The 56,355-nt window shown below is 60.5% G+C and carries 56 protein-coding genes and 1 rRNA gene (1 of these 57 only partly in view); 22 read left to right on the top strand and 35 right to left on the bottom strand.

Annotation, left to right across the window (positions count from 1 at the left end; translation table 11 throughout):
• The 3 genes in view from IE061_RS15835 to coxB are tightly spaced (at most 4 nt apart) and all read right to left on the bottom strand, a layout consistent with a single transcriptional unit that may run on beyond the window.
• Window positions 1-321 carry the 5' portion of a hypothetical protein gene (locus IE061_RS15835; protein ID WP_016914240.1) on the bottom strand. 36 nt of this gene lie to the left of the window's left edge, so 321 of the gene's 357 nt are visible here — the first part of the coding sequence; the start codon lies at window positions 319-321; the stop codon falls past the left edge of the window.
• A gap of 4 nt (window positions 322-325) precedes the next feature.
• Window positions 326-2,851 (bottom strand): cytochrome c oxidase subunit I, encoded by a 2,526-nt coding sequence (ctaD, locus tag IE061_RS15830; RefSeq protein WP_193462025.1) that lies wholly within the window; start codon window positions 2,849-2,851, stop codon window positions 326-328.
• Window positions 2,848-3,909, bottom strand: a complete 1,062-nt coding sequence (gene coxB / locus IE061_RS15825) for a cytochrome c oxidase subunit II (protein ID WP_189463390.1) — start codon at window positions 3,907-3,909, stop codon at window positions 2,848-2,850. Before coxB ends, ctaD begins: the two co-directional genes overlap by 4 nt.
• A gap of 37 nt (window positions 3,910-3,946) precedes the next feature.
• Between coxB and IE061_RS15820 the strand changes: the two genes are divergently transcribed.
• On the top strand, window positions 3,947-4,405 hold the full coding sequence (locus IE061_RS15820; protein WP_016914243.1) for a DUF2231 domain-containing protein: 459 nt from the start codon (window positions 3,947-3,949) through the stop codon (window positions 4,403-4,405).
• 21 nt (window positions 4,406-4,426) lie between these two features.
• On the opposite strand, the gene IE061_RS15815 is transcribed toward IE061_RS15820, so the two are convergent.
• The 8 genes from IE061_RS15815 to IE061_RS15780 form a co-directional block, all read right to left on the bottom strand.
• Window positions 4,427-4,852: a CopD family protein gene (locus IE061_RS15815; protein ID WP_039179477.1), complete on the bottom strand. Its 426-nt coding sequence runs from the start codon at window positions 4,850-4,852 to the stop codon at window positions 4,427-4,429.
• Between the two features lie 82 nt (window positions 4,853-4,934).
• Window positions 4,935-5,801 (bottom strand): DUF2797 domain-containing protein, encoded by an 867-nt coding sequence (locus tag IE061_RS15810; RefSeq protein ID WP_039179475.1) that lies wholly within the window; start codon window positions 5,799-5,801, stop codon window positions 4,935-4,937.
• Window positions 5,785-6,069: a YeaC family protein gene (locus IE061_RS15805; RefSeq protein ID WP_026001740.1), complete on the bottom strand. Its 285-nt coding sequence runs from the start codon at window positions 6,067-6,069 to the stop codon at window positions 5,785-5,787. Before IE061_RS15805 ends, IE061_RS15810 begins: the two co-directional genes overlap by 17 nt.
• A 25-nt stretch (window positions 6,070-6,094) precedes the next feature.
• Window positions 6,095-6,946 carry a rhomboid family intramembrane serine protease gene (locus IE061_RS15800; protein ID WP_144984446.1) on the bottom strand — a complete coding sequence of 284 codons (852 nt, stop codon included), beginning with the start codon at window positions 6,944-6,946 and terminating at the stop codon, window positions 6,095-6,097.
• A gap of 199 nt (window positions 6,947-7,145) precedes the next feature.
• Window positions 7,146-8,132, bottom strand: a complete 987-nt coding sequence (locus IE061_RS15795; protein ID WP_039179469.1) for a metallophosphoesterase — start codon at window positions 8,130-8,132, stop codon at window positions 7,146-7,148.
• Between the two features lies 1 nt (window position 8,133).
• A complete protein-coding gene (locus tag IE061_RS15790) occupies window positions 8,134-9,066 on the bottom strand; it encodes an NAD(+) kinase (protein ID WP_039179466.1) in 933 nt (310 codons plus the stop codon).
• Window positions 9,067-9,174: 108 nt separating this feature from the next.
• A complete protein-coding gene (locus IE061_RS15785; protein ID WP_096922732.1) occupies window positions 9,175-10,044 on the bottom strand; it encodes a carboxylate/amino acid/amine transporter in 870 nt (289 codons plus the stop codon).
• Window positions 10,045-10,124: 80 nt separating this feature from the next.
• Window positions 10,125-10,706, bottom strand: a complete 582-nt coding sequence (locus IE061_RS15780) for a YqaE/Pmp3 family membrane protein (protein ID WP_096922731.1) — start codon at window positions 10,704-10,706, stop codon at window positions 10,125-10,127.
• Window positions 10,707-10,856: 150 nt separating this feature from the next.
• Between IE061_RS15780 and IE061_RS15775 the strand changes: the two genes are divergently transcribed.
• The 6 genes from IE061_RS15775 to IE061_RS15750 all read left to right on the top strand — a co-directional run bounded on the left by IE061_RS15775 (window position 10,857) and on the right by IE061_RS15750 (window position 18,920).
• Window positions 10,857-11,264 (top strand): CBS domain-containing protein, encoded by a 408-nt coding sequence (locus IE061_RS15775; protein WP_096922730.1) that lies wholly within the window; start codon window positions 10,857-10,859, stop codon window positions 11,262-11,264.
• A gap of 230 nt (window positions 11,265-11,494) precedes the next feature.
• Window positions 11,495-11,854, top strand: a complete 360-nt coding sequence (locus IE061_RS15770) for a hypothetical protein (protein ID WP_039179455.1) — start codon at window positions 11,495-11,497, stop codon at window positions 11,852-11,854.
• A gap of 24 nt (window positions 11,855-11,878) precedes the next feature.
• On the top strand, window positions 11,879-12,709 hold the full coding sequence (locus tag IE061_RS15765) for an AraC family transcriptional regulator (RefSeq protein WP_039179452.1): 831 nt from the start codon (window positions 11,879-11,881) through the stop codon (window positions 12,707-12,709).
• Between the two features lie 280 nt (window positions 12,710-12,989).
• Window positions 12,990-16,181 carry a bifunctional proline dehydrogenase/L-glutamate gamma-semialdehyde dehydrogenase PutA gene (putA, locus tag IE061_RS15760; RefSeq protein ID WP_096922729.1) on the top strand — a complete coding sequence of 1,064 codons (3,192 nt, stop codon included), beginning with the start codon at window positions 12,990-12,992 and terminating at the stop codon, window positions 16,179-16,181.
• A 354-nt stretch (window positions 16,182-16,535) separates the two neighbouring features.
• Window positions 16,536-18,026: a sodium/proline symporter PutP gene (putP, locus tag IE061_RS15755; RefSeq protein WP_096922728.1), complete on the top strand. Its 1,491-nt coding sequence runs from the start codon at window positions 16,536-16,538 to the stop codon at window positions 18,024-18,026.
• Between the two features lie 267 nt (window positions 18,027-18,293).
• The gene (locus tag IE061_RS15750; protein WP_052196418.1) at window positions 18,294-18,920 is read left to right on the top strand and encodes an OmpW/AlkL family protein; all 627 of its coding nucleotides are present in this window, start codon (window positions 18,294-18,296) and stop codon (window positions 18,918-18,920) included.
• A gap of 99 nt (window positions 18,921-19,019) precedes the next feature.
• Here IE061_RS15750 and IE061_RS15745 read toward each other — a convergent pair whose 3' ends face one another.
• Window positions 19,020-19,352 carry a YqcC family protein gene (locus IE061_RS15745; protein ID WP_039179444.1) on the bottom strand — a complete coding sequence of 111 codons (333 nt, stop codon included), beginning with the start codon at window positions 19,350-19,352 and terminating at the stop codon, window positions 19,020-19,022.
• A 284-nt stretch (window positions 19,353-19,636) separates the two neighbouring features.
• Between IE061_RS15745 and IE061_RS15740 the strand changes: the two genes are divergently transcribed.
• The 4 genes from IE061_RS15740 to IE061_RS15725 all read left to right on the top strand — a co-directional run bounded on the left by IE061_RS15740 (window position 19,637) and on the right by IE061_RS15725 (window position 22,668).
• A complete protein-coding gene (locus IE061_RS15740; RefSeq protein ID WP_144984449.1) occupies window positions 19,637-20,683 on the top strand; it encodes a DUF3549 family protein in 1,047 nt (348 codons plus the stop codon).
• A gap of 58 nt (window positions 20,684-20,741) precedes the next feature.
• Complete coding sequence (locus IE061_RS15735; protein ID WP_039179438.1) at window positions 20,742-21,182, top strand: ATP-dependent zinc protease family protein; 441 nt, start codon at window positions 20,742-20,744, stop codon at window positions 21,180-21,182.
• Between the two features lie 42 nt (window positions 21,183-21,224).
• On the top strand, window positions 21,225-22,133 hold the full coding sequence (gene rimK, locus IE061_RS15730) for a 30S ribosomal protein S6--L-glutamate ligase (protein WP_016914261.1): 909 nt from the start codon (window positions 21,225-21,227) through the stop codon (window positions 22,131-22,133).
• Between the two features lie 88 nt (window positions 22,134-22,221).
• The gene (locus IE061_RS15725) at window positions 22,222-22,668 is read left to right on the top strand and encodes a hypothetical protein (protein ID WP_039179432.1); all 447 of its coding nucleotides are present in this window, start codon (window positions 22,222-22,224) and stop codon (window positions 22,666-22,668) included.
• Window positions 22,669-22,687: 19 nt separating this feature from the next.
• Here IE061_RS15725 and IE061_RS15720 read toward each other — a convergent pair whose 3' ends face one another.
• The 10 genes from IE061_RS15720 to IE061_RS15675 all read right to left on the bottom strand — a co-directional run bounded on the left by IE061_RS15720 (window position 22,688) and on the right by IE061_RS15675 (window position 31,086).
• Window positions 22,688-23,488 (bottom strand): SanA/YdcF family protein, encoded by an 801-nt coding sequence (locus IE061_RS15720; RefSeq protein WP_096922725.1) that lies wholly within the window; start codon window positions 23,486-23,488, stop codon window positions 22,688-22,690.
• Window positions 23,489-23,506: 18 nt separating this feature from the next.
• On the bottom strand, window positions 23,507-24,076 hold the full coding sequence (sufT, locus tag IE061_RS15715) for a putative Fe-S cluster assembly protein SufT (protein ID WP_039179426.1): 570 nt from the start codon (window positions 24,074-24,076) through the stop codon (window positions 23,507-23,509).
• Between the two features lie 8 nt (window positions 24,077-24,084).
• Window positions 24,085-25,350, bottom strand: coding sequence for a cysteine desulfurase (locus tag IE061_RS15710; RefSeq protein ID WP_193462024.1), 1,266 nt, complete (start codon window positions 25,348-25,350; stop codon window positions 24,085-24,087).
• Between the two features lie 14 nt (window positions 25,351-25,364).
• Entirely contained in the window at window positions 25,365-26,705 is a 1,341-nt protein-coding gene (gene sufD / locus IE061_RS15705; protein ID WP_193462023.1) for a Fe-S cluster assembly protein SufD, read from the bottom strand.
• The gene (gene sufC / locus IE061_RS15700) at window positions 26,702-27,451 is read right to left on the bottom strand and encodes a Fe-S cluster assembly ATPase SufC (RefSeq protein ID WP_039179419.1); all 750 of its coding nucleotides are present in this window, start codon (window positions 27,449-27,451) and stop codon (window positions 26,702-26,704) included. Before sufC ends, sufD begins: the two co-directional genes overlap by 4 nt.
• Window positions 27,452-27,490: 39 nt before the next feature.
• Window positions 27,491-28,933, bottom strand: a complete 1,443-nt coding sequence (gene sufB / locus IE061_RS15695) for a Fe-S cluster assembly protein SufB (RefSeq protein ID WP_039179416.1) — start codon at window positions 28,931-28,933, stop codon at window positions 27,491-27,493.
• Window positions 28,934-29,002: 69 nt separating this feature from the next.
• Window positions 29,003-29,467 carry an SUF system Fe-S cluster assembly regulator gene (locus tag IE061_RS15690; RefSeq protein WP_016914269.1) on the bottom strand — a complete coding sequence of 155 codons (465 nt, stop codon included), beginning with the start codon at window positions 29,465-29,467 and terminating at the stop codon, window positions 29,003-29,005.
• Between the two features lie 233 nt (window positions 29,468-29,700).
• The gene (locus tag IE061_RS15685) at window positions 29,701-30,042 is read right to left on the bottom strand and encodes a zinc ribbon domain-containing protein YjdM (protein WP_039179413.1); all 342 of its coding nucleotides are present in this window, start codon (window positions 30,040-30,042) and stop codon (window positions 29,701-29,703) included.
• Between the two features lie 94 nt (window positions 30,043-30,136).
• Complete coding sequence (locus tag IE061_RS15680) at window positions 30,137-30,613, bottom strand: YbhB/YbcL family Raf kinase inhibitor-like protein (RefSeq protein ID WP_039179410.1); 477 nt, start codon at window positions 30,611-30,613, stop codon at window positions 30,137-30,139.
• A 53-nt stretch (window positions 30,614-30,666) separates the two neighbouring features.
• Entirely contained in the window at window positions 30,667-31,086 is a 420-nt protein-coding gene (locus IE061_RS15675) for a hypothetical protein (protein ID WP_230478490.1), read from the bottom strand.
• 347 nt (window positions 31,087-31,433) lie between these two features.
• Here IE061_RS15675 and IE061_RS15670 point away from each other — a divergent pair, with 347 nt between their 5' ends.
• Window positions 31,434-31,895 carry a flavodoxin family protein gene (locus IE061_RS15670; RefSeq protein WP_039179407.1) on the top strand — a complete coding sequence of 154 codons (462 nt, stop codon included), beginning with the start codon at window positions 31,434-31,436 and terminating at the stop codon, window positions 31,893-31,895.
• Between the two features lie 74 nt (window positions 31,896-31,969).
• Here IE061_RS15670 and fadA read toward each other — a convergent pair whose 3' ends face one another.
• Complete coding sequence (fadA, locus tag IE061_RS15665; RefSeq protein WP_052196417.1) at window positions 31,970-33,148, bottom strand: acetyl-CoA C-acyltransferase FadA; 1,179 nt, start codon at window positions 33,146-33,148, stop codon at window positions 31,970-31,972.
• Between the two features lie 24 nt (window positions 33,149-33,172).
• A complete protein-coding gene (fadB, locus tag IE061_RS15660; protein ID WP_039179401.1) occupies window positions 33,173-35,359 on the bottom strand; it encodes a fatty acid oxidation complex subunit alpha FadB in 2,187 nt (728 codons plus the stop codon).
• Window positions 35,360-35,650: 291 nt separating this feature from the next.
• On the opposite strand from fadB, the gene IE061_RS15655 reads away from it, so the two are divergent.
• Window positions 35,651-36,808, top strand: coding sequence for a DUF5924 family protein (locus IE061_RS15655; RefSeq protein ID WP_039179397.1), 1,158 nt, complete (start codon window positions 35,651-35,653; stop codon window positions 36,806-36,808).
• 71 nt (window positions 36,809-36,879) lie between these two features.
• A complete protein-coding gene (slyA, locus tag IE061_RS15650; RefSeq protein WP_039179393.1) occupies window positions 36,880-37,332 on the top strand; it encodes a transcriptional regulator SlyA in 453 nt (150 codons plus the stop codon).
• 46 nt (window positions 37,333-37,378) lie between these two features.
• Here slyA and IE061_RS15645 read toward each other — a convergent pair whose 3' ends face one another.
• Window positions 37,379-37,912, bottom strand: coding sequence for a hypothetical protein (locus tag IE061_RS15645; protein ID WP_039179390.1), 534 nt, complete (start codon window positions 37,910-37,912; stop codon window positions 37,379-37,381).
• A gap of 141 nt (window positions 37,913-38,053) precedes the next feature.
• Here IE061_RS15645 and IE061_RS15640 point away from each other — a divergent pair, with 141 nt between their 5' ends.
• Entirely contained in the window at window positions 38,054-38,506 is a 453-nt protein-coding gene (locus IE061_RS15640) for a universal stress protein (RefSeq protein ID WP_016914281.1), read from the top strand.
• Between the two features lie 64 nt (window positions 38,507-38,570).
• Here the strand turns inward: IE061_RS15640 and IE061_RS15635 are convergent, their stop codons facing one another.
• Window positions 38,571-40,490, bottom strand: a complete 1,920-nt coding sequence (locus IE061_RS15635; protein ID WP_039179386.1) for an ATP-binding cassette domain-containing protein — start codon at window positions 40,488-40,490, stop codon at window positions 38,571-38,573.
• 153 nt (window positions 40,491-40,643) lie between these two features.
• On the opposite strand from IE061_RS15635, the gene IE061_RS15630 reads away from it, so the two are divergent.
• Window positions 40,644-41,657 (top strand): AraC family transcriptional regulator, encoded by a 1,014-nt coding sequence (locus IE061_RS15630; protein ID WP_084123787.1) that lies wholly within the window; start codon window positions 40,644-40,646, stop codon window positions 41,655-41,657.
• Between the two features lie 4 nt (window positions 41,658-41,661).
• Here IE061_RS15630 and IE061_RS15625 read toward each other — a convergent pair whose 3' ends face one another.
• The 5 genes from IE061_RS15625 to IE061_RS15605 are packed head-to-tail and all read right to left on the bottom strand — an operon-like array spanning window position 41,662 to window position 48,527.
• Window positions 41,662-43,314, bottom strand: a complete 1,653-nt coding sequence (locus IE061_RS15625) for a fatty acid--CoA ligase (RefSeq protein WP_039179377.1) — start codon at window positions 43,312-43,314, stop codon at window positions 41,662-41,664.
• A 39-nt stretch (window positions 43,315-43,353) separates the two neighbouring features.
• A complete protein-coding gene (gene bktB, locus IE061_RS15620) occupies window positions 43,354-44,538 on the bottom strand; it encodes a beta-ketothiolase BktB (RefSeq protein ID WP_039179375.1) in 1,185 nt (394 codons plus the stop codon).
• 36 nt (window positions 44,539-44,574) lie between these two features.
• Window positions 44,575-45,717 (bottom strand): acyl-CoA dehydrogenase family protein, encoded by a 1,143-nt coding sequence (locus IE061_RS15615; protein ID WP_039179372.1) that lies wholly within the window; start codon window positions 45,715-45,717, stop codon window positions 44,575-44,577.
• Entirely contained in the window at window positions 45,717-47,291 is a 1,575-nt protein-coding gene (locus tag IE061_RS15610) for a fatty acyl-CoA synthetase (RefSeq protein WP_039179367.1), read from the bottom strand. The genes IE061_RS15615 and IE061_RS15610 overlap by 1 nt, the downstream gene beginning before the upstream one ends.
• A 6-nt stretch (window positions 47,292-47,297) precedes the next feature.
• Entirely contained in the window at window positions 47,298-48,527 is a 1,230-nt protein-coding gene (locus tag IE061_RS15605) for an ABC transporter substrate-binding protein (protein WP_039179364.1), read from the bottom strand.
• A 255-nt stretch (window positions 48,528-48,782) separates the two neighbouring features.
• Between IE061_RS15605 and IE061_RS15600 the strand changes: the two genes are divergently transcribed.
• Together IE061_RS15600 and IE061_RS15595 are read left to right on the top strand one after the other, a co-directional pair.
• Entirely contained in the window at window positions 48,783-49,643 is an 861-nt protein-coding gene (locus IE061_RS15600) for a TatD family hydrolase (protein WP_039179361.1), read from the top strand.
• A gap of 14 nt (window positions 49,644-49,657) precedes the next feature.
• Entirely contained in the window at window positions 49,658-50,137 is a 480-nt protein-coding gene (locus IE061_RS15595) for a hypothetical protein (RefSeq protein ID WP_016914304.1), read from the top strand.
• Here IE061_RS15595 and IE061_RS15590 read toward each other — a convergent pair.
• Window positions 50,134-50,715 (bottom strand): elongation factor P hydroxylase, encoded by a 582-nt coding sequence (locus IE061_RS15590; RefSeq protein WP_039179358.1) that lies wholly within the window; start codon window positions 50,713-50,715, stop codon window positions 50,134-50,136. The two genes, IE061_RS15595 and IE061_RS15590, sit on opposite strands and share 4 nt — an antisense overlap.
• Window positions 50,716-50,852: 137 nt before the next feature.
• Between IE061_RS15590 and IE061_RS15585 the strand changes: the two genes are divergently transcribed.
• The 3 genes from IE061_RS15585 (at window position 50,853) to IE061_RS15575 (ending at window position 54,109) form a co-directional block, all read left to right on the top strand.
• Window positions 50,853-52,271, top strand: coding sequence for an MATE family efflux transporter (locus IE061_RS15585; protein WP_039179355.1), 1,419 nt, complete (start codon window positions 50,853-50,855; stop codon window positions 52,269-52,271).
• 4 nt (window positions 52,272-52,275) lie between these two features.
• Window positions 52,276-53,289, top strand: coding sequence for a DUF3080 family protein (locus IE061_RS15580; RefSeq protein ID WP_144984461.1), 1,014 nt, complete (start codon window positions 52,276-52,278; stop codon window positions 53,287-53,289).
• A 112-nt stretch (window positions 53,290-53,401) separates the two neighbouring features.
• Window positions 53,402-54,109: a hypothetical protein gene (locus IE061_RS15575; protein ID WP_039179348.1), complete on the top strand. Its 708-nt coding sequence runs from the start codon at window positions 53,402-53,404 to the stop codon at window positions 54,107-54,109.
• A 60-nt stretch (window positions 54,110-54,169) separates the two neighbouring features.
• Here the strand turns inward: IE061_RS15575 and tusA are convergent, their stop codons facing one another.
• Window positions 54,170-54,421: a sulfurtransferase TusA gene (tusA, locus tag IE061_RS15570; protein ID WP_039179343.1), complete on the bottom strand. Its 252-nt coding sequence runs from the start codon at window positions 54,419-54,421 to the stop codon at window positions 54,170-54,172.
• Between the two features lie 28 nt (window positions 54,422-54,449).
• Between tusA and IE061_RS15565 the strand changes: the two genes are divergently transcribed.
• Entirely contained in the window at window positions 54,450-54,737 is a 288-nt protein-coding gene (locus IE061_RS15565) for an antibiotic biosynthesis monooxygenase family protein (protein WP_016914310.1), read from the top strand.
• 30 nt (window positions 54,738-54,767) lie between these two features.
• On the opposite strand, the gene rlmM is transcribed toward IE061_RS15565, so the two are convergent.
• Complete coding sequence (rlmM, locus tag IE061_RS15560; RefSeq protein WP_039179339.1) at window positions 54,768-55,835, bottom strand: 23S rRNA (cytidine(2498)-2'-O)-methyltransferase RlmM; 1,068 nt, start codon at window positions 55,833-55,835, stop codon at window positions 54,768-54,770.
• A 199-nt stretch (window positions 55,836-56,034) separates the two neighbouring features.
• Window positions 56,035-56,150: ribosomal RNA gene (gene rrf, locus IE061_RS15555) — 5S ribosomal RNA — on the bottom strand.
• Window positions 56,151-56,355: the final 205 nt, after the last annotated feature.

Genomic DNA, 56,355 nt, shown 5'->3' with positions numbered 1-56,355 from the left:
CACGAACACCACGCTGAGCGCGGAGAACAGATACAACCCCGCCGAAACCACGGCATTGAACCGGGCGCGCCCCTGATGGCGCTGGCCCGCTTGCCAGCACCACCAGGTAAGCGCCGCCAGCAGCGCGGTCGTGACGAGACTCAGCAGCAGCATCCAGCCATTGAGCAGCGTGAACACGCCACGCTCCGTGGCGGGAGCCGCCACCTCGCAGGCCACGGCGTGGCCTCCATAGACGGCGATGAACCAGATGCACCATACTGTCAGGCCCACCACGAAGTGGATGGGATGCGTCAACCTCAAGCGCTCGAGTAAAGGTGACATGGCCTCAACCTCCAATGACGCGGGGCAGCACAGCGAGCGAGCCCACCAGGATCCAGAACACCACGGCGTTGTAGCGCCACAGCTGTACCACCACGGCAGGTTCGAACGGCGCGTGGGCCCCCACGTAGCCGTAGCGCACCCGCAGCGCCTGCATGACCGTCAGCACGACCGCCAGCCCGCCGTGGAACAGGGCATAAATCAGGCCCAACAGCAGCACGGCATCGTGGGTGGTCTCGGTGGGAGCCAAATCGGCGGCCAGCATCACCCAGGTGGTCACGGCCACCTGCACAGCCCCCAGCGTACCGGCCAGATAGAAGCCGCTGGCAAGCCCGGCATCCTGCTGGCGGCGCAGTCCGCGAATCATTTTGACCATCACGATGTAGCCCGCCGTCATGGCCAGAGCCGCTACCACCAGCCCCACCAACGACAGTGGCGATGTGTCGGGCATGCTCCACTCCGGGGAGACGGTCCACAGATAGAACCAGCCAAACAGGTACGAGAGGAAGAACGAGCCGTTGGCAATCAGGAAGGTGCCCATGGCCCACACACCCGGGCCATCCATGGTGCGAGAGTGCAGCGGCGGGTCACCGGGTGACACATCGGCATCCGGCGAGGCCTTGGGGTGCGCGCCGTTCTCCCAGGACCAGCGCAGCAGGAACACCCCGGCAATCAGCACGAAGACACCGGCCAGCGCATAGACCCGCACCAGAAGGCTGATACACACCACCGCCAGCGCCATGGCAGCAAACAGCGGCCACCAGGAGTTACCCGGCAGGTGGATGATTTCACGCACCTTGCCGGAGATAGGGTCAGTGCCCCACATCTCACGCCGCCCGTGGGTGGCCACCGCCAGCGAGTGCTTCCCTTCTGCCATGGTGACAGGCAGGTTGGGGTCATCCCACAGGGGGTGACGGGTTTCGATCCTGGGCAGGCTGACGAAGTTGTAGGCACTGGGCGGCATGGTGTTGGCCCACTCCAGCGTATCGGCGTTCCAGGGGTTCTGCTTGGCGGGTTTGCCAAAGCGGAAGTGCAGCGCAATATCCAGCAGCACCATGGCAATACCGGCAGACATGACGAAGCTGCTGACCGACGAAAGCAGGTTGTAGATATCCCAGCCCATGCCGGTATCGTAGGTGTAGACTCGGCGCGGCATCCCCAGAAGCCCGGTCCAGTGCATGATCAGGAAGGTGCCGTTGAAGCCCAGGAACGTCAGCCAGAAACCCCAGCGGCCCAGGTTCTCAGAGGGCATGCGCCCGGAAAACAGCGGCAGCCAGTAGTAGAGCCCGGCAATCAGCGGGAAGAACATGCCCCCCACCAGCACGTAGTGCATGTGCGCCACCACGAAGTGGGTATCGTGCACCTGCCAGTTGAACGGCACCAGCGCCAGCATGACCCCGGTCAAGCCACCACAGACAAAGATGATCAGAAAGCCCAGCACCCACAGCATGGGCAGCTTCATTTTGGGCTTGCCCAGCCATAGCGTGGCCAGCCACACGAACACCTGAATGGCCGTGGGCACTGCCACCAGCATACTGGCCGCCGAGAAGAAGGCCTGCGCCAGCTGGGGAATGCCCACGGTGAACATGTGGTGAACCCACAGACCGAAGCTGATGAACCCCGTGACGATAATGGCAAAGACCACCCAGCCATAGCCGACGATGGGCCTGCCGGCGAAGACTGGAATCAGCGTCGAAATGATCCCCGCCGCCGGGAGAAAGATAATATAGACCTCAGGGTGTCCGAACAGCCAGAACAAGTGCTGCCACAGAATCGGATCGCCACCACTGGCCACCTCGAAAAACGGCATGCCGACGGCGCGCTCCAGTTCCAGCATGACACTGGCCAGAATCAGCGGCGGAAAGCCCACCACGATCATCAGCGCCATGGCGAGGATGTACCAGGCAAACAGCGGCATTTTATGCAGCGCCATGCCCTGGGTACGGGTGCGCAAGATGGAGACGACGATTTCCACCCCGGCAGAAAGCGCCGAGATTTCCACGAAGGTAATCCCCAACAGCCAGAAATCAGGGCCGAGGTCAGGGGAAAACTCGCTGCTGCTGAGCGGGGTATACATGAACCAGCCGCTGGAAGGAGCGATTTCCAGAATCAGGCTGGAGGTCAGAATGATGCCGCCGAACAGGTAGCACCAGTAGCCCAGCGAGGTCAGCCGTGGGCATACCAGGTCTCGCGCGCCGATCATCTTGGGGATCATGTAGATCGCCAAGCCCTCCAGCATGGGGATGGCGAACAGGAACATCATGACCGTGCCATGCATGGTCGTGACCTGATTGTAGATATCCGGCGACATGAAATCCTGATCGGGCATGGCCAGCTGGGTACGCACCAGCATGGCCAGGATGCCGCCGATCAGGAAAAACACCATCCCGGTGATCATGAAACGCAGGCCCAGCGTCGTATGGTTGACGATGGTCAGTGCCTTCAACCCCTTGGGGTTGCCCCAGATATCGTGCAGGTCTTCGTGGAGCTGCTTCGGGTCCTGCTCAACGGCTTTTTGACTAACGCTACTCATGGGTTCAAGGTCTCCAACCAAGCACCCAGGCTGTCCAGGGTGTCCGTGTCGATATCATCGTGGGACGGCATCAGGTTACCGGGCTTCAGCGTCTGATGATGCTGCAGCCACTGGCTGATGGCGCCATCGTCCATGGCCATCACGCCAGCGCCCAGCGTCGCTCGGCTGCCCACGTCGGAAAGGTCGGGCCCCAGCGTGCCACCACTGACCCCGGCCACCGTATGGCAGCTGGCACAGTGGGTCATGAACGCGCTGCGCGCCTCGTCGTCGGCGGCATTGGCCGTAGCCGCTGCTGCCAGCGCGTCCTGCTGGCGCTCGGCCAGCCAGGCGTCGTACTCTTCCCGGGGCAGGGCTTCGACGAACAGGTGCATATGGGCATGCCCGATGCCACACAGCTCGGCGCATTGGGCACCGAAGACGGCAGGAATGTCTGCCTGCAGGCGAATGCGGTTTTCCCGGCCGGGAATCATGTCGACCTTGCCGCCCAGACGCGGGATCCAGAAACCATGGATGACGTCGGCGCCGGTCACGTGGAAGTCCACCGGCTCGCCGACCGGCATCACCAGATGGTTGGCGGTGACCACCTCGCCGCCTTCGGCATTGGGGTAGCGCACTTCGAACCACCACTGGTGGCCGATGACTTCGATCACCTCGCCGGGTTCGCCAATGGCCAGCATGCGCTGACCGGCGGGCACGCCAAAGGCGAGCAGCGCCACGATGCTGGCCACGGGCAGCAGGATACCGCCGCCCAGAATCCAGTGGCGAGCCACCTTGCGCTCCTGGGAAGGCGTGCGGGTGACGTCCCTAGGCTTGAAGGCAAACAGCCACAGCCCCGTGATGACCGCCAGTACCACGGTGCTGAAGGTCAACATGATCCACCAAATCAGGGCAACATCTCGTGCAGCCTGCCCAGCGGGGTCTAGAATGGACTTATCGCCCGCACAGCCAGCGGTCAACAGGGCCAGTCCGAGAACCGCCAAAATGGCTATCCGGTTGACCCGCCGACCCGTAACGCGTTGAATGTTGGGCGAGGCTATATTGCTGTTGCGTTCCCTCATATGCTGTTTCCCTTTAGTCTGCCCACAGGAAGTGACCATGGCGCCAACTCCCCAACGTTCGATCAAAAGCCGAGCCTCTTTGGCTGGCCACCCGCTGCACCCCGTAATGATTCACTTCCCCGTTGCTGCCCTGATGGCCCTGGTGGCAAGCGACCTGGCCTACTGGTATACCGAAGACCCCTTCTGGATGCGCAGCGGCCTGTGGCTGGCGGGCGTCGGCGCCTTTGGCGGCTGGGTCGCCTCGATAGCCGGTATCATCGATCTGGTCACGGTGTCGCGCATTCGGCGTCTGATTACCGGCTGGAGCCACGCCATCGTGGCGGTGGTGATGCTCTCGCTGGCGTCGTTCAACTGGCTGCTGCGCTTCAACGAGCCCGACGCGATCCTGCCCTGGGGGCTGGCGGTATCGCTGCTGACCGGAGGACTGATTGCGCTGGCCGGCTGGCTGGGCGGCCAACTGGTTTATGAACACGCCGTGGGCGTGGATGTCGACTGACCACCTGCTCATGGGCATCGGCTAACTCCAATCAAGTGGTTTGGCCAGCACGAAGCCCAGTACGGCCAGAATACCCGCCACTGCCAGCAACAGCGCCAGCAGGTTGGCGGGTTTCACACCGCGATAGATGCCCATTTCCAGACGTAGAATCAGCCAGCCAAAACAGCCATGGGCAGCCACCATGGCGACCACCGCAGCCAGCTTGAAGATCAGCCACCCACCCATTAGCCCGTGAAGCAGGAACAGCAGCGTGCCCGACGCAATGGCCAGCAGCGCGGCAGGGGTGGCAACGGAGTTGTAGAAGTAGCGCGGCATGGGCGGTGAGCCCTGCGCAAATCCAGCGTCCTTGCGCAGCTGAAGGGCGTGACTCAGCAGCGCAGGTAAGTAAAGCAGCGAACCGCACCAGATAACCAGTGCGGCAATGTGAAGCAATTTTAGCCAGGGCATTGCGGCTTCCTTGCGTTGCATTGGGCAGGGGGAGAAATAACTCCGTTAACCTTAGACAACACTGGCCACTCTGGCTAGGCGTTTAGCTAACGATAATCTCGTAACCCGTGAATTTACGAAGATTTATCACGCCGGTATCGAGTATCAGATACTGCCCTTTCACGCCCTGCAAGACACCCTCTACCTGTGGCTGCTTATCGAAATTGTGCGACACCACCTTGCGTGGAAAAGCCTCCACCGGGTAGTGGAAGTGGTGAGGCGTTTCATCCAGTTCACGAATGGCATCCTCACCGTGCACCTGGCGCAGTTGCGCCAGCCCATCGGCCAATACGCTCAACAGACGGTCTCGCTCTGCACACAGGTCCAGCGTGGCCACCTCGCCTTTCAACATGGCCCGCCAGTTGGTGCGGTCGGCGACCTGCTCCTTGAACAGCATTTCGACCATGCCGGACTGCTGCCGCGTATCGACCTCCAGAATGGGCAGCGCCTGAATGGCTCCCTGATCCAGCCAGCGGGTAGGCATCTGGGTTTTGCGGGTGATGCCCACCTTCAGCCCCGAGGAGTTGGCGAGATAAACGATATGGGGCTGGAAACAGTGGGCCTCGCCCCACTCGGGTTCGCGGCAGGTGCCCTGGTAGTAGTGGCAGGTTTCCGGCTTCATGATGCAGGTATCGCACTGGGCCAAGCGCTTGAAACACGGGTAGCAATACCCCTGAGCAAAGCTCTTGTTGGTGGCGCGCCCGCAGTGAGTGCAGGCAATGGCCCCGCTCCAGTGCAGGCGTATGAACGACCCTACCCGCTCGTTCAGGCCAACCCGATGCTCCCCGGCACGCAGGTGGTACACCACCTCGGCATCCTTGCGGCCTGGCACACTGGCCGCCATTTTCTGCAGACACCCCTGCACCGGCGTAGCATCGGTGGCAAACAAATCATCAGTCACGGGTGGCATCCCGAGCCAGGCCTGCCATTTCCGGGCTGACGCCCGCCCCCGTGGCACCCGCCCCACAGGTGCGGCGCTCCAGGTAGCCCACCCGATTGGCTTCGGGCACGTTGTTTTCCATTTCATAGCGCATCACCGCCTCCAGGCAGAGCTCGGTCTGCTCGGCGGTCAGGCGACGCCCATCCGGCCACTTGCGCAGGGCAACCGCCTGCTTGAGGCTTTCATAGATGGTGGGCGTCATTTGATGAATCATCTTGTCGAACGTCATGTCACTCACGGTCAGCACCTCTTTTGCGGGTTGCTCAAAGCTTTTTGAAGCGGGAAGAATAATACCAGCCGGTTGCCAGCCCCACGAGCAGGCCACCCAAATGCGCCTCGTTGGCAACGTTGCCAAAGCCCACGGTGCCTGCAATGCCGGTCATGGTAAAGACCATCCAGCCCAGCATGAAGACCACCAGCATTTGCGGCACGAAAAAACCGCTGCCTGGGGCACGCCGGGACATCAGCCACACATGCGCCAAAAGCGCATAGACGACCCCGGACATGCCACCAAACAGCACCGTGCCGGTCATGTACTGGGCAAGGTTAGCTCCGATGCCCGCCAGCAACAGCAATAGCAGCATCGTTTTGCTGCCCTGGCGCCGTTCGATCTGCTGGCCGAAATACCACACCCACATCAGGTTGAAGATCAGGTGCATCCAGCCAAAGTGGAGAAAAGCCGGTGACAGCAGGCGCCACACCTGACCACTGAGCAAGGTATCGGGCAGCGAACCGTAGACCAGTTGCCCCCCAGAGACACCCACCGGCACGATGGTCAAAGAGACGATCAACAGGTCGCCCCAGATCCCGGTCAATGCAAATACGGCCAGACTGATCAGAATCATCAGCGCCGTCACCGGTACTTGTCGCAGAGTCGCGACCAGCCCTTGGGCGGGCAGCGAGCGCTTGGGTGGCGCAGCGTCGCTGATCAGCTCGTCGCCTCGCTCCCAGCGAGCCACCAGGGCACGGAGCTCATCGTATTGGCGCGGGTCAGCCACCCAGAGGAGCTGGCCGTCTTCTTCATCGGTGATGCGATGGCCTATCCGGTAATGCCATAGGGCCTTGCGCAGCGCTTGAGTGTCTGCATCGGGGGGCAAGAGCATGACGGGGTGCATGACATCTTCCTTTTAACCAGTGGTCATGACGCTTACGCGCACGTTTGCCATCGGATACGCAAAAAAATCCGGCGGAGGGGGCCGCCGGATAAAAGCAAGGGATCATTCAAGGGAACACTTACTCTGATAGCCGGCAGCAGGGTTAGTTCAGCAGTTTTGCAAAAATTATGTAACCAATTGTAATAATTACTCAAAAGGGTCAATCAAAATCGATCTCCCAGGGCTTGGGCAATGCCCGCTCTTCTCTAGGCACTTGAATCCAGACGAAATGATCGGCATTCAACTGGCGTTCACCGCTCCAGCGATAGGCCACCAGCCGACCAAATTTTACCGCACTGTAGTCCAGGCAAGCGATATTGGCGGCGGGCAAGGCGGGAATGCCCTCGCACCAGTAGTGGCCGATGAACAGCGGCGGCTGCTCCGGGCCGTAATAGCTGAGCCGCTCGCGCTCCTGCAGCGTCAATGGCCGCGTCTCCAGGTCTCCCGGCAGGTTATCCGGCTGGAATACCACATCGCCCCACTGCTGCGGGTTGGCCGACCAGAAGTGCGCGCGAAAGGTCTGGCGGGTAAAGCCGTCGCCCGAGTGGATGGCCACGCCCTCCGGTAGCCGAATGTGCGGGCCACGGGTCAGGCGGTCGAGAATTCGGAACGCCTGGGTCGAGGGGTCGGTGGACTCCACCAGAAAGCGGTCGTCCAGTTGGGCAGACGGGGAGCGCTGGCGAAGCTGGCGAATCAGCTCGTCGTCCCAACAGGCGTGCACCACCCGGATACCGTCCAGTTCCAGGCACAGCGGAATGGTCTTGAACCAGGCCAGGGTATCTTCCCATTCGTTGGTATGGTCACGATACTGGTCGAGGGTATCCTGAATGATGCGATTATGGCGCGGCGTATGCTCGCGCAGCCAGCGCTTGGCGCTGCCTGGCGGGGCCGGGTGCATATAGGCCAGGGCGTTGTATTCATGGTTGCCCATGACGATATGCGCCTCGCCCTCCTCGACCATGCGCCGCGCAATGGACACCGCCAGCCGAATGCGTGGGCCGCGATCGATCAGATCCCCCAGGAAGATCACCTTGCGGCGCGGGTGGCGATACACGCCCTTGCGCTGATGGTAGCCAAGCTTCTCCAGCAGCGAGGCCAGTGTGGCACCGCAGCCGTGGACATCACCAATGAGATCGTACCCCTCCATGTCAATCTCCTAGCCGATGGCTCCAACCGAGTTTGCTGCGCAGCACTTCATAGAAGTTATGCCCCAAGGGGTGTACCAGTTGAACGCGCTCCGGCTTGCGAGTAATCACCAGCACATCGTCGGGCTTGGCCACCGCGCGGGTTTGCCCGTCGCAACTGATATGCGGGTAGGTCTGGTTGGTTTCGCCGATGTGTATACGAATCTCGCTGGCGGCATCGATCACGATCGGACGGCTGGAGAGGGTATGCGGGAACATGGGCACCAGCGTGACCACATCCAGCTTGGGGTGCATGATTGGGCCCCCACCGGAAAGCGCATAGGCCGTCGAGCCAGTCGGCGTAGCGACGATCAATCCATCGCTGCGCTGGCTGTAGACGAACTGGCCATCGATGAACAGCTCGAATTCGATCATGCGAACCGCTTTGCCAGGGTGCACGACGACTTCGTTGAGCGCTTCGCCGTTACCCACCGCCACGCCATTGCGGTACAGCACGGCATCCAGCAGAAAGCGCTCTTCTATTTCGAACTCGCCTGCCAGCACCTCCCCCACGCGCTGCTCCAGCTCGTCGGGGGAGATATCGGTCAGGAAGCCGAGCCGCCCGCGGTTGACGCCCAGAATCAGCGTGCCACTGCGGCACAGGGTACGGGCGGCGCCCAGCAAGCTACCGTCGCCGCCCACCACGATGACCAGATCGCACAGCTCGCCCAGCATGCGACGACTGGCTTCCGGCTGGCCATGATGCGGCAGCGCGGTGGCGGTACGGTCCTCGATCAGCACCTTGTAGCCATGGCCAACCAGGTAATCCACCAAGCGCTGGAGCGAGTCCAGCACCTTGTCGCTGCCCAGGCGGCCAATCAGGCCAATGGTCTTGAACGGCGGCGTGGCTGGACGCTGGCGCCCGGCGGCGGTTTGTGAGGTTGAGGTATGAGACATGGGCGACTCTCGCTGGCATCAGCCCACATTATGGGGAGTCACGAGGTATCGGGCAAATCCGACGGCGTGGCGATGCCCCCTGCCACGCCGTAAAATCAGCAGCTTGGGTCAGGCCAGGGCAACCTTGCGGCGCTGCAGCCACCAGTGGTTGAGCCACAGAGACGCCCCCATGATGGCCGCGCCCAGCAACAGCTTGCCCAAGTCTGCATCGCGGTTCCAGATGACCAGGTTGACCACCAGCCCGGCAGGCACCAGCGCGTTGTTCATGATGGCCAGGGTGCCCGCATCCACCCGGGTGGCGCCCTGGTTCCAGGCGAAGTAGCCCACCCCGGAGGCCACCAGACCCAACCATGCCAGCACGCCCCACTGCACCGGAGTGCTGGGTAGCGCTGACACGTTGCCGAACAGCAGGAAGGCCGGCAACGCCACCAGCATGGCGCCGATGAAGAACCAGCCAAACACGTTGTGCCAGGCCAGGGTGGGCGGCAGGTCTGCCGCTAAACGGCGATAGCCCACTTGACCAATCGCAAAGCACAGGTTGGCCCCCTGAACGACCAGAAAGCCCAGCCAGAAGCCGCTGTCAATGCCGTCGTAGCGGATCACCCCGGCACCCAGCACCGCCAGCAGCGCAGTGACCAGATAAATGGGCGTGAATCGCTTGAACATCAGGTCATCCAGCAGGGCGATATACACGGGGGTGAAAATGGTGAACAGCAGGACTTCCGGCACCGACAGCAGCAGGAAGGATTGGTAGAAGAAGGTGTACATGACGCCCAGCTGAATGGCGCCCAGCGCCATCAGTGCCAGCCGCTGCTTACCCTGCAGCAGGCCCGGCCGTAAAAACGGCAGGAACACCAGCATGGCGAGTGCCACCCTGATCAAAACGGCAAAGTAGCTGTCCACCTGCCCCGCGAGGTAGACGCCGATCAAGGAGAAAGAGAAAGCCCAAAGCGCCGTGACACCGACCAGATAGCTCATCAGTAAACCCCGAAAAACATTAAAAGTTGACGGAGATTATACGCAGTTATCGTTGGCTGCCAATGGGCACGGCGAGGAAATCAGCGCTCAGTGCGATGCTGGCCAAGCCAGCGCCAGGCGTAGATCACCCCAGGTAACCAGCCCAGCAGGGTCAGGAGCGTCGCCGTGGCCACCCGCTGTCCGCCGCCATCGGTCAGCCCCACCGCCAAAGGCGGCAGCAATATGGCCAGCGCGCGATAGGCCAGGCGCAAGGCAGCTGGTTCCTGCACGGGGGGCTGCCCAGGAGATGCCTGCGATACGCTCAAAGAAGCAGGCTGCGCCACCGCTGGCGGCGTGTAGTGCCCCACCGGGGCATGGGCTGGGGTGCTTGTGGCCTGCGTATTCGAGGCCTTCGCCTCTGACGCTTCGGCCTTCTCCTGAGCGCGGGCCAGCGCTTTGCGGTGCGCTTCCTTGTTGATTTTCTGCTCCAGGGTCTCGACGCCTTCGGTCAGGTCATCGTGAAAACGCTCCCAGTCTTCCCAGTCATGGGGCGTACCCGCCTTGGGGCGCTGGTTACCGGAGCCGCGCGCCCGCTCCCAGGCTTTCTCTTCCAGGGTATTGGGGCGCTCCGGCTCTCGCTCCAGACCGACTCCCTTGCGGTTGAGGTATTCACGTGCGTCCATAAAAGCTCCTGACTACGTCGCTGACGATTCGACCATGGTCAACCGTTGAATGTCTGAAGTATGGGGGCAAGGCAGGGCAAGTTAAATCTCCTACAGTAAAAGAGTTGGCCGTGCCTGGCGGCCACTGCGTCACGCTCGAGGAGACTGCCCATGAACAACAAGATTCCGGATACCGTACGCGATATCATGTCCCGCGATTGCTACCGCGTCTCGGGGGAGACGTCCATCACCAATCTGGCGCAAGGCCTGGCGCTGCATCGCCTGCCCGGCGCACCGGTCGTCGATGCAGCCGACCGGCTGATCGGCTTCATTTCCGAACAGGACGTGCTTGGCCGCGTACTGGACAGCATATACCATGACGACGAAGCCCCACTGGTCAAAGAGCTGATGCGCCAGGATGTGCTGACCGCGTCGCCCAACCAGAGCATCACCGACCTGGCTCAGGAGATGCTGGGCAAGAAGCCCAAGATCTATCCGGTGGTCGAACAACAGCGGTTGATCGGCATCGTTACCCGTCGCGACATCCTGATCGCCCTGTTGACCATTCGACGTCATTGAACCGACATTTTCTTCATCGCAAAAAAAACCGCTGCTTTAAAAAGCAGCGGAAGCAAGGGATCGAAAACAATAGCCAGAACAACACTATTAGCGACTGCCATCGCGATGTTGCCTGTACACTATCAGACACTGCCCAGAGGAAAAGTTCGCACAAAGGTCAAAATTTTCGTCTTCCCCAAGGGACGCGTATACTAGCCACTCCTCTCTCACCGCGACACAGGGAGCGTGACATGGCACTTTATTTACTGGTCTTTGGCGTTTGCGTCGTGGTGATTGGCGGCGTGCTGTTGGCGCTGATGACCGCCAGCACACCGCGCTACCGCACCGAGCCTCAGGATCTGATCGCCCTTTTCGACAAAGCCCTGGCCAGTCAGGTGAGCGAAACCGAGTGGAACACCATCATTGGTTACCCCATTCGTCATGACGAATATCTGGATAACATACGCCGTCGCGCCTCGCACTTGATGGATAGCCACGGCAGACGCTGGCAGATCGCCCAAGGCAAACCGCTGCTCAACGCCACCGGGCAGGAAGAGCTTCAGGCCCTGCGCGATCATCTGGCGGCCCATACCGCGCTACGCCAGCGTTAGCCTTGCATCGTCGAGGAGACCTTCATGCCCAGCACCATTCGCCAAATCCCGCTGGAGAGCGCTACCCGCCACCACGCCCATGACTTTCATCAGATCGTCATTACTCTGTGCGGCTCGTCCGAGTTCGAGATCGAGGGACTGGGCGGACGCGTCAATGCGTTTTCAGGCTGTATCGTGCCCGCCAATCACGAGCATTACTACTCCGGCAGCGGCCATAACCGCCAGCTGATTCTGGACCTGCCGGAAGACGCCCCCGCACTGACGGGAGAGCATCGCGAGCTGGTAGCGCTGTTCGATGCGCCGCGTTTTTTTGCGCTGGACAGCGCATTACGCCACTACCTGACCTTCGTCGAAAGCGAGCTGGCCCGAGGATTCGACAATTCGGCCACCTCCTTTCAACAGGACCGTCTGGCCGCGACGCTGCTGGGGTCGTTGAAAGCCCGCCTGGGGGCAGAGCCATCCGCTGCCCAACGGCGCATCGACCTGCACCAGATCGACCGTTTCATTCGCCGCCATCTGGCCGACGAGCTGCGCGTTGCCGACCTGGCCAAGCTGGCCTGCCTGAGCGAGGCCCACTTCTCGGAACGCTTCCGTGCCCAGACAGGCTTGTCGCCTTGGCAATACGTGCGTCGACAGCGCCTGCACGCCGCTCGGCAGCTGATTCTGCAAAGCCGCCTGCCTTTGACCGATATTGCCATCCAGACCGGCTTTGCCAACCAGAGCGCGCTCTCTCATGCCTTTCGGAGCAGTTACGGCGCGTCGCCTCGCCAGTTGCGCCAGGGCACTGCCAGCGCCACCCTCCCCACGACCAATGGAACGCCGAGCACTGCCTCTGCTGCTGCTCCCTCACGCTAGGCTCGGTTCGGCTGGCACAGGCCGGCATTCCCCTATGATGGCCCGGCAGCGTTGAGAGCGGTGCTGGCAAGTCGCCAACCGCTCTACTAAAGTCGTAAACAGGCGCTTCTTGCCGAGAATTTGACACGTTTTGCCATGAAAACGACATACAACTGACGGGCGCGCGCTCTACATTCGACAACATACTGGGCACCTGCCCTGCTATCACTGTTTTTAAACGCTGGTGAATCCAGCCATTCGCTTCAGCAGCCTGTTTCAGACCTGTCTTACGGGGGCCTCAATGCTTAATGCCAAGAAAATGCGTGACCCAGCCATCTGGCAAACCGACCTTGATACGCTGATGGCGCGTATTAGCGACCACTACATCGTGGATGAGGATGCCTACGTTAGCGAGCTGATCAAGGTACTGAACGCCGACTCGGACGACTTCTCCCGCATCGAAGCCAACACGGCCGCGCTGGTGCGAGAAGTGCGCAACATGGATACCGCCGTCGATACCATCGACGAGCTGCTTCAGCAGTACAGCCTGGACACCCATGAAGGCCTGATGCTGATGTGCCTGGCCGAAGCCATGCTGCGCATCCCGGACACCGCCACCGCCGACGCCTTGATCGAAGACAAGCTTGGCCCGGCCGACTGGCAGTCCCACGTGGGCAAGAGCGAGTCCTGGATGGTCAACGCCTCGACCTGGGGCCTGCTGATGACCGGCAAGGTACTGAAGCTGGACCACCCCAAAGAGGGCCAGCCTGCTCACTTCATCAATCGCATGGTCAACCGTATGGGTGAGCCGGTGATTCGCCGGGCGATGATGGAAGCCATGAAAATCATGGGCAAGCAATTCGTGCTGGGCCGCGATATCAACGAAGCGCTCAAGCGCTCGAAGCCGCTGTTCAACAAGGGCTACACCTACTCCTACGACATGCTGGGGGAAGCCGCCCGCACCCGCGCCGATGCCAAGCGCTACTTCGACGACTACGCCCGTGCCATTGAGCAGGTGGGCAAAGCCTGCAAGACCCTGGGCGACAAGACCCCTGCACCTTCAGTGTCCATCAAGCTGTCGGCCCTGCATCCGCGCTATGAGTTTGGCCGTCGCGAGCAGGTGCTGGCCGAGCTGGTGGACACCGTGATCAAGCTGGTCACCAAGGCGCGCGAGCTGGACGTGGCCGTCACCATCGACGCCGAAGAAGTAGACCGCCTGGAGCTCTCGCTGGAGGTCTTCCGCGCCATTTATCAAAGCAGTGCTGCCAAAGGATGGGGCCACTTCGGCCTGGTGGTGCAAGCCTACTCGAAGCGTGCGCTGCCCGTTCTGCACTACTTGAACCGACTGGCCGACCAGCAAGGCGACGAAATTCCGCTGCGCCTGGTGAAGGGCGCCTACTGGGACAGCGAGATCAAGGAGTCGCAGCAGCTGGGGGTCGATGGCTACCCGGTCTACACGCGCAAAGCATGTACCGATGTGGCCTACCTGGCTTGCGCCCAGTTCCTGCTCTCCGACGACACCCGCGGGCGCATCTTCCCGCAGTTCGCCACCCACAACGCGCACACCGTGACCACGATTCTGGAGCTGGCCAACCAAGACAGCCGCCCGTTCGAATTCCAGCGCCTGCACGGCATGGGCGAAGCGCTGTATGACGCCGCCCTGGCCCGGGCCCCCAAAGGCACCTACTGCCGCATTTACGCCCCGGTGGGCGCCCACAAGGACTTGCTGCCCTACCTGGTGCGCCGTCTGCTGGAAAACGGCGCCAACTCTTCGTTCGTGCACCAGATCGTCGACCCCGAAGTGCCGGTGGAGTCGCTCTGCAAGCACCCCATCGAAACCCTGCGCCAGCAGAAGAGCTTCTACAACAAGCGGATTCCGCTGCCCAAGGACATCTACGGTGCGAAACGCCGCAACTCTCGTGGCGTCAACCTCAATATCCGCAGCCAGTACTATCCGCTGATGGAGAAGATGGCCACGTTCATGGACAAGCAGTACCCCACCCGGCCACTGCTGGCGTTCGACGTGGCCGAAGATGCGGGCAATACCCATCGCGTGACATCGCCCTTTGATCGTCGCCAGACCGTGGGCAGCGTGCAGTGGACCAGCAAGGAGCAGGCGGCCAAGGCACTGGACGCTGCCTGGGAAGCGTTCCCGCGCTGGGATGCCACGCCGGTTGCCGAGCGCGCGGCCATCGTTCGCCGCCTGGGCGACCTGATGGAAGAGCACATGGCCGAGCTGATGACGCTCTGCTCCCGGGAGGGTGGCAAGCTGCTCACCGACGGCGTGGACGAGATCAAGGAGGCCGTGGATTTCTGCCGCTATTACGCCATGCGCGCCGAAGAGTCGTTCGGCGAGCCCATCGAGCTGCCTGGCCCCACCGGTGAATCGAACCGGCTATCCATGGGCGGCAAGGGCGTGTTTGCCGCCATCAGCCCCTGGAACTTCCCAGTGGCCATTTTTTGCGGTCAGATCGTCGCAGCCGCCGTGGCAGGCAACACCGTGCTGGCCAAACCCGCCGAGCAGACCTCCATCGTCGCGCATCGCGTCATCGAGCTGCTTTACGAAGCGGGCATGCCCCGCGATGTAGTGCAGCTGCTGCCGGGCGACGGCCCCACCGTGGGTAGCGTGCTGACCTCCGACCCGCGCATCACCGGCGTGGTGTTCACCGGCGGCACCGATACGGCTCAGATCATCAACCGCGCCCTGGCCGCCCGCGAAAACGCGCCGCTGCCAACCCTGATCGCGGAAACCGGCGGCATGAACGCCATGATCGTGGATTCCACCGCCCTGCCCGAGCAGGTGGTCATGGACACGATCCAGTCAGCGTTCCAGAGCGCCGGGCAGCGCTGTTCTGCCCTGCGTGTGCTTTACCTGCAGGATGACGTGGCCGACCGCGTCATCGAGATCCTCAAGGGCGCCATGAGCGAACTGCGGATCGGTGATCCGCGCGATTTGGGCACCGACGTGGGCCCGGTCATCGATGAGGACGCGCGCAAAGGGCTGCTGGCACATATCGACAAGCTCAAGGGCGAAAACCGGCTGGTCGCCGAAACCCCGATGACCGCCGAGCATACTCAGCACGGCACTTTCGTGGCCCCGGTCGCCTTTACCATCGACAGCATCGATGCGCTGACCCGCGAGCAGTTTGGCCCCGTGCTGCACATCGTGCGTTACAAGGCCCGCGAGATCGACAAGGTGATCAACGACATCAACGGACGGGGATATGGCCTGACGTTTGGCGTGCATAGCCGTAACGAATCCTTTGCCGCTGAAATAGCGCAGAAAATTCGAGTAGGCAATGTGTACATCAACCGTAATATCATCGGCGCAGTGGTCGGCGTGCAGCCATTCGGCGGTCAGGGCCTTTCGGGCACCGGCCCCAAAGCGGGTGGCCCGCATTACCTGCAGCGCTTCGTGACTGAGAAGACGATCACCAACAACACCGCCGCCCTGGGTGGCAACGCGTCTCTATTGGCGCTAGGGGATGAGTAGAACGCTCATCGACATAAACTAACCTGAACTCCTGAAAAGGATCCGTCTCATGGTTGACAATAATAGCGTGACTGCCTGCGCTGCCACGGCCCTCCCAGGCCGTGCACCAGGCACAGGGAACTCGACATCGATACTCCGCCATACCCTTTCCGGCGCCCTGCTTGACGGCTCGAGCCGTGGCCAGCCACTGGCCACGCCGAACCGGCAGGGAAATTAACAACAAGATCAACGTGCCTTGGCCACGCACCGCCAAGGCGCTGACGCTGTCGGAGTCAGGAATGTACGAAAGAGCGGCCAGCACGCGCGGGCTTTCGTAGGTGACCTGACTCCGTTCTGACGAACTGGAGAAGTGTTATGGCTACTGGTGTTTGGATTAGCTTGCTTGGATATTTTGCGCTCATGATCGCCATCGGCATCTATGCCATGCGCAAAGCGACCTCTTCCTCGGAAGATTACATGTTGGGGGGCCGTACTCTCAGCCCGCAGGTCGCGGCACTCTCGGCAGGGGCCTCCGATATGAGCGGCTGGCTGCTGCTGGGCTTGCCCGGGGCCATGTTCGTGTCTGGGCTGGGCTCTGCCTGGATCGGCATTGGCCTGCTGGTGGGCGCACTGCTCAACTGGATACTGGTCGCGCCTCGTCTGCGCGAGCAGACCATTCATTACGGCAACGCGATTACCATTCCGGCGTTTCTGGCCAACCGATTCCCGACTCGTGCCCTGGCACTGCGCACCGTGTCGGCCATCGTGATCGTGATCTTCTTTGCCGTGTATACCGCCTCGGGCCTGGTAGCCGGTGGCAAGCTGTTCGAAACGGCCTTCACCGGAGTGTACAACTTTGGCGACATGAGCAATTACGCCATGGGCGTCATCATTACCCTCGGCGTGGTGCTGATCTATACCGTGGTAGGCGGCTTCCTGGCCGTGAGCATGACCGACTTCGTGCAGGGCTGCATCATGATGCTGGCCTTGATCATCATGCCTGCGGTGGTGCTGTTCGGTGACGGCGGCGGTGGTTTCTCACAGGCGTCGGAGACGCTCAACAGTGTCGATCCCACGCTGCTCTCCTGGACCACGGGGCTGACGTTCGTAGGCTGGCTGTCGGCGGTGACCTGGGGCCTGGGCTATTTTGGTCAGCCGCATATCATCGTGCGCTTCATGGCCATTCGCTCACAAGAAGACGTGCCTGTAGCGCGTAACATCGGTATGGGCTGGATGCTGGTCTCGCTGATCGGTGCCGTGTCGCTGGGCTTGGCGGGTCGCGCCTTCGCAGTGCGTAACGGCATGGACATCCAGGATCCTGAAACCATCTTCATCGTGCTGGCCAATCTGCTCTTCCACCCGCTGATCACCGGCTTCCTCTACGCGGCGCTGCTGGCAGCTATCATGAGTACCATCTCCAGCCAGCTGCTGGTGTCCTCCTCTTCGCTGACGGAAGACTTCTACCGCCTGTTCCTGCACAAGAATGCCACCGAGCAGCAGTGCGTGGCGGTGGGCCGTGTGTGCGTCGTGCTGGTGGGTATCGTGGCCGCCATCATTGCTTCCAATGAAGACTCGCAGGTGCTGGGGCTGGTCAGTAACGCCTGGGCAGGCTTTGGCGCTGCCTTTGGTCCGCTGATCATCCTCGCGCTGATGTGGCCGCGCACCAACGGTGCAGGCGCATTGGCCGGCATGATCGTCGGTGCCGCCACCGTGATGATCTGGATTTCGCTGGGCTGGAGCGGCTCCTTCATGGGCGGCCCGGGTGTCTACGAAATCATTCCCGGATTCATCGCCTCCTTCATCGCCATCCTGGTCGTCAGCAACATGACCGCCGATGCCGGTGAGTACCAGCACATCGAACGCTGATCCTGACCATTACGCCTGGCGACGATTTTTAGCCACGGCTCTTGGCCAGCATGCCACCCTCACCGCCTGCTTCGGAAGGCGGTGAGCATCGGCAAGCAGTCATCCGAGACCTCCTCGTCAAGGCCCCGCCTTGCAGGAGGTCTCTTGCATTGTTGGCCGCTTGCGCACCGCTCTTTGCCTCAGGTCAATAACGCACCGCTTCTGGCTGGTTATAGTGGCGCCATGGATCGCGAACCACTCACCCTCATCATGGTCAGGAGCAACATTATGCGCCCGTTCAAACCCTCTCTTCTCATCGCTGCCAGCATGGCCGCTGCAACGCTGGCCGCCAGCAGCCAGGCCTTTGCCTACGGCGCAGGTGACTTCTTTACCCGCGTGGGCGTGGCACAAGTGACACCCAAAAACGACAACGGCGCCTTGGCCAACGGCGCACTGGCGGTGGACGTTCAGGACAAGACCGACTTCGCCTTTACGCTGGGCTATCGCTTTCACGATAAGGTGGGCGTCGAACTGCTGGCCGCACTGCCCTTCAAGCACGACATTGCCCTGAACGGCGAGAACCTTGCCTCGACCAAGCACCTGCCACCCACCCTGACGCTGCAGTATTACCCGCTGGGCGGCACCCAGGCACGGGTTCAGCCCTACATTGGCGCTGGTATCAACTACACGCGCTTCTCGGACGAACAGCTGGCGATTGGTGAGTTGGATCTGGACGACTCCTGGGGTCTGGCAGGCCAATTGGGTATCGACCTGCTGATCGACGACAACTGGGCGCTCAACGCCGCCGCCTGGTACCTGGACATCGATACGGACGCCACGGTGAACGGCGCCGCAGCGGGCACCGTCGAAATCGACCCCATCGTGGTCATGGCGGGTCTCAGCTACCGCTTCTAAAAGATACGGAGCTACCCATCAAACCGAACAGGCCCGGGGCATTAGCTCCGGGCCTGTTCGGTTGAGAAGCACGACAGCACCGCGCTGACGGCCACCTGTTCAGTTGTCTGTCACCAGTTGGTCGACTCTTTCCATGGCGCGAATCACCAGCACCTGGTCGCTGGCGCGCACTTTTTCCTGCATCAGATAAGCGGCCATGGCGGGCGCTACCTCACATTTGGCGGGCAGGGTCGCCTGAGCTTCTACCAGCGCGGTCAACCGGGACACGAACACATAGCGCACCCACTGGGGCAGCGACATGGTATCCACACAAAAGGGCTCCTGACTGGCAAACGCACTCGCCTCTGGAAGGGGGGTTCGCCATAGGTTGGCGGCTTTCATCGCGGCTTCAAGCTCGAGAAGCGCGGTTTGAAGCTGTTGATGGACGCTCATAAACAGTCTACTCATAAGGAATGGTCGGCGTGATTATCCCAACTCTGTGTGTAACTTGCCACCGAGAGGCATGGCCAACGCGTTTATGCACAGATTCACAGAAAACCTGCAAGAGACTGTGGATAAACTATGGAAAGGTGTCGCAACGGCTACTCCCACGGGGCCTGGGGAATGTTGTTCACTTTTTGACCACTTCGACGATAAGGTATGGTTTTATCAATGGTTACGGCTGACAGTGACCGAGCATCAAGGTAGAGTGCACGCTTGAAATGCGGAAGGATGTCATGCAACCAATTACTACCCTCGACGAGTTCTTTATCCGCAGCGGTGCCGACGTGACGCTCTACCATATGGGGCGTCGTGTGGTGCCCTGCTCGCGGGATACCCTGCGCGGCTTCGAGCAGGCCGAACACGCCTGGCCCGAGCCCTGGCTGGGTCAGGCGCGTCTGGGCATCGTGTTTCGGCTGGGTGCGATGCCTGAACCGGCTATTTGGTTCCTCGCCCTGCCCTTGGACGAGCAGGGCATGCTCTCGCCTGCACAGCGGGATGGCTTCATCAATCGCTTGCTGGAAACTCTGGGGCGTAATGCCCTGGCGTCAGAGCAGACATTGTCAGCTGACGCCAGCGCTGGCGTAGACGACCTGATGAAGGACAACCCGCTGGCCTTCACGCCCGACGTCACCTTTCAGGCCATGCTCAATGCCCGTGCCACACTGCACCTGGGGCTACCTGCCAGCCAGCATCTGGAACCGGTAGAAGCGTATCTGAGTGGCCAGCAGTCGATCGATTGGCAAGCGCTCGGCGTGCAGGGGCTGGCTGACTTTGCGGTGCGCATGGACGACGATGCAGCCAGAGCGCTGGCCGAACGGCTGTCTTACCTGCCCGCCAGCGTTACGCGTGCGCTATGCTACTGCCTCGAGCACCAGCCTTTGCCAGGCTGCCTGCTGGAAGCGCTTCAGGCGCGTGGCGAGCAGGCGGCCAGCGAGGGAGACGTGGAAACCGTGTGCGCCTGCGTAAGGGCTGTCGGCAGCTCACCAGAACCCACGGTAGGCGATTGGTACACGAGCTTGCTTGAGGATAGCGCTGCCTGCGGCCCTGACCTGATGGCTGCCATGGCCGGGCGCGGCTGGCAACTGCTGGAAGACGAGACACGCCTGCCGCTGTTCCTGAACCGACTGGCCGAAGACGAGCGTGCCGATTTCTCAGCCGTCGTGCGTGATATCGCCCTCGTTCCCAGGCTACGCTTGCCTGTCATGTTGACCCTGCGTGACGCACCTGTCGGTTCACCCATGCACGCACGCCTGGCAGGCCTGATGCCGCGCCGCGCATAAATTCGTAACAGGTGACGGTCATCATGCTGTTCTTCCAACTAGATGTCAGGAGTCAACCGTGAAGGAATTACCCTATCAGGCCAAGGCCGTGATTGGCCGCCGTGAAATGGTCACGCTGACCGACCTTGGCCTTCACCTGTGCTGCAAGGCCGATACCGGCGCGCGCACCTCTGCCCTGCATGCCGAAGAGATCGAGACGGAAGAAGACGCCCATGGGCAGCTGTGGGTCAGTTTCGTGACACATAGCGGGGGTCCCGACACCCCTGGGCATCGTTATCGTCTACATTTACATGACAGAAGACGGGTGACCAGCTCGAATGGGCACAGCGAATGGCGCTACGTCATTCGCACACAGATGGAACTGGGCCAGCTCAGCTTCCCCGTCGAACTTACCTTGACCGACCGCAGCAATATGCGCCACCCCATGCTATTGGGCAGGCGCGCCATGCGTCGTCTGTTAGTCGCACCCGGCGCTGCCTTTTTGCACGGCGAGCCTTGAATATACTTAACACGCCTTTCCTGTTTTGGCCCGGAGCCCTGCATGCATATTGCCCTACTTTCGCGTAACCGCAATTTATACTCGACCCGCCGCCTGGTCGAAGCCGCCGAGCAGCGCGGCCATACGGCTCGTGTCGTGGATACGCTGCGCTGTTACATGAGCATCGCCTCTCATCACCCCTCGATTCATTACAAGGGGGCCGAGATCGAGCCCTTCGATGCGGTCATTCCCCGCATTGGCGCCTCGGTGACTTTCTACGGCTGCGCCGTGCTGCGCCAGTTCGAAATGATGGGCACCTACGTGATCAACGACTCGGTCGCTATCACGCGCTCCCGCGACAAGCTGCGCTCGCTGCAGCTACTTTCCCGCAAGGGGCTGGGGCTGCCCATCACGGGGTTTGCCCACTCGCCAGACGACATTCCCGACCTGATCACCATGGTCAAAGGGGCGCCGCTGGTCATCAAGCTGCTGGAAGGCACCCAAGGCATTGGCGTGGTACTGGCCGAGACCAACCAGGCTGCCGAGTCGGTGGTGCAGGCGTTCATGGGCATGAAGGCCAACATCATGGTGCAGGAGTACATCAAGGAAGCCAAAGGCGCCGACATTCGCTGCTTCGTGATTGGCGACAAAGTCGTGGCGTCCATGAAGCGTCAAGCGGCCGAAGGCGAATTTCGCTCCAACCTCCACCGTGGCGGCACGGCCAGCGTGATTCGCATTACCCCTGAAGAGCGCTCCACCGCCATCCGGGCAGCCAAGGCCATGGGCCTGCGCGTTGCCGGTGTCGATCTGCTGCGCTCCAACCATGGGCCGGTGATCATGGAGGTCAACTCTTCTCCTGGGCTGCAGGGAATCGAGAGTGCCACGGGCAAGGACATCGCGGGCATGATCATCGAACATATCGAAAAAAACGCAACGCCTGCCCGAAAAGCGCCCCCCAAGCCTAAAGGCTAACGTCCAAAGGTAAAAATAATCCGCATTAGGGGTGGCAAATCAACGCTGCCACCCCCACAATCTGCGTCACCGAAGGAGGTAGACGCTCATGTTTCTCGACAATCGCCAAGTGGCGATGGACAGCGTGCTGGAAGCGCTGGCCGATAGCATTGATTATTTCCAGGACAATATCGAACGCCTGCGCCCCTCGCTGCGCGACGCGCTGAAGCCTCACTACACGGCTCGACTGAAACAGATGCGCAAGCTGCAGGAGTTGGCCCGTGCCCATCTGAAAATGCTTCCCAGGGATGCCGACGTGGAGCGCGATGACTTTCTGTGGCTGTGGAGCCGCCTGAAAAGCTTCGTGGGCAACGATAGTCAGGTTCTGATCAATGAACTGTTGGAACAAGAGCGTGTCTTGATGCAAGCCCTCTCGACCCTGTTTACCCATCCGCTGCCCGACCCCATCGAACCCGTTGTGGAAGAGTGCATGCAGGGCTGCCGTAAATTGATCCGCGAGCTGTATAGCCTGCAAAAGCGCAAAGCTCGCCGCTAAGCGCTCCTTTCGCGCACCTTCAAGGAGCCGCCGACGGCTCTAGCTGCCGCGCTGGCTCTCCGAGCAGAGGGAGTTCCGGATAGAGCAGGCGCACGCCTTCCAGGTCGATCAGCACATCAGTGGTCACGGGTGGCGGCTCCAGAGGCAATCGATCACGGCTCAGCACGATAGGCTCGGCCGGCCCCAGAAAGTGAGGCTCCCTGCCCCACAGGTACAGATCCCCTAGCGTCGCCATACGCGCCAGCCACTCACGCACCTTGAGCCGCCACTCGCCCGCCGAGGGCTGCTCTTCGGCCACACAACCCGTCACGTCCATGCCCAGCGAGCGGCCGATAAAAATCGCTCGTGGCAAGTGCCAGCTCTGGGTCACCAACAGCGCCTGCTCCAACTGAAACACATGCCGCGCTCGCACCATGGTGTCGTAGGTACTGAAGCCCGCGAAATCCATGGTCAACCTGTCGGCCGGCACGCCTCGTCGATAAAGGTCGCGCCACATGGCTCTGGGCTCGTTGTAGGCCTGGGTGCGGTTATCCCCGGAGAGCAGCAGATGCTGCACGCGCTCATCGGCTATCAGGCGCGCCGAGGTGCGCATACGCGCATGAAAATGAGGGTTACGCAGCCCGCTACGTGTCCAGTGAGAGGTGCCAAAAACGATAGCGACATCCGTTGGACGGCACTCTTGCAGCTGCGTATGGATATAGCGTGAGGTGCTCAGCAGTACCCAGGCGTTGCCTGCCGCCAATAGCAAAGCCGCCAGCAGCACCATGGCTACCAGCGACAGCAGACAACGTTTTACCCAACGAAATAACAGGCTGTGCATCCAGCTCCCCAGCAGGGGTTAGAACATGCCGAGCTCAAGCTTGGCTTCATCGCTCATCATGTCACGACTCCAGGCGGGGCTGAAGACGATTTCGGTATGCACCTTGCTGATCTGCGGCGCTCCCAGAATCTTGTTGCGCGCATCGGCAGCGATGACATCGCCCATGCCGCAGCCAGGCGCGGTCAGCGTCATGCGAATGGTGACGATGCGCTCACCGCTGATCAAGCGCTCGATACGACACCCGTACACCAGCCCCAGATCGACGATGTTGACCGGAATTTCCGGATCGAAACAGGTGCGCAGCTGATCCCAGACGAACTGCTCGATCTCGTCATCGCTGGCGGATTCAGGCAGCGTAGGCCGTGGCAATGCTTCAAGCCCCAAGGCATCGAGATTGCGACCCTCGATCAGATACAGCCGCCCTTCGTATCCAACGCTGACAGAGCTGCCTTTCGCCTGCATGACACTGACGATGCTATCTTCTGCCAGCGTATCCGTCTTGCCGAACGGAATGGCAATGGCTTCTACATCACGCTGTAGCGGCAGTTTCTGGCCTCGTTCGAGGCTGGCCACTTGCTCGATATCCATAGATGTCCTTAGCGTACCATTTGGATCACACGGTTCAGCGCCGCAACGAACGCATCGACCTCTTGCAGGGTATTATACGCTGCAAACGAGGCACGACAGGTAGCCTCGACGCCAAAATGGTGGAGCAGCGGCTGCGCACAGTGATGCCCCGTGCGAATCGCCACGCCCAGCTGGTCGATCAATAGCCCGATATCCTGGGAGTGGGCACCGTCCACCACGAACGACAGCACTCCCGCCTTGTGCGGCGCCGTGCCTAGAATGCGCAGTCCGTCGATGTGGCTGACGGCCTGAGTGGCATGGGTCAACAGCACGGCTTCCCAGTCGCCAATGGCCTCGACCCCCACCTCCTCTATCCACTGCAGCGCACGCCCCAGCGCAATCACTTCCGCAATGGCAGGCGTGCCGGCTTCGAACTTGTGGGGAATGTCCGCGAAGGTTGTGCCCACGTCGAACGAGACGGTCTTGATCATCTCACCGCCCCCCTGCCAGGGCGGCATGGCCTCCAGCAGCGCCGCCTTGCCATACAGCACGCCCACGCCCGTGGGGCCATACACCTTGTGGCCGGAGAAAGCGTAGAAGTCGGCGTCGATGTCCTGAACATCCACTTTTTGGTGCGGCGTCGCCTGGGCACCGTCGACCAGAATCAGTGCGCCCTGCTGATGGGCCAACGCGGCCATTTCCTTGACCGGGTTGATGGTCCCCAGCGCATTGGACACATGATTCACCGCCACCAGCCGGGTACGCTCGTTGAGCAGTGTGCGATAGGCGTCCATGTCCAGCGCACCATGAGCGTCTACCGGGATCACCTTGATGGTGAAACCACGCTCGGCGGCCAACAGCTGCCAAGGCACGATGTTGGAGTGGTGCTCCAGCATCGAGATGAGCACTTCGTCGCCCGCCTGCAGCTGGCTTCGCCCCCAGCTCTGGGCGACCAGATTGATCGCCTCAGTGGTGCCCCGAGTGAAGATGATCTGGCGAGCATCCTCGGCATTGAGAAAGTCCCTGGCGCGATGACGTGTCGCTTCGAACGCGGCCGTCGCCTCATCCGCCAGGGTGTGCAGCCCACGGTGGATGTTGGCGTTGTAGCGAGCGTAGTAGTCGCCAAACACGTCGATGACCGCCTGGGGAGTCTGGCTGGTAGCAGCATTGTCCAGATAGACCAGCGGCTTGCCGTGCACTTCCCGCTGGAGCACGGGGAATTCGCGGCGCAGGGCCTCGATATCGTAGGCGGCAATGCTGGCCGTGGTCGCTTTCTCAATCACGCTCTGGGGCATGGGGGACTCCTTGATTAATCGTTCAGCGCAGCCGCTGCTTCCACCAGCCCTGCCAGGTTGAAGCGCTCGGGCAGTTTGCCTGCCACCGCCAGCTCGACTCGCTCGGCAATGGCATCCAGCGTGACCTGTTCCAGCACTTCACCGGCAAAGGCCAGTGTCAGCAGGCCGCGCGCCGTGGCTTCGTCGATACCCCGGGTACGCAGCGCATAGACGGCTTCTTCATCCAGCTGGCCCGTGGTGGTGCCGTGGGAGCACTTGACGTCATCGGCGTAGATTTCCAACTCCGGCTTGGCGTTGATTTGCGCGCGGTCGGAAAGCAGCAGGTTCTGGTTGCTCTGGAAGCCTTCGATTTTCTGGCTGTCGCGCTTGACGTATACCCGGCCGTTGAAGACGCCCTGCGCACGGTCATCCAGAATGCCCTTGTAGTTCTCGTTGGAGAACGTCAGCGGCGCGTTGTGGTTGACCTTGGTGTGGTTATCCACGTGCTGGCGACCCTGACCGAAGAACAGCCCGTACAGGTTGCTTTCGGCGCCCTGCCCGTCCAGCTCGCAAATCAGGTCGTTGCGCACCAGCGCACCGCCCAGATTCAGGTTGTAGGAGGTGTAGCGGCTGTCGCGACTCTGCTCCACGTGGATACTGGCAATGTGCAGATCGCCCAGCGGAGCTTCCTGAAGCTTGTAGTGGTTGAGGATCGCACCACGGTCCAGCATCAGCTCACCGACCACGTTGGTGAAGTTGGCAGCATCGGCTTCCCCCACGTAGTGCTCGATCAGCGTGGCCTCACTGCGCCCGGCCGCTTCGACCAGCACCCGCGGGTGGCTCATGACCGGCGCCCCGGCCCGTGAGAGAAACTGCAGCAGAATCGGCTTTTCCACTACCGTGCCGGGCGCAATACGCACCACGGCCCCTTCTTCCACGAACGCGGTGTTGAGCGCCGAGAAGGGGGAGAATTCCACGCCGGTCAAACGACCCAGCGGGCCACCCACCGCTTCATGGTTATCGCTGAGCGCCTTGGAGAGCGGCATGACCTGCACGCTGGAAGGCAGACCTTCCAGGTCAGACAGCGCCGCCGAAAATACGCCATCGACGAAGGTCAGGCGATAGGCTTCCAGTGGCAGCATCAGCGCAGCCGCCTGCGCCTGAGAGAACTCGGCGTTATCGGCCAGGGCGAAATTTCCCTGAGCAATGGCGCGTACGTCGGTGTATTTCCACTCTTCATCGCGACGAGTAGGAAAGCCCATCGCCTCGAAGCGTGCGGCCCCCGCCTGGCGGCGTGCGGCCATCCAGCTGGGCTCTGCGCCACGCTGTTGGCTGCGCGCCGCCAGCGTATCCAGAAAGGTTTGTGTCTCGCTCATGCCACGGACTCCTCGATGCCTTCGTAACCGTTGGCCTCCAGCTCTTTGGCCAACGCCGCGTCACCGGTCTTGACGATACGACCATCCATCAGGACGTGGACCTTGTCGGGCACGATGTAGTCCAGCAGGCGCTGGTAGTGCGTGACCAGCAGAATGGCACGCTCTTCGGCGCGCAGGCTGTTGACCCCATCGGCCACGACCTTCATGGCGTCGATGTCCAGGCCGGAGTCGATTTCGTCCAGCATGGCCAGCTTGGGCTGCAGCACCAGCATCTGCAGGATTTCGTTACGCTTCTTTTCACCGCCGGAGAAGCCTTCGTTCACCGCGCGCTGCAGGAAGCTGGCATCCATTTTCATGAAGTTCAGCTTCTCTTTGACCAGCTTCATGAACTCTGGGGCGGGCATCTCGCCTTCACCGCGGGCAGCACGCTGCGCGTTCAGCGCCGACTTCAGCAGGTAAATGTTCTTCACCCCCGGAATCTCGACGGGGTACTGGAAACCCAGCAGCAGGCCTGCCTGGGCGCGCTCTTCGATTTCCATTTCCAGCACGTCCTGGCCTTCGAAGGTGATGCTGCCCTGGGTGACTTCGTAGCCATCCTTGCCCGCAATGACCGCTGACAAGGTGGATTTACCCGCGCCGTTGGGGCCCATGATGGCGTGCACTTCACCGGCATTGATGGTGAGCGTCAGGCCTTTCAGAATCTCTTTGCCGTCGACGGTGACGTGTAAATCATTCACTTGCAACATAGTAATCGCCTTTTAAAAAATAGGGGGATGCCTGCGCGGTTAGCCCACCGCACCTTCAAGAGTGACGTTCAACAGTGCTTCCGCTTCTACCGCAAACTCCATCGGCAGCTCCTGGAAGACATCCTTGCAGAAGCCGTTCACGATCATGCTCACCGCATCTTCTTCCGAGATGCCGCGGCTCTGGCAGTAGAAGAGCTGGTCTTCACCGATTTTCGACGTGGTGGCTTCGTGCTCGATGGTCGCCGTGCTGTTGCCGATTTCCTGGTACGGGAAAGTGTGGGCACCGCACTTGTCGCCGATCAGCAGCGAATCGCACTGGGTAAAGTTACGTGCGCCTTTGGCACGCGGGCCGATCTTGACCATACCGCGATAGGACTGATCACTCCTGCCCGCCGAGATACCCTTGGCCACGATGTAGGAGCGTGTGCCTTCACCGATATGGATCATCTTGGTGCCGGTATCCGCCTGCTGGCGCCCGTTGGTCACGGCCACCGAGTAGAACTCACCGATGCTGTCCTTGCCACGCAGTACGCAAGAGGGGTATTTCCAGGTAATGGCCGAGCCGGTTTCCACCTGCGTCCAACTGATACGCGAGCGCTCACCACGGCAGTCGCCGCGCTTGGTCACGAAGTTGTAGATACCGCCTTTGCCCTCTTCATCACCGGGGTACCAGTTCTGAACGGTGGAGTACTTGATGTAGGCATCATCCAGCGCCACCAGCTCGACCACCGCTGCGTGCAGCTGGTTTTCATCGCGCATGGGCGCCGTACAGCCTTCCAGGTAGGAGACCTGGGCACGACTTTCGCAGATCACCAGCGTGCGCTCGAACTGTCCGGTATTGGCCGCGTTGATACGGAAGTAGGTGGACAGCTCCATCGGACAGGTGACGCCTTCCGGCACGAAAACGAACGAGCCGTCGGTGAACACCGCAGAGTTCAGCGCAGCAAAGTAGTTGTCGGCGACCGGCACGACGGTGCCCAGGTACTGCTTGATCAGCTCCGGGTAGTCGCGGATGGCTTCCGAGATGGAGCAGAAGATGACCCCGGCTTCCGCCAGCTCTTTCTTGAACGTGGTGGCTACCGATACCGAATCGAATACCGCATCGACCGCCACACCCGCCAGGGCAGCACGCTCGTGCAGCGGGATACCCAGCTTCTCGTAGGTTTCCAGCAGCTTGGGATCTACCTCATCGAGGCTTTGAGGACGGTCTTCCGGACGCTTTGGCGCGCTGTAGTAGGAGATCGCCTGATAATCGATGGGCGGATAATCGAGGTGTGCCCAGGAGGGCTCTTCCATTTTCAGCCACTGACGATAGGCATCCAGACGCCACTCCAGCATCCATTCCGGCTCGCCCTTCTTCTTGGAAATGAAGGCAATGGTGTTTTCATCCAGGCCAGGTGGCAGTGTGTCGCTTTCGATATCGGTGACAAAGCCATCTTTGTACTCGCGACGAACCAACTGTTCCATTTCTTCGCTTGCCATGGTGATACCCTCCGGGCAGTTGGGTGGCGAGTTGAGCTCGCCGTCAATAAGAGTGAATGTGGTTGCGACTTACGCCGAAGCCGCCGATAGCGTAATGCTTTGAATGGGTAGCTGAACGGGCAGCTTGATGGGCGCGGTGTCGGCGAGGTGCGCCAGGGTGACGCTCTCCAGCAGCGTGCGAATGGCCAGGGAAACGCGCTGCCAGTTGTCGGCCACACCACAGGTAGCCACCAGGTCGCACTCGCCTTCCGCCTGGCTGCACTCGGTCATGGCCACGGGACCTTCGATGGCGCTGATGATATCGGCGGCGGTAATCCGCGAGGCGGGGCGTGCCAGCCGATACCCACCCTGGGCGCCGCGCTGGGACTCCAGCAACCCGGCCTTGACCAGCATTTTAAGCGTCTTGCTCACAGTCGGGTGCGGCAGCTGAACGGCTTCGGCCAGATCGGCGGCGGCATGGGAAGTGTTCGGATGGCGCGCGATTTGCGCCATCACCACCGCCGCATAGTCTGTCAGCCGAGAAAGCTTGAGCATGGTGACTCCCGTATGTAAGGCCCCGTGTGCGAGGAAGAGGCTTACCCATTAATTGGGGACCATTTTAGTCCTGTATAAAAATGATGTGAAGCCCTTCTGCAAAATCCTTCGCAAAAGTCGCTACTTCCTGGCACGTTCGCCGCTGATAACTTCAAAAAAGCCAATCATTCTCATTCATAAAAGCTATGACCGGCGACCCAGAAATGAGCATCGACCCCTGGCAAGTGGCAACATCAGGCTTTCTTGACGAAAATCGACTTCAATTTCATCGGGCCAATGCCATCTATCTTGCAGTCGATGTCGTGATCACCGGAGACCAGGCGGATGTTCTTGACCCGCGTTCCCACTTTGACCACCAGCGAGCTGCCCTTCACCTTGAGATCCTTGATCACGGTCACCGTGTCGCCATCGACCAGCGGGTTACCGTTGGCATCACGAATGCCGGTGCTGGCGGATGCGGTTTCCTCTTCACCACCTTTCGACCACTCATGGCCGCATTCCGGGCACACGAATTGCAGGCCGTCGTCATAGGTGAATTCAGAGGCGCAGGCGGGGCAGTTGGGAAGGTCACTCATGAAAAGGCTCCATCGCTATCGGGTCATCTACTGGACGTAGAAAGCGGTGGAGCCTACACGGCTTGGGCAAAATGCTCCAGCCTGAAGAGATAGGTCAGTCGCGCTGGTAGGTACCGACCAGCCGATTCATGCCCAGCAGGTGCGGCTCGACGGCACGCAGCAGTTCGGGCAGCGTCAGTCCTTCGGGAAGCGTGGTTGCCTGGTCCAGTGCCAGTACCCAGAAATAGTAGAGGTGGCTACCATGGCCTTCCGGCGGCATTGGGCCGCCATAGCCCGGCTTGCCGAAATCCGACATCCCCAAGGTGCCTTGAGTAGTATTCTCTTCCAGCGACGTCATATCGCCCGGCAAGTTGTATAGCACCCAATGCACAAAACCGTAGCTGCCCTCTTTGACCAGCGGGGCATCGGGATCGTGGCAGATCACCGCATAGCCTTGGGTACCTTCAGGTGCACCCTGCCAGGCCAGATCGGGTGAGATGTCCTCGCCTTCGCCGGTATGCTTGGCAGGGATGGCCTGATGCTGACCAAAGGCCGTACTGCTGACCTGCATGGAAGATAGTGCAAATCCCATCGTCATCTCCAAATCGTCGATCGTAGGTTCAATTCATCAATGTAGCCAAACCGTTAGCCTAAATCCAACGCCGCCGCATGGCGCTGCTGCCACTCTTCGACGAGGCGCCGATTGTCGGCATTCATGCGCTCGTCCAGCACCCCCGGCAGCTGCACGGATTCCCCACGGGTCTGGAAGGTGATCAGCGGGTCTTGCGTGGCCAAGTGCAGGGCATACAGCACCAGCATCAGCTCGTAGGCGTCCTGCGTATTGAGCCTGGCCAGCAGAAGTGGCACTGCGGGCGCCCCGATCTCACCCAGCCGCTCAGCGGCAATGTACCAGGGGCGCGGATTATCCGGGCCACCATATTGCGAAACGAAACTGCGGTCTGCCAAGCGACTGACATAGTAAGCCGCTTCTTCTTCGGGGCTGGCCAGCAGCGGCGGCACCCAATCCGTGACCGGTGAGGCGGACGCGCGCGTGGCCGACGGCATAACAGGTGATACTGCAGGCTCCACCGCCGAAGGAGACTCCACTGCGCTACTGGAGGGCGAGGGCTGGCCTGCACACCCCACCAACAGCAGCACGGCTGCGCATGCTGCCGCTTTCCCTACGCGCTTCCCCGCTATCTGCCCTACTCTCTTCCCCACGCTCCTGGCCTGCAGATACATGACTCGCTTCCCTTGTTGAGCTTTCAACAGATTGTCCCTTTATCGTGATACTCGTCTGGCTAGCCATGACGTCAGCACGACGTTTGAGCAGTGCTTTACCAGCCGTCATGCTGCCTTTAGTGTGGCACCTACGGGGCACATCGCCAATCGCCACTGCGCAGGTCTTTGCCATGAAACAGCTATTAATCGTCGCTCACGCCCCTTCCGTCAATACCCAGGCCTTGAGGGAAGCTGCCAGGCGAGGGGCAGAGCATCCCGATCTCGAGCATGTCGTCTGTACGGTGAAAACTCCCTTCGAAGCAGGGCCCGCCGACCTGCTGGCCTGCGACGCCGTTCTGCTCGGCACCACCGAAAACCTCGGCTACATGAGCGGTGCCTTGAAGGATTTTTTCGACCGTAGCTACTACCCAGTATTGGATGAGAAGCAGGGCTTGCCCTGCGCGCTCTACATTCGCGCTGGCCACGACGGCACGGGCACCCAGCGAGCCGTGGAAAGCATCGTGACCGGGCTGCGCTGGCGCTGGGTTCAGCAACCGGTGGTCTTGCGAGGCGAGTGGCAGGAGACATTTGCTGCACAGGTCGAGGAGCTGGCCATGGCGTTGGCGGCCGGGCTGGATGGCGGCATGTTTTGATGCCACGCCCCCCCTGCAAACGGCAAAACGGCACCCGAAGGTGCCGTTTTGCAATCACATGGCTGGCGGGCGCGTCATTTCAAGCGCTCGAACACCGTGGCAACGCCTTGGCCCATACCGATACACATGGTCGCCAGGCCCAGAGTGGTATCGCGCTGCTGCATCACATTGAGCAGCGTGGTACAGATGCGCGAACCGGAGCAGCCCAACGGGTGGCCCAGGGCGATGGCACCGCCGTTCAGGTTGACCTTTTCGTCCATGGCATCGAGGAAGCCCAGGTCCTTGAGCACCGGCAGACCCTGGGCAGCAAACGCCTCGTTGAGCTCAACGGTTTGAATATCCGCTGCCGACAGGCCAGCGGCCTTCAAGGCCTTTTTGGACGCGGGTACCGGGCCGTAGCCCATGATGGAGGCATCACAGCCTGCCACACCGGTCGACAGCACGCGGGCAATCGGCTCCAGCCCCAGCGCCTGGGCACGCTCGTAGCTCATCACTGCCATGGCGGAGGCCCCCACCGACAGCGCCGATGAAGTACCGGCCGTGACGGTGCCACTACGGGGGTCGAACACCGGCTTCAGGTTGGCCATGGACTCCAGGCTGGCATCGGCACGGATCACTTCGTCGTTCTTCACCAGTACCTTGAAGCCGCGCTGGTCGTGGCCTTCGACACCGATGATCTCGTTATCGAAGTAGCCCTTCTCCATGGCTGCCTGGGCGCGCTGATGCGAGCGTACGCCGAACTTGTCCTGGTCTTCGCGGGAGATGCCGTGCATCTTGCCCAGCAGTTCGGCGGTCAGGCCCATCATCATGGCCGCCTTGGCAGCGTACTTGCTGGCTGCCGGGTTCACGTCCACACCGTGGGCCATGGGCACGTGCTCCATGTGCTCCACGCCACCAATCACATAGAAGTCGCCCATGCCCGCCTTGATGTTGGCCGCCGCAATGTGCAGCGCGGTCATCGAGGAGCCACACAGACGGTTCACCGTTTGCGCAGGCACGCTACGAGGAATGCCGGTCATGATCGCCGCGTTACGGGCGATGTTCATGGACTGCTCCAGAGTCTGGTTGACGCAGCCCCAGATCACATCGTCCACTTCCGACGGATCCAGATTGGGATTCCGGCTGAACAGCGCCTGCATCACGGCAGCAGACAGGTTCTCGGCACGTACGTTACGGAAAGCGCCGTTCTTTGCTTTTGCCATGGCGGTACGAACACCGTCCACCACCACGATATCTCTCGGATTCAAACTCATCATATTTCTCCTGTGGGTGGTGACTTAGGCCTGAGCGCTAGCAGTAGAACCGGCATAGAACTGCTCGTTGTTCTTGGCCATGGCGCGCAGTTTCTCGGTAGGTGCGTAGAGCGGTCCCAACTCTTCGGCCAAACGGTCGGCCAGAGCGACGAACTCGGCCACGCCCAACGCATCGATGTAGCGCAGCGCGCCACCGCGGAAGGGCGGGAAGCCAATGCCGTAAATCAGTGCCATATCGGCTTCTGCGGGCGTCTCGACGATGCCGTCTTCCAGGCAACGTACGGTTTCCAGGCACAGCGGCACCATCATGCGCGCCACGATGTCCTCGTCGGAAAACTCTTTCTGCTCTTTCACGACGTCTTTCACGAGGGCATGGGCCTGCTCATCGCTGACCTTCTTCGGCTTGCCTTTCTTGTCCTCTTCGTAGGCGTAGAAGCCCTTGTCGTTCTTCTGGCCCAGGCGCTGGTTGTCATACATCACCTGAATGGCGGTTTTGCCTTCACGCGCCATACGGTCAGGGAAGCCTTCGGCCATTACCTCGTTGGCGTGCACGGCGGTATCCATGCCGACCACGTCCAGCAGGTAGGCCGGGCCCATGGGCCAGCCAAACTTCTCCATGACCTTATCGACACGTTGGAAGTCGGCCCCTTGCTCTACCAGGAAGCTGAAGCCGCCGAAGTAAGGGAACAGTACGCGATTGACCAAAAAGCCAGGGCAGTCGTTGACCACGATGGGCGTCTTGCCCATGGCGCGGGCGTAAGCCACGGTGGCGGCCACGGCGGCGTCGGAGGTTTTCTCGCCACGAATGACTTCCACCAGCGGCATGCGGTGCACGGGGTTGAAGAAGTGCATACCGCAGAAGTTTTCCGGGCGCTTCAGATTCTTCGCCAGACGGTTGATCGAAATGGTGGACGTGTTGGAGGTAAGAATCGTGTTCTCACCCACCATGCCCTCTACTTCGGTCAGCACCGCATCCTTGACGTTGGGGTTTTCCACCACCGCTTCGACCACCAGATCGACATTGCCGAAATCGCCGTAAGAGAGCGTCGGGCGGATGTTGGAGAGTTTCTCGGCCATTTGCTCAGTGGTGAGCTTCTTGCGCTCTACCTGCTTGGAAAACAGTTTGCGAGCCTCTTTCAGGCCAAGCTCGATGGCATCGTCCTTGATGTCTTTCATCAGGATCGGAGTGCCTTTGCTGGCACTCTGGTAGGCGATACCGCCACCCATGATGCCAGCACCCAGTACGGCAGTCTGCTTGACCGGCTGAGACAGCTTCTCGTATTTGCTGCCTTTCTTCTTGACCACTTGATCGTTGAGGAACAGCCCCACCAGGTTGAAGGCAACGCTGCTCAGCGCCAGCTTGGCGAAGGACTTGGCTTCGATGGCCTGGGCACGCGCACGGGTTTCTCCGGCCCCTTTCTGGATGACCTTGATGGCTTCCACGGGCGCCGGGTAGTGCGGGCCTGCTTTACCGGCCACATAGCCTTTGGCGGTTTCGAAGGCCATCATCTGCTCGATGGCGTTGAGCTTCAGCGGAGAGGTTTTCTCTTCGCGGCGGGCCTGGTAATCCAGCTCACCGGCATTGGCGCGGTCGAGGATGTCCAGCGCTGCCTCTTCCAGCAGCTCATGGGCAACGGCAGCGTCAACGGCGCCTACTTTCAAGGCGGCATCGGCACGGTTTTCGGTGCCACCGGCAATCCACTCCACGGCGTTGTCTGCCCCGATCAGACGCGGCAGGCGCACGCAGCCACCCCAGCCTGGCAGAATGCCCAGCTTGGTTTCCGGCAGGCCAATCTTGGCTTTCTCGCTCATCACGCGATAGTCGGTGGTCAACAGCACTTCACAGCCGCCGCCCAGCGCCAGTCCATTGATCGCCGTCACGGTGGGATACGGCAGGTCTTCGATGGCGTTGAAGATATCGTGAACCTTGAGGTTCATCTCCACCAGGTACTCTTCGCCCTTGTCGAACAGGCTGTGGAATTCGGTAATGTCGGCACCGACGATAAACACGTCCTTGGCACTGCGGATCATCAGACCTTGCACACCACTTGCGGCCTGCAGCGCCTTGACCGCGTCTCCCAGCTCTGCCACCACGGCACTGGAAAGCTTGTTGACGGACTCATCTTTCAGGTCGAAAGTGAGCACTGCGACATCATTGCCACCCTGGGTGTCACGACGCTCCACCGTGATGGCATTGCCTTGATAGATCATTCGCGCTCTCTCCACATAGTGTCGGGCAGGTTAGCTTCGGCGAACCCGCCGCGCATTCATACGGTCGTTTGATTGCCTTAGCTTGGTGGAGTTGCTCGAGTACGTCAACCCCTGACTTTTGGCTAATCCAGCCCTCAGCATAGTCCTTGTGGGGACCTTTCATGAATCTTGGCAGCCATCAGCGGCTGCCATCATTTTTGCGTTTTTGTCTTGCAGACTGCGACGTATGCGGAAATTAGTGCGTATGCTAAGGAATCATCACACTTCACGATTGAATCGAGCGATCAGACGATGGGCACTTTATTGAATCCCGCTCGGACACGGGCCGTACAGGCCTGGGTCGAGCGTCTTGTAGAGCGCCTGAAACCATGGAGCTGGCTGTGGCCGCCCATGGCATTTGCAGCAGGCCTGGGCAGTTTTTTTCTGGTGGATCGTCAGCAGTGGCTGGGAGTGGCCCTGGCGGTGGGGCTGCTGGTGGCTTGGCTTCTGCTGCTGTCGGAAAGCCTGATCGGGCGGCTGCTGGCCAGGCGCGGCCACCCTACCCTGCCCAAGGGCATTGCCTCTTTCATTGCCCAGATGATTCACCAGGAGACGCTGTTTTTCACCCTGCCGTTCATCCTGATCACCACGGTGTGGAATAGCGGGCAGACGCTGTTTGCCCTGCTGGTCATGGCCATGGCCGTGCTATCGATCATCGACCCACTGTATTACAAGCTGGCCGGACGATGGCGCAGCCTGTACTTCATGTTTCATGCGCAATGCGTCTTTCTGGTTCTGCTGGTGATCTTGCCGATCATGCTGCATCTGACCACCCGGCAAAGCCTGCTGCTGGCGCTGGTGCTCACCGTCCTGGTGGCCCTGCCCAGCTTCTGGCATCTGCTGAAGCAACGCAGCCTGGCGCGCTGGTGTGGTTTTCTTGCCTTGACCATGGTGCTGGCCTACGGCGCTTGGCTTGGCCGCGTCTGGGTGCCCCCCGCCAGCCTGTGGATGACGGGCAGCGCGCTATCGCCTGCTTTCGATACCCAGCAGCGCGTGCCCCAGGGTGCCACTCCGCTGACTCCCGAGGCCCTGCGCACCCATGGGCTCTATGTATATACCGCCATTCGCGCACCACGCGGCTTGAGCGAAACCATTTATCATGCCTGGCATCATAATGGTACGCCCATGGACCGCGTTGCCCTGACCATCAACGGCGGTCGTGAGCAGGGGTATCGCGCCTGGAGCCATAAACGCAACTTCCCTGAAAACCCCGCAGGGGATTGGCGAGTCGACATCATGACCGAAGGAGGACAACGATTGGGGCTGATCCGATTCACGGTCTCGGATGACGAGCAGCAGGCCTCCATGGCCGACAGCACCATTCAGCGCAGCGGATTAAGCGCGCTCAATTTGCGGCGATTCGTGGCAGGCAGCCGCTCTGACCAGCAGGCCCCCGACGCCACCGATTAGCATAACGCCTTGCATTCAGCGGCGCAGCTTATGACAATTCGCCCACTCACATTTTCTGGTAGCTAGCGACTATGGCTTCAACTATTGGTTTTCGTATTGCCCGATTGCCCCATTTATGGCGCTCCATCATCGACCGCAGGCTGGCACCGCTGGGGCTGACCCAAACGCGCTGGGTCACGCTTTATCACTTGTGGAAGCTCGGCGAAGGCAACCCGCAGTGCGATCTGGCGCGGGCCATTGGTGTCGAGGCACCTTCGCTGGTGCGCACACTGGGGCAGTTGGAAGAGCAGGGGCTGGTGGAGCGGCGAGCCTGTGACAATGACCGTCGCAGCAAGCGCATTTATCTCACCCCGGCGGCGATGCCGCTGCTGGAACAAATCGACAGCGTAGTGCTCGCCGCCCGCAAGGAGATCTTCGCCGGGTTGAGCGACAGCGACCTGATCCAGTTGGACCAGTGGCTGGCGCAAATCGAATCCAATGGTCTGGCCATGCAGGCCAGAGACCAGGACAAGCCGTCGGTATGATCTACCGGCGGCCGCGAACAGCTATCTCGTCAGGACAGCTATCTCGTCAGGAGGGTCGACCGCCTGACGACAGCGCCTTGCCTGGGGGGCGGTCTGACAGGCCGCCCAGCGCCTCTTTCAAGGTCATGATATCGCCCAGGTAGCTGGTAAAGCGTTCGGCGGTTTGTGATTCCCACCACCATAGCGTCAAGGCGTACGAGTTGCACTCCAGCACCAGCGCATCCTGGGGCAAACGCTCCAGCAAGGTGCGCAGAGTGGCGTCGGCGCTCTCCGGTAGCGGTCGCAGCGGCGCAATACGCCACCGCCAGCCGGCATGAAAGGCTTCCAGCGCCGCGCTGGCATGGCTATCGCGCACCAGAACGAAATCCGGCCCCGGCGTCTCCTGGCCAAACCGCCACCGATAGGCTGGCATGGTGCCTTTGAAATGATGCAGCGGCGGCACGGCCATCTTGATGGTCACCCCCTGCTGCCGCGCACTGTCGCGTAGCGCCATCTGGCGCTTCTGACGGGGGCTGGGCTTGAGCCACATCACCGGCGCCATCACGAACAGCAGAATCAGAACAATCACCAACCATTCCATTTAGCCACCTCTTGCATTGCCGTGCAGGGCAACGATTGCAAAAAACCATGATCCAGGTCGTTGTGCAGCGCCACTACCCGGCCTAAAGTAAGGTTATCTAACGAAGCTTCTCTTTGTTAAATACCACCAAGGAGATACGCCATGAGCTATCACCACATTCTGGTCGCCGTCGACCTCACCAAGGACTCTCACAAGATCCTTGAGCGCGCCGTGGCGATTGCCGAACGCAATAACGGCGCCAAGCTCTCGATCATGCACACGCTGGAGCCGCTGGGCTTCGCCTACGGTGGCGACATACCCATGGACCTGACCAGCATTCAGGACCAGCTGGACGATCACGCGAAAAAGCGTCTGGCCGACATTGCCGCTCCGCACGTCGAGCCCGCCGACCAGCACGTGGTGGTGGGCATGCCCGATACCGAGATCCATCGCTTTGCCGATGAGCACAATGTGGATCTCATCGTGGTGGGTTCCCACGGCCGCCACGGCTTTGCCCTGCTGCTGGGCTCTACCTCTACCGGCGTGCTGCATGGCGCCCAGTGCGACGTACTGGCCGTGCGCGTCGGCAAGAAAGGCGAAAAGAGCGACGAGTGATCGGCCATGACCGACCCTAACGCCAAAGGCCCCTTACGGGGCCTTTTTTGTAGCGCCTTGAAGGCTATTCGCCGTTCGCCATCGCCTCCAGCTCCATCCAGCGCTCCATTGCCGTTTCCAGCGACTGCTGCACTTTTTCCAGGGCTTGCAGCCTGGCAGTCACGGCGGTGGCTTCCTGCTGGTAAAACCCCGGATCGCCCACTTCCTGCTCAAGCGTCTCGACTTCCTGCTCCAACCGCTCTATTTCGGCAGGCAGCGCATCCAGCTCTCGCTGCAGCTTGTAGGAGAGCTTCACGGACTTCCTGGCAGGCTCGTTGACAGGTTTTTCGACCACTTCTGGCGCAGGTGCCGATGTCGGCTCCGTCTGCTGGCGGGCAGCACCCTCCCAAGGGGCTGGGGGCAGCTTGCCACCTTGTCGAATCCAGTCGGTGTAGCCACCCACGTACTCGCGCACGCGCCCTTCCCCTTCGAAGGCCAGCATACTGGTCACCACGTTGTCCATGAAGGTACGGTCGTGGGAGACCAGCAGCAGCGTGCCATCGAAGTCGAGCAGCAGCTCTTCGAGCAGCTCCAGGGTTTCCATGTCCAGGTCGTTGGTGGGCTCATCGAGCACCAGCACGTTGGCAGGCTGCGTAAACAGCTTGGCCAGCAGCAGGCGGTTGGACTCGCCCCCCGACAGCGCCTTGACCGGCTGACGCACACGATCCGGCGTGAACAGGAAATCCTGCAAGTAACTCATCACATGGCGGTCCTTGCCGCCGACAGTGACCCGATCGCTGCCCTGCGCCACGTTGTCGTAAACGGTTTTCTCCAGCTCCAGCCCCGCCCGAAGCTGGTCAAAGTAGGCCACCTTCAGGTTGGTGCCCAGCTGCACGCTGCCTTCGCTTGGAGCAAGCTCGCCCAGCAGGATTTTCAACAGCGTGGTCTTGCCCGCGCCATTGCGACCCAGGAAACCGATACGGTCGCCGCGCATGACTTCCAGATTGACGTTGCGCAAGATGGTGTCGTCGCCAAAATACTGGCTAACGCCCTTGAGCTCGACCACCCGCTTGCCCGTGCGCTCGCCGCTGTCCACGGTCAGGTTGGCCGTGCCCTGGCGCTCACGGCGCTGGCTGCGCTCATTGCGCATCGCTTCCAGAGCCCGCACGCGCCCTTCGTTACGGGTTCGGCGCGCCTTGATTCCTTGACGGATCCAGGTCTCCTCTTGGGCCAGCTTCTTGTCGAACAGCGCATTTTCACGCGATTCGATTTCCAGCTCGTGCTGCTTGCGCTCTTGATACTCCGCATACACGCCGGGGTAGCGGCCCAGCTTGCCACGGTCCAGTTCCAGAATATGGGTGGCCAACTTCGACAGAAAGGCACGGTCGTGGGTGATCAGCAGCACGGCGCCATTGAACGCCAGCAGTTGCTCTTCCAGCCACGCAATCGTATCCAGATCCAGGTGGTTGGTGGGCTCATCCAGCAGCAGCAAGTCCGGCTCCGACACCAGCGCCCTGGCCAGGGCCACGCGACGACGCCAGCCACCGGAGAGCGCGCTCATCTCTGCTTCGGGCGGCAGGCCCAGGCGCGTCAGCACCACGTCGATACGCTGGTGGAACGACCAGCCATCAATCGCTTCCAGCCGCGTTTGCAGCGTGGCCATGCGGTTCATGTCCGGGTCGGGGTCGTTGATCAGATGCTGGTATTCCGACAGCAGCTCGCCCGCTTCGGGCAGCCCCTGGGCTACCATGTCAAAAATCGTCATGCCCGATGATTCGGGCAGCTCCTGGGCCAGCACGCCGATTTTCAGCCCCGGCGCGCGCCAGATGGTGCCGTCGTCCGCCTGGATGTCGCCTGCCACGAGTTTCAACAGGGTGGATTTACCGGTGCCGTTGCGCCCGACCAGCGCCAACCGCTCGCCCTTTTCAACCGTGAGGTCGGCGCGATTCAATAGTACCTGGGTGCCGTAAGCGAGTTGCAGCTGTTCGAGTCGTAACAGGGTCACGCAGTGTCCTCCTTCGTCGTGAGGCGCACAGTGTAACGCATGGATCCCTGTAACGGTGCACTCATATAGAGCCCGACGGTACAACGTGCTAACGTCCAGCGTGAAAGGGGCAACGCCTACGGCTGTCTTGTGGCACTTACAGGGTGGAAAAGCGTGACCGTTACCGTCTCCATGCACTTTGTCAACGAGCTGTTTCGTGGCCTGGCTCCCACCGGGCAAGCGGCCACGCGTTATTTGATGCTGTCTGGCATTTCCCCGTTCTTGCTCGAGGCTCCCAATGGCCGTGTAACGGTGGAACAGTTTGCCCAGCTTTATCGGCTTCTGGCGGTGGAGTTCGACGATGAGACGCCCGGTTTTTTCTCTCGACCACTGCGCTGCGGCACTCTCAAACTGCTGTGCCTCAGCATGCTGGATGCCCCCACGCTGCGTATCGCACTACATCGCTACACCCAGTTTTTTCGTATTGTGCTGGATGACTTTGGCTATTGTTTTTCCGTGGAGGGCGACCTGGCTCGTATGGCCCTCGAGGAGCACAAACCGCTTCAGGGTAGCCACATTCTGGTGCATGAGCTGATGTTGAAGCTCTTTCACGGCATTGCTTCCTGGCTGATCGCGCGAAAAATCCCGCCCATATTGATGGAGTGCAGCTATCCACAGCCCGCCCATCGAGCTGACTATCTCTATTTTTATCCAGGCAAGGTGACCTTCAACCAGCCGAAAACGGCGGTCTATTTCGATACGGCTTTTCTGGAACATCCCGTCCGACAACGCAAGCAGCACCTGGGGGCTTTTTTGCAGCGTGCGCCAGCAGACTGGTTTTATGTCTCTTTCGAAGACCGTATCGCCACCCATCGCGTACGGGAGTACTTGCACCGCCACCAGCTCTCTTCCAGCACCATTCACGACGTGGCCAATGCGCTGCACGTGTCCGTCCGTACTCTTTCACGCCACTTGCAGGCAGAGGGCACCCACTTTCAGGCGGTAAAGGACGAGTATCGGCGGGACGTGGCCATTCAGGTATTGACCCGCAGCAGGGAACCGCTCTCCGCGCTGGCCGAAACCCTCGGCTTCGAGGATCAGGCCTGCTTCAGCCGAGCCTTCAAGCAATGGACCGGCAATTCGCCTGCTGCCTACCGCAAAGCGCAGACAGCAGGCACCGCGCTCTGAGCCGCTAGATCTCCGTGCGGATACGTTTTTTATCCAGCTTGCCTACGCTGGTCTTGGGTATTTCATCGACGAAACGTATCAATGAAGGCACTCCCCAACGGTTGAGCTTGCCCTGCGCCACGAACTGCTCCATGAACCCCTGAATCGCCTCGACGGTAGGCGGCCGATTGAGGTCGCTGGGTACGACGAGCGCTGCGGGGCGCTCCCCCCACTTGTCATCCGCCACGCCGATGACCGCCACCTCAGCGACGCCGGGGCATTGACTGATATAGCTTTCCAGCTCCAGGGAGGACAGCCACTCGCCGCCGGTCTTGATGACGTCCTTGATGCGATCACTAATGGCCAAAAAGCCATGCGCATCCAGCGACCCCACATCCCCGGTGTGTAACCACCCCTCTCGCCATAGCTCTTCGCTACGCGTCTCTTCCTTGTAGTAAGCCTGGGTGAGCCAGGGCGCTTGTACGCGTACTTCCCCCACACTCTGGCCATCATGAGGAAGCGGTTGACCGTCCACATCGACCACCTGCAGCCGCACGAACGGCACCGGAAGACCGGCCTTGCAGCGCCAGGGGAGCTGGCTTTCGAAGTCAGCCTCCGCGACCTCCTTCGGCAAGATATCGGCGGTGAGCAGAGGACACGTTTCCGACATGCCGTAAGCGCTGCGGGTGTCGATCCCCAGCGCCCAGGCACGGCTTGCCAACGCCTGGGTCAAGGCGCTGCCTCCGACCAGCACTTTCCAGCCGGTCAAATCGACTTTTTTCGTCGCGATGGCCTCCGCGCTCACCACCATGTTGAGCAGTGTCGGTACGCAGTGAGAAAAATCGACCTTTTCACTGACCAGCAGCTTCACCAGCAGCTCCGGCTCGTATTTGCCCGGGTACACTTGCGTCGCGCCCAGCAGCGTGGCGGTGTAAGGGACGCCCCAGGCATGCACGTGAAACATCGGCGTAATGGGCATATACACCTTGTCTCGGTTCAACAGCTCGAAGCCAGGCGCCTGGAACGTGCTGGCCTCGCCCAGCGTGTGCAACACCAGCTGACGGTGAGTAAAGAACACCCCTTTCGGGTTGCCGGTCGTGCCGGTCGTGTAGAACAGCGTGGCCACGCCATTTTCATCGAACGTGGGGAAATCATAATGGCTGGGCTGGTCAGCCAGCAGGGCTTCGAACTCCCCCACCAATCGCAGCGACGTCGAGACGTCACGGCGCTCTTCCTGACAAAGCACGTAGCCACGAATATCGGGCAGTTGCTGCGCCAGCGGCTCCAGCAGAGGCACGAAGTCCTCATGCACCAGCACGAAGACGTCTTCCGCATGCTGCATGGTGTAGAGAATCTGTTCGGGTGCCAGGCGGACGTTCACCGTGTGCAGCACCGCGCCTATCATGGGAATGGCGAAAAAGCATTCCAGATAGCGGTGGCTGTCCCAATCCATCACCGCCACCACATCTCCTGCCTGCACTCCCTGCGCCGTCAACAGATGAGCCAGTTGATGGACACGCTCTTGAAAACGGCGGTAGTCGTGACGGCCTTGATCGCGGTACACGATCTGATTATTGCCCGCCATGCGAACGCCAGACTCCAGCAGATCCTTGATCAGCATGGGAGGGTTGGTGGCGGAGGACGTCGAAGGAAGCAGTTTTGGCGTTATCGTCGGCATAAAACGTACCTTTGATTGTTGTTGGATGTCTGGGGCAACTTAACGCTCGATTAGTAGCGCGATACCTTGCCCGCCACCAATGCACAGCGTAATCAGTCCAAAGCGCCCCTGAATGCGCTCCAGCTCATGCAGCGCTTTAAGGATCAAAATGGCGCCGGTGGCCCCCACCGGATGCCCAAGAGCGACCGCACCGCCATTGGGGTTGAGCTTTTCCAGCGGAAAATCGAGCGTGCTGGCCACCGCCATGGCCTGAGCCGCAAAGGCTTCATTGGATTCGATCACATCGATATCGTGGATGGTCAATCCAGCCTGCTGCAAGCAACGCTTGACGGCGGGAATGGGCCCCAACCCCATCAGTGATGGTTCCACGCCCGCCGTGGTGGCCACCCGCAACCGCGCACGCACGGTGAGCCCTCGTTTCCGGGCCTCTTCAGCATGGGCCAGTACGAGGGTGGCGGCGCCATCGTTGATCCCTGAGGCATTGCCTGCGGTCACGACCCCTTCACGCTTGAAAGCCGGTTTCAGCCGGGCCAGGTCACTGAGCACCACGTCTTCCCGGACATGCTCATCACGGGCAAAGGTCAGCGTCTGCTTGCCCCGGGTCACCTCTACCGGCACGATCTGCTCATCGAAGCGGCCTTCCGATAGTGCCCGCGCTGCTTTTTGATGGCTCTCGAGGGCGAATTGATCCAACTGCTCGCGGCTGAAACCGTACTGCTGCGCGATATTTTCAGCGGTGATTCCCATGTGACCACTGCCGAACGGGTCACTCAACACGCCAAGCGTCAAATCCTCGATGCGGGTGTCCCCCATGCGAATACCGTGGCGCGCCTGCGGGGCCAACACGTAGGCTCCGCGAGACATGCTTTCGGCACCGCCCGCCAAAGCGAGGCGACTGTCGCCCAGGACAATCTGCTGAGCCGCAGACACCACCGCCTGGACGCCAGAGCCGCACAGGCGATTAACGTTGAAGGCACCGGCCTCTTTGGGAACGCCTGCACTGAGTGCGATGTGGCGGGCCAGATAGGCATCCTGCGGGCCAGTAGTGATGATATGGCCGTAAACCGAATGATCGATGTCGGCGCCCTCCACCCCGGCCCGGCGCAGGGCTTCCACGGCGGTGATGGCGCCCAACTCATGGGGGGCGAAGGCGGATAGCGAACCGCCAAACCCTCCGATGGCGGTGCGCGCGCCCCCTACAATCACCACGCTATCCAACTGCATATAGACTCCTTGTCGACCGTTTTTTGGACCTCTTGCTCAAGAGGCTTTGCCCAGCAGCGAGCGCGCAATCACTTCTTTCATGATCTCGGAGCTGCCGGCATAAATGGTTTGTACCCGAGCATCGAGATAAAAGCGCGAAATGGGGTACTCATGAGTGTAGCCATAGCCACCAAACAACTGCAGACAGCGATCCACCGCATGACACTGCAGTTCGCTCAGCTGTAATTTAAGAATCGCCGCCTCGGTGCTGCTCATGCTGCCTTGCCGATACCGCTCCATGCACTGTTCGAAGTAAGCCCGGGCCATGTCAAGCTGGGCTTTGAGCTGCGCCAGCGTAAAGCGGGTGTTTTGAAAATCGGCAAGCCGCTGACCGAAAGCTTCACGCTGGGTGACGTATTCGAGGGTTAACGCTAGCGCCCCTTCTATTGCCCCCAGGGCCTGGGCACCCACCCCCAAACGCTCACGAGGCAGCTCTTGCATGAGGTAACGAAACCCTTCGCCCTCGTTGCCCAATAGCGCGTCTGCGGGCAACTTCAACTGACCAAAGGCCAGCTCCGCAGTGTCGCTGGCATGCTGGCCTATTTTCTTGATCGGTTTACCCCGGGAAAAGCCGGGCAGCGACGTTTCCACTAAAAATAGCGAGACCCCTTTGGCGCCGGCACTGGGATCGGTTTTCGCGCACACGATCACCAGATCGGCCACCTGACCATTGGTGATGAACAGCTTGCCGCCGTTGAGCAACCAGCCATCCTCTACCCGCGTGGCGCGGGTTTTCATCGCGGCCAAATCACTCCCGGCGTGGGGTTCGCTCATGGCAATGGCCCCCAGGCACTCCCCCAAGGCCATGCGCGGCAGCCACTTTTCCTTCTGCCCAGGTGTCCCCAGCCTCTGGACATACGGCATGACGATATTGGCGTGGATGTTGTAGGCACTGGCGAGGCCACCAAAGCCCTGACGAGACATCTCTTCAAGCACCCTTTGCGTGATGGCGATATCGGCCTCTGAGCCACCGTACGCTTCTGCCAGGTCAATACCCAACAGCCCTGCCGCCCCCAGCGCCAGCCACAGGGAGCGTGGTATTTCCCCCGCCTCCTCCCACTGCTGGTAAAAAGGCGCTACTTCCTGCGCTAAACAGCGGGTAATCATGGGCTGAAAGAGCCCCAGCTCCTGGTCGTCCATCATGACTCTCCCAGCGCCTGGCGCAGATGGCGCTTGAGAATTTTACCTGCCGTGCTCTTGGGCAGTGCGTCGGTAAACATCACCCGCTTGGGTACCTTGTAAGGGGCGATCAGGTCCTTGGCGTGTCGAATCAGCTCCGCTTCACTGGCGCTTTGCCCCTCCTTGAGCACCACCACCGCGGTAATCGCCTCGATCCATTTGTCATCGGGCAGCCCCACAACCGCCACCTCTGAAACCGCCGTGTGCTTGAACAGCACCTCTTCCACTTCTCGACTGGCGACCAGCACACCGCCGGTATTGATCACGTCCTTGATACGGTCGACGATGTACAAATAGCCCGCTTCATCGACATACCCCACGTCTCCAGAGTGGAACCAGCCTCCCTGAAATGCCTCTGCGGTCATCTCGGGTTTGTCCCAGTAGCCCAGCATGAGCTGCGGAGAACGATGGACGATTTCCCCATGCTCTCCCGGCGGAACATCGTTGCCCTCCAGATCGACGATGCGCGTTTCGACCGTGAGAATCGGTCGTCCAGCAGAGGCCGGCCGTTCGGCATGCTCTTCTGGTCGCAAAACAGTCGCCAAGGGCGCTATTTCGCTCTGTCCGTAGCAGTTGTACAGGCCGACACCATGAAAGCGCTGCTGCATCTCTTCGAGTACCGGCACCGGCATGATGGAGGCCCCGTAATAGGCTTTTCTGAGGCTCGAGAGATCGTACTGATCGAAGTGAGGGTGCCGTAACAGACTGATCCACACGGTAGGAGGGGCAAAAAAAGAGCTGATCTGGTGCTGTGAAATGGCAGCCAGGCAGCTTTCCGGCAGGGGGGCCTCCAGCAGAATGACGGGCGCTCCCAGCAGTAGCGCAGGCATCAGAAACACGTGCATTTGCGCCGAGTGGTACAAGGGCAGCGCTGCCAGCACGGCGTCATCTGCCTGGATATCCAACGCCACCATGCACGCCATGTACTCGGCCATGAGCGCTTGATGGCTCATGATGGCAGCCTTGGGCGCTGCCGTGGTACCAGAGGTATATAACAACTGGGCGATGCTGGCCCCCTCCAGCGCGACGTCTGGCTCATGGGCAGCATGAGCCAGAGAAGCATGAACCCCGTGGGTACACGCCAGTACGTCGAAGGCGTCTTCTTGAAGCGATGCCCCCTCCGCCTGCAGGGTACCGTTGACGACCAGCGACAGTCCCGCGACGGCAGCGCGAACCTTGTCACCTAGCACCGCGTCGCTCAGTACCCCTTTTGCGCCCGACTGCTCCAGAATGTAGCGAAGCTCGTCACTGCTCAGCGCAAAATTGACAGGGACGTGAATCAGGCCCGCCTTGCTACAGGCCAGCCACGCGATCACATAGGCATCCGAGTTTTTACCGTATACCGCCAGGCGGTCGCCCGGCGCCAGCCCTGCTTCCAGCAGCGCATTTGCCGCCTGGTTGGCCGCGTTATTGAGCGCTTGATAACTCCACGTACGCTCGCCGAACGTCAAAGCCCGCTTCTGGGCATGCTTGCGCGCGCTGCGGTCAAGCGCAGCGCCAATCGTATTGCGATGAATGTTATCTACAGACGTCATGGCTGTTTAACCCTTTACGAGTGGGCAGACGCTTTCAGACAGTGGCCGGAACGCTTCCTCGGCAGGAATGGTGCGGACCACCCGGAACAAGTCGTCTTCATCTGCTGACTCTGCCGGGGTTTTGACTTCCACCAGGTACATGTCGTGGACCATACGGCCGTCTTCGCGGATATAGCCGTTCTGGGCAAAGATATCGTTGATAGGCGTGTCGGCCATCTGCTGACGCACCGTCTGGGTATCGTCTGTCCCGGTGGCAGCGATGGCGTCCAGGTAGTGGCGAGTGCTGGAGTAGAGGCCAGCGTGCACCATGGTAGGCATGCTGCCCGTACGCTCCCGGAAGCGTTCTGCCCAAGCGCGGGTTTCCTCGTTCAAGTCGTAATACCAGGCTTTGGTGAACTGCAGCCCTTGGGCATTTTCCAGCCCGATACTGCGCACATCGGTACTGAACAGCACCATTCCCGCCAGGATTTGCCCGGCCTGGGTAATACCAAACTCCCCCGCCGTCTGAACCGCGTTGATGGTGTCCCCGCCCGCGTTATTCAGCGCAATGACGTCAGCACCAGAGGCCTGCGCCTGTAACATGAACGATGAAAAGTCGTTATTGGGGAATGGATGACGCGCACGCCCTACGATGGTGCCACCGTTTTCAGTGACCACGCGCTCGACGTCTGCTTCCAACGCATGACCAAAAGAGTAATCGGCACTCAACAAGTACCAGTTTTTGTAGCCTTCTTCGGTAATGGCTTTGGCGGTGCCGTTCGACATCGCCCAGGTGTCATACACCCAGTGAATATGATTCGCAGAGCAGTGTTCGTTGGTCACGCCGGAGGAGACGGCACCATTCACCAGCCCCAGCTTGTCGGCCTCCTGCAGCAGACTGACAGCCGCCAACGTGACCGATGATGCCACCAGGCCCGTGACCATATCGACGTTGCGCTCATCGATCCATTCACGCACCACGCTGGAGCCCACGTCAGGGCTGTTACGATCATCGGCACTGAACACCACGATATCCGCCCCGTTGACACTGCCGCCAATATCCTCGATCGCCATCTGAATGGCATCGAGCCCCAGAGAACCGATAGGATCGCGGTAAACGCCTGACATATCGGCCAGATAGCCAATGCGGATTTCGTTATCAGAAATCCCTTCATGGGCGGCAACGAACGGAACGAAGCCTGCAGCAACCACCGCAGAAGCTAACGCAGACAGGGTGAAACGACGTGATAACGGCATGAGGGTACCTCTCTATTGTTGTTATTGAGGTGAAAATCACAACGCTGGCGTTGCGCCTTCACTCATTGAATCACGGGCATGGCGGTGACTCATTTTCATGGTAAGAGCAAACAGGCCTGCACTGTTTACCTATTGAGCCAGTTTTTTTGCAATTCATGCCATTTGCAGTGTGATTACTTGCCACGTTCATGGCGGCTTGCGTTGGCGAGCCAAGCGGCTCCAGCGTTACAATGGGGCCACTGGCCCACAGAAGAGATGAGCACATTGGCGACTCAGCAAGCACACGACGCGTTACCTGAAGCGCTACAGTTTCGCCCCAGCACACCGCTGGTCGATATTGGCGCCAACCTGACCCATGAGAGCTTTCAGCGCGATTTGAGCGACGTGATTGCCAGGGCCCGAGCCGCCAACGTGACCACAATGATCGTCACGGGAACGGATGTCGCCCACGCCAGGCAGGCCGTCGAGATGGCTCGGCAGTTTGCGGGGCTGTATGCCACTGCGGGGGTGCATCCCCATGATGCCAGTGGCTGGAGCGAAGACGTGGCCCAGGCGCTGGGCAATCTCTATACACTGCCCGAGGTGGTCGCGGTCGGTGAGTGCGGGCTCGACTTCAACCGCAACTTTTCCACACCGCAGGAGCAGGAGCGCGCCTTTGAAGCGCAGTTGGCCCTGGCGGCGGCATCCGGGCTACCGCTGTTTCTTCATGAGCGTGATGCAGGACAGCGCATGCGTGAGATCCTGCACCACTGGCGCGACGATATCAGCCACGCGGTGATCCACTGCTTTACCGCAGACCGTGAAACGCTGCGGGGCTATCTGGAGCTGGACCTGCACATCGGCTTGACGGGCTGGATTTGTGACGAGCGGCGCGGGCATCACCTGCGTGACCTGGTGCGCGAGATCCCGCTGGATCGATTGATGGTCGAAACCGACTGCCCTTACTTGCTGCCCCGTAATTTGCCCGCCAAGCTGAAAGGCAGACGCCATGAGCCTGCCCTGCTGCCCTGGATCGTGCAGGAGATTGCTCGTTGGCATCAGGTGAGTGACACTGAACTCGCGGCGGCGACCACCCGGACCGCCCTGCAATTTTTCCGTATCGACACGGATACCTAGAAGGAACGACAACCATGGCCGACTACCCCGGTTTTATTGCCATAGAGATAGGTGAAGACAATGGCTTGCCGCTGTCGATTGCATGGTCACTGCCCGATGGCCGCATCAAGCAGACCTTGATCCAGCCGGATGACAGCTGGATTACCGAAGACAGCAATGTCATGGGGGCTTACAGCATCGAAGAGCTGGAGAGCCTGGGGGTCAGCCCGCTGGATGTGATCCGCGAGCTGGAGAACGACCATTTCTCGGCCACACTGTACACCAGCGACAACGGCGAAGACGAGGCCGCCCTTGCCCGCTTGTTCGACACCTACGGGCTGGACCCTTTTGTGGAGCTGGCACCCGCACAAGTGCTGTATGAAACCCTCAGCTCAAGCGAATGGCACCGCCTGCGCAGTGATACCTTCAACGACCTGGGCCTAGAACCCATGCGCCCCGAGCACGAAATCGAGGTCATGCTGACCCTGCATCAGCAGTTGTCCGAGGCTGACTAACCCACTTTCATCAGAGCATCGTCCAGCAGGCGGTGCCCCTGCCGAATCGCCTGCTCCAGCGTGTCCTGGTGCTGATAGTAGCGCGCCAATGCCATCCGAAACGCATTGGCGCGCAGGGGCAGTCCCTCTTGCCGATAGCGCTCGGCCCTCGCTGCCACGCGTCTTGCGAAAGCCTCCCGGTCCACCTCGCCCCCGCCGCCCAGATTGTCCACACTGACATGGAACGTACGGCCACACGCCTGGGTAAACAGTTGCTCCAACGCCTGAGGGGCCACTTCGGCCTGTTCGAATGCCTGTTGCTGTTCCTCCGTGCGCCCGTCCGGGTAGTACCAGTAGCCATAATCTTCCCACTGGCGGCGTTTTGCGCCTGCGATGCACCAGTGGCTGATCTCATGTAACGCACTGGCAAAATAGCCTCGTGCAAAGATCACCTGATGGTAAGGCGTTTGCTCACTCATCGGGCGGTAAAGCGGCTCATCGCCACCGCGAATCAGTCGAGTCTGATAGTGGTCTGCAAACACCCCATCAAACAGCGCAGTAATATCGTCGAGCGTCCAGCGCTCTTGCGGGTTAGTCACACCGTTATCTCATTCATGAACGTTGCACTAGTATAACGAGGGACCCATCCTTGGCTAAAGAGGAGAGCGCAAGGTATAGCGACTCCTGCTACTCTATCGCTTTTTCCTGGGTCTCTTTGCTAAATAGGAACCATACCTTGGGCGGCTTCACTAGCGATATCAAGAAAATTTACTGGCCTGAAACACGCACACTCATGGCCCTGGCGCTGCCTATCTGTGGTGCACAGCTTGCTCAGGCAGGCATGAGCGTCGTCGATGTGATGATGACCGGACGACATGACGCCACGTCGCTGGCGGCGGTGTCGGTAGGCTCCAGCCTGTGGATGCCTCTGATGCTGTTCATGACCGGCACGCTGATGGGGCTGACGCCCATCGTGGCTCAACTGCTGGGAGGGCAACGCAACGGCGCCATTCGTCCCGCCGTACATCAGGCGCTCTGGGTGGCCCTGGCGCTGGGCTTGTTGGCCGCCCTGCTGCTGCGTACGGCCGTCATGCCGATCTTCGAGCTGATGAACGTGCCACCGGCAGTGGCCAGCGAGTCGGCTGCTTACCTGAGCGCGGTGGCCTTCGGCATGCCAGGCATCGCGCTATTTCAGGCATTGAGAGCGTTTTCGGATGGCATGAACCATACCCGGCCAGCCTTGTGGATCAGCCTGATTGGCCTGGCCGTCAATATTCCCAGCAACTATGTACTGATCTACGGGGGTGATGGGCTGGTCAGCCTGTTCGGCGCCGCGCTGCCGGATACGCTGCAGCAGCTACCCGCGCTGGGCGCCTTTGGCTGTGGTATTGCCACGGCCTTCTCCATGTGGACCATGACCATTGCCATGGCACTCTACACACGCCGTGGCACGGTATACCGCAGCGTTTCCTTGTGGCATGGCGCCACCTGGCCACAGTGGTCAGGCGTGCGTGAGCTGCTCGTGGTCGGGGTGCCCATCGGCGTCGCGATTTTTGTCGAAGTGACGCTGTTCACGCTGATCGCCCTGTTCATTGCCAGCCTTGGTGAAGTGACCGTGGGGGCTCACCAGATCGCGCTGAGCTATACCTCGATCCTGTTCATGCTGCCCATGTCACTGAGCATGGCACTGACGGTGCGTGTCGGTAATACGCTGGGGCAGCAGCGCCTTTCCCTGGCCCGCAAGGTTGCCTGGAACGGTGTCGTGATCAGCGTGATCGTCGCCGCGTTCAACAGCACGCTGCTCTGGTTCACTGCCGCACCGGTCATCAGCCTGTATACCTCCAATAGCGACATTCAGGCCCTGGCGCTCACGATCATCGCTCTGGCGGTCATCTTTCAGCTGTCGGACTCGCTGCAAGTGAATCTGGCCGGCGCGCTGCGAGGCTACAAGGATACCCGCATCGTCATGGTGATCACCGTTCTTTCCTACTGGATCGTCGGGCTGGGGGGCGGTCATTGGCTGGGAACCTATGGCATGGGCGGCGAGTCACAGCCGCTGGGGGTACACGGCTACTGGATCGGCCTGATTGCAGGGCTCACGACAGCGGCCATCTTGCTGGCTTGGCGATTACATCGAATCAGTCAACGGGAGTGACCCCATGCGGCCTTCAAGTTTCTACCGCTCATGCCTCGTGATGCCCGTCGTCATGTCGGCCAGCCTGGTGCTGGCTGGCTGCGGCGACAACAGCGCGGACGAGGCCTGGGCGGCCTACCAGCGCTCGACTGCCGAGGAGCTCGGCATTTCCGCTCCTGAACGCCAGCAGCCCCGTAACATAGGCGCCTTTCCCGACCGACGCCAGCGCGTGATCGAGCTGCCGGAGATACGCGAAGGCATGCTCAATATCTATGCGTTACGCAAGTGCCAGATCACCTCCCTGATTGCTGCCAGAAACAATCAGCTAGGCCGTGTCGCACCGCCCAGCCAGCAATGGATCTACGAGCGCACGCTGTGGCAACGCCTGGATCACTGCTGGAACAGCGATATTCCTGAACGGCTGGGTGAGGATGACGCCCATCGCCTGGCACAGCTGACCCAGCTCAAAACCGAGCAGCTGCCCTTTGCGACCTGGAACGCCATCTTTGCCTCGGAAGAGTGGGAGAAGAGTTTCGCCCGCGCCAGTCATCCTCTGCACACACTCCCCGATCAAGTCTGGGCAGCACAGCGGGCAGCACTGGATTATCTTGAGCAGATGATTACCCAGCAGTTCAATCAGGCCTGGCAACACGACTCCTCGACCCTGGAAAACCATCTCAAAACGCTCCAGCAGCGTCCGCTGACTGCCGAAGTGCTGCGCGCCTTGCTGCTGGCTGAGCAGCGCCTGAACGAGCTAAACGCGGCTATAGCCCAGGCCGAACCAGACGCAGGGAGCAGCTGTTGGTCAGAAGCCCTGCCTGACTGGGTAGACCAACTGGAGCAACGCGCAGAGCAGTGGCTGGTGTCGGTGAATAGCCTTTTCGATACCCATGCCGTCAGCCCACCGCCAGCGGTGTCTGACTACCAGCAGGCCTGGCTCGACATGCAGAACCCGGAGGCCCCCTGGCAGCAGTTTCAACGGGCTCTGGCGCATCATCGTCAGTTGGCGCTTACCCTGGCGCCCTGCACACAGCATTAAATATGCTCGTCATGCTTAACCTTCCAGACAAGGTGTGCTATTGGTGAAGGTAGCGGCAGATGAAAATCACTGTCTGCCAATGTCGTGACCACGCAGTACAAGGAGGGACACCATGGGCTCACCCCTGTCAACTCGCTCTGCCCAGGTCATCGACCTGGATACCGTGCGTCAGCGTCAGCAGGCGCGAAAATGTCTCGTTCGTCTGGCTCCGGAGCTGGACGGACTGGAAATGGTTTACCAGCTCGCTGCGAGTCCCGACACCTACTATGGTCTCCCCATTCTGGCCTGGGGCTTGAGAGAAGATGGCAGCATTACCGGGCTGGTACCCTGGATGGAGTCTCTGGCGGCCTGCCATGAGCTGGACAGCGAGGAAAGCGGTTGCTTCGTCGGTTACCGTGACCCCGAAACCGATGAAATCTTCGATGTTCCCCCCGACCACAAGTACGACGAACTGGTCGCGGCTGCAGGCTATTTCGAGTATGAGGCATCCGGTGAAGTGACGCTGATCCAGCAGCTTCCCGATACCCTGGGAACCCATGCCTTGTGCATGAACCGGCCCAATGCCCCCTGGCATATGAAGCCGGTCTACGGGTGGCGCCTGTACAGCGACGGCAGCGTGGACGCACTGCTGGCTGACGAGCAAAAAGCCACTCTGATGCCGATCCTGCTGGGTGATAACTGCCTGTATGACGCCCACTCGCGCCATCACACCGTCTATTTTTTCCAACGCCACATCGCTAATCGCATCCTCGAAGAGGACCCGGCTACGCTTGAGGCCCTGGCCATGATGGTGGTCTCCGACAGCAACGAGCGCTCTTGAAGCCATCCCGGCAAGGCATTGCACCATGGTCGATGCATGCCTTGCCAGGACTCCCCAGTATCACGCCAAACGGATAAAGTAGACGTAGTGGTCGTCAGAGCCCTGCTGCTCGATAAGCTCGTGCCCCAGGAATTGACAAAACTTGGGGACATCGCGCGTCGTCGCAGGGTCCGTCGCCACGACCTTCAGCACCTGGCCCGACGCCATGTCACGCACCTTGTTGTGCATCAGCATGATGGGCTCTGGGCAGTACAGCCCGGTGGTGTCCAATTCGGCATCGAAAGCACTGGGGGCTTGTGTAGGATCAGTCATCGACTCTCTCGGTTAGGAAACAGACACTATGATAAAAGTCATCATTGAACGACGCATCATGCCCGGCCTGGAAGATGAATATGAGCAGGCCGCACGCGAAGCCATGCGCGTATCATTGGGCATTCGTGGCTTCGTTGGTGGTGAAACGCTGGTAGAGCGCGGCCACACCGACCGTCGACTGATGATCACCAAATGGCGTGACCTGCGCGCTTGGAAAGAGTGGCACGCAAGCGAGGCTCGCGCCATGGCCATGCAGCGCATTCTGCCTCTTCTCACCGAAGATGAAGCCATTCGTATCTATGAGCCGGGGTACTAGGCGAGCGTTCAGCCAGTCAAGCACACCTTCTCAGTGTAGCAACCTGACATGCACCGTCACCTCTTCCCGATCATGGTAGAGATGACGGCAGCTTATTTTAGCGCTTACCCCGGCTGACGCCAACGAGGCTTCCAGCGTCGTCAGGCAGCGCGTCACTTCGTCCCAGCGTTTCTTCATGGGCAGCTTCAAGTTGAAGATAGCTTCACGACACCATTTACGCGTCAACCAACGCTCTACCATGGCCAATACCCGTACAGGCTTGTCCACGATGTCGCACACCAGCCAATCCAGCCGCTGAGGGGGCTCCCAGGTAAAGCCATCTTCACGCAGGTGGTCGATCTGACCCGTCGCCATCAGGGCTTTGTCCATCGGCCCATTATCGATGGCATAGACGTACATGCCGCGCTGCACCAGCTGCCATGTCCAGCCTCCTGGCGCCGCCCCCAGGTCCGCTGCCTGCATGTGCTCCGCCAGGCGAGTATCCCACTGATCGCGTGGAATGAATTCGTGCCAGGCCTCTTCCAGTTTCAGCGTCGAGCGGCTTGGCGCACGGGAAGGAAAGCGTAGCCGCCGGATTCCGTTCAACAGCTCGCTACGATTGTCAGGGAAGCTCATGCCAAGCTGCACACGGTCTCCGTCCGTCCAGAAAATATGCAGCCGTCTTCCGCCAGCCTTGCCTCGCAGCGCCCCACGCTTTTTCAGCGTGTTTTGCAGCGGGCGAGTGAGCGCCTTGATCAACCCCGACAGTGCTTTGCCATCGTTGGTATCCGGTGTTTCGTGCCAAATCTCTTCAAAGCTCCAACGGCTGGCTTTGACCTGATCGAGAATGGCGGTCAGACGATCCTCACGGGACAGCACCAAGGGCGGCAGGGCTGCCAGACTCTGCCTGGCAAAGATGAGATGCTGGAAAGCTGCCTGGCGGTGCAGGTCATTGATCGCCTCACCATCCTGTCGCGTCAAGCTGACCCATCCGGCCCCATGGGCTGGTTCGCAGTTCACCCCCTGCTGTTTGGCATGATGCTGCATTTCCGCCAACGTATCGCCCTCGAAACCGGGTCGACAATAGACCAGCCACGCCGTGGGTATCGTGTCACTCACCTTTCACCTCTCTGTAAACATGGAGCCGTCACTGCCCTCTCGAAAACACATGATAACATCGCAGCGAAGCAACAACGGCTCCCCAAGGCAGCCTATCAACGCATATCACCCCCACAGCCCGAGCCATGAGGGTTTTGCGCAAGTGCCAAACGCAAAAAGCCCCGAACACAGTGTGCTCGGGGCTTTCTACGATATAAGTGCCTGACGATGACCTACTCTCACATGGGGAGACCCCACACTACCATCGGCGCTAAGCGGTTTCACTTCTGAGTTCGGCATGGGATCAGGTGGTTCACGCGTGCTATGGTCGTCAGGCGTAACAGGTAATGCATATCATGCTGCGTATTCGTTGACGTGTATTGTGTGCGTCTCTTGTCAGCAAGCGCTCTGGCTCACTGCCGCGTATCCGGTGTTGCGAGTGCGTTCACACTCCTCGTTATCATCACGACCAGACCCCTTGGGTGTTATAGGGTCAAGCCTCACGGGCCATTAGTACACGTTAGCTCAACGCCTTGCAGCG

Source organism: Vreelandella hamiltonii (assembly GCF_014651795.1).
Classification (GTDB): Bacteria; Pseudomonadota; Gammaproteobacteria; order Pseudomonadales; family Halomonadaceae; genus Vreelandella; species Vreelandella hamiltonii.
This window is presented reverse-complemented; position numbering and strand designations above follow the sequence as displayed.

Bases quoted from the DNA above. Each gene is read 5' to 3' on its own strand.
- ctaD (WP_193462025.1), bottom strand. From the start codon at position 2,851: ATGAGTAGCGTTAGTCAAAAAGCCGTTGAGCAGGACCCGAAGCAGCTC.
- coxB (WP_189463390.1), bottom strand. From the start codon at position 3,909: ATGAGGGAACGCAACAGCAATATAGCCTCGCCCAACATTCAACGCGTT.
- IE061_RS15820 (WP_016914243.1), top strand. From the start codon at position 3,947: ATGGCGCCAACTCCCCAACGTTCGATCAAAAGCCGAGCCTCTTTGGCT.
- IE061_RS15815 (WP_039179477.1), bottom strand. From the start codon at position 4,852: ATGCCCTGGCTAAAATTGCTTCACATTGCCGCACTGGTTATCTGGTGC.
- IE061_RS15810 (WP_039179475.1), bottom strand. From the start codon at position 5,801: ATGCCACCCGTGACTGATGATTTGTTTGCCACCGATGCTACGCCGGTG.
- IE061_RS15800 (WP_144984446.1), bottom strand. From the start codon at position 6,946: ATGCACCCCGTCATGCTCTTGCCCCCCGATGCAGACACTCAAGCGCTG.
- IE061_RS15795 (WP_039179469.1), bottom strand. From the start codon at position 8,132: ATGGAGGGGTACGATCTCATTGGTGATGTCCACGGCTGCGGTGCCACA.
- IE061_RS15790 (WP_039179466.1), bottom strand. From the start codon at position 9,066: ATGTCTCATACCTCAACCTCACAAACCGCCGCCGGGCGCCAGCGTCCA.
- IE061_RS15785 (WP_096922732.1), bottom strand. From the start codon at position 10,044: ATGAGCTATCTGGTCGGTGTCACGGCGCTTTGGGCTTTCTCTTTCTCC.
- IE061_RS15780 (WP_096922731.1), bottom strand. From the start codon at position 10,706: ATGGACGCACGTGAATACCTCAACCGCAAGGGAGTCGGTCTGGAGCGA.
- IE061_RS15775 (WP_096922730.1), top strand. From the start codon at position 10,857: ATGAACAACAAGATTCCGGATACCGTACGCGATATCATGTCCCGCGAT.
- IE061_RS15770 (WP_039179455.1), top strand. From the start codon at position 11,495: ATGGCACTTTATTTACTGGTCTTTGGCGTTTGCGTCGTGGTGATTGGC.
- IE061_RS15765 (WP_039179452.1), top strand. From the start codon at position 11,879: ATGCCCAGCACCATTCGCCAAATCCCGCTGGAGAGCGCTACCCGCCAC.
- putA (WP_096922729.1), top strand. From the start codon at position 12,990: ATGCTTAATGCCAAGAAAATGCGTGACCCAGCCATCTGGCAAACCGAC.
- putP (WP_096922728.1), top strand. From the start codon at position 16,536: ATGGCTACTGGTGTTTGGATTAGCTTGCTTGGATATTTTGCGCTCATG.
- IE061_RS15750 (WP_052196418.1), top strand. From the start codon at position 18,294: ATGCGCCCGTTCAAACCCTCTCTTCTCATCGCTGCCAGCATGGCCGCT.
- IE061_RS15745 (WP_039179444.1), bottom strand. From the start codon at position 19,352: ATGAGCGTCCATCAACAGCTTCAAACCGCGCTTCTCGAGCTTGAAGCC.
- IE061_RS15740 (WP_144984449.1), top strand. From the start codon at position 19,637: ATGCAACCAATTACTACCCTCGACGAGTTCTTTATCCGCAGCGGTGCC.
- rimK (WP_016914261.1), top strand. From the start codon at position 21,225: ATGCATATTGCCCTACTTTCGCGTAACCGCAATTTATACTCGACCCGC.
- IE061_RS15725 (WP_039179432.1), top strand. From the start codon at position 22,222: ATGTTTCTCGACAATCGCCAAGTGGCGATGGACAGCGTGCTGGAAGCG.
- IE061_RS15720 (WP_096922725.1), bottom strand. From the start codon at position 23,488: ATGCACAGCCTGTTATTTCGTTGGGTAAAACGTTGTCTGCTGTCGCTG.
- sufT (WP_039179426.1), bottom strand. From the start codon at position 24,076: ATGGATATCGAGCAAGTGGCCAGCCTCGAACGAGGCCAGAAACTGCCG.
- IE061_RS15710 (WP_193462024.1), bottom strand. From the start codon at position 25,350: ATGCCCCAGAGCGTGATTGAGAAAGCGACCACGGCCAGCATTGCCGCC.
- sufD (WP_193462023.1), bottom strand. From the start codon at position 26,705: ATGAGCGAGACACAAACCTTTCTGGATACGCTGGCGGCGCGCAGCCAA.
- sufC (WP_039179419.1), bottom strand. From the start codon at position 27,451: ATGTTGCAAGTGAATGATTTACACGTCACCGTCGACGGCAAAGAGATT.
- sufB (WP_039179416.1), bottom strand. From the start codon at position 28,933: ATGGCAAGCGAAGAAATGGAACAGTTGGTTCGTCGCGAGTACAAAGAT.
- IE061_RS15690 (WP_016914269.1), bottom strand. From the start codon at position 29,467: ATGCTCAAGCTTTCTCGGCTGACAGACTATGCGGCGGTGGTGATGGCG.
- IE061_RS15685 (WP_039179413.1), bottom strand. From the start codon at position 30,042: ATGAGTGACCTTCCCAACTGCCCCGCCTGCGCCTCTGAATTCACCTAT.
- IE061_RS15680 (WP_039179410.1), bottom strand. From the start codon at position 30,613: ATGGGATTTGCACTATCTTCCATGCAGGTCAGCAGTACGGCCTTTGGT.
- IE061_RS15675 (WP_230478490.1), bottom strand. From the start codon at position 31,086: ATGCCGTCGGCCACGCGCGCGTCCGCCTCACCGGTCACGGATTGGGTG.
- IE061_RS15670 (WP_039179407.1), top strand. From the start codon at position 31,434: ATGAAACAGCTATTAATCGTCGCTCACGCCCCTTCCGTCAATACCCAG.
- fadA (WP_052196417.1), bottom strand. From the start codon at position 33,148: ATGAGTTTGAATCCGAGAGATATCGTGGTGGTGGACGGTGTTCGTACC.
- fadB (WP_039179401.1), bottom strand. From the start codon at position 35,359: ATGATCTATCAAGGCAATGCCATCACGGTGGAGCGTCGTGACACCCAG.
- IE061_RS15655 (WP_039179397.1), top strand. From the start codon at position 35,651: ATGGGCACTTTATTGAATCCCGCTCGGACACGGGCCGTACAGGCCTGG.
- slyA (WP_039179393.1), top strand. From the start codon at position 36,880: ATGGCTTCAACTATTGGTTTTCGTATTGCCCGATTGCCCCATTTATGG.
- IE061_RS15645 (WP_039179390.1), bottom strand. From the start codon at position 37,912: ATGGAATGGTTGGTGATTGTTCTGATTCTGCTGTTCGTGATGGCGCCG.
- IE061_RS15640 (WP_016914281.1), top strand. From the start codon at position 38,054: ATGAGCTATCACCACATTCTGGTCGCCGTCGACCTCACCAAGGACTCT.
- IE061_RS15625 (WP_039179377.1), bottom strand. From the start codon at position 43,314: ATGCCGACGATAACGCCAAAACTGCTTCCTTCGACGTCCTCCGCCACC.
- bktB (WP_039179375.1), bottom strand. From the start codon at position 44,538: ATGCAGTTGGATAGCGTGGTGATTGTAGGGGGCGCGCGCACCGCCATC.
- IE061_RS15615 (WP_039179372.1), bottom strand. From the start codon at position 45,717: ATGGACGACCAGGAGCTGGGGCTCTTTCAGCCCATGATTACCCGCTGT.
- IE061_RS15610 (WP_039179367.1), bottom strand. From the start codon at position 47,291: ATGACGTCTGTAGATAACATTCATCGCAATACGATTGGCGCTGCGCTT.
- IE061_RS15605 (WP_039179364.1), bottom strand. From the start codon at position 48,527: ATGCCGTTATCACGTCGTTTCACCCTGTCTGCGTTAGCTTCTGCGGTG.
- IE061_RS15600 (WP_039179361.1), top strand. From the start codon at position 48,783: ATGAGCACATTGGCGACTCAGCAAGCACACGACGCGTTACCTGAAGCG.
- IE061_RS15595 (WP_016914304.1), top strand. From the start codon at position 49,658: ATGGCCGACTACCCCGGTTTTATTGCCATAGAGATAGGTGAAGACAAT.
- IE061_RS15580 (WP_144984461.1), top strand. From the start codon at position 52,276: ATGCGGCCTTCAAGTTTCTACCGCTCATGCCTCGTGATGCCCGTCGTC.
- IE061_RS15575 (WP_039179348.1), top strand. From the start codon at position 53,402: ATGGGCTCACCCCTGTCAACTCGCTCTGCCCAGGTCATCGACCTGGAT.
- tusA (WP_039179343.1), bottom strand. From the start codon at position 54,421: ATGACTGATCCTACACAAGCCCCCAGTGCTTTCGATGCCGAATTGGAC.
- IE061_RS15565 (WP_016914310.1), top strand. From the start codon at position 54,450: ATGATAAAAGTCATCATTGAACGACGCATCATGCCCGGCCTGGAAGAT.